Here is a 57,671-nt window from a genome sequence, read left to right as displayed (position 1 = left end):
GGGATATACGGTCATTTCGATTTATAACGCTCATCATTGAGCGTCATCAAACAGCTTTATACATTCGAATTTTCATACCTTTATTGCTAAAAATTGTGACGGTGTTTTGAATTGTGGGTGGAACAAAAATTCTTAGAATTGTTCTTAGCTCAGTCTTTTTGAATCTGCATACTTAATTTATCGTTTTATCTTAGTGAATAATCATGGATCGGTTTACGTGCAATGGTGTTGCGAATTACTGCAAGTTATACGTATTCATTAACTGCTTAATGGTAAACGGATAGGGTTTATGTTGAACAAATCTCAAGGTAATGTCGTAGAGCTTAGGCCCTCCACTAATATGTCCAACAAACCACAAAATAAAATGGTTCGTTTGCCGGCTGCCGTTCACCTGTTAAAAGAGAAAACGACCTACTTTCTTCAGTCATCTATGTTGAGTTTGTTCGACAACGTTGACGACACTCTTTTTGAACTTGCCGACAAGTCTGATAACAACCAAGATCAGAACTTATACTTCGAATCCATGCGTCAAATGCGTTTGCGTCGCCGCGACATGGAAGGCGAGTTTATTCAACGTATTCATGCGTCTTTCGACCAACTTGCCGATCCTGAAGCAGAAAATCGAGAAAACAACTGGGAAAAATCTCTTGATATCGACAATTTGTCGCTGGTTAATAACGACCAGTTGGAGCAAAACGTCGCTATCGAAGCAATGATCAATAAAGCTGTAGAAAAGTCAGCTACTGCGTTACAGCATCTAACCTTGCGTTTAAACAGTCTTGTGCCAATACAAGTGACTCAACGCACTAACCCAATGGGCCCTAACGAGGTTTGTAATGCGTTCGTTGCCGTCGCGGAAGGTTTAGAAGCCAATATCAAAATTAAGCTAGTACTGCTTAAGTTGTTTGATCGCCATCTTGTGGCTGAGTTGCCTGGTTTTTATGCGCTAATTAATGATGTATTGGTGCAACGTAACGTTCTACCCGAGTTAGGCGAAGGTTCTTCTCGTCCTAAGCAACCAAATTCTCCTCGCGGTTATCAAAAACAAGTTGTTAGTGATCAGTCGCAAGACGCTGTGGCGTCTGAAGACGTGCTACAAACGTTCCGCAATCTTATGTCGAGTGTTCAAGGTGAGTCTTCTTTACCTAGCACCGATGACGGCGTAGTCGTTCCTCAAAATACTTTGATTCATTTGCTGTCTCAGCTGCAAATTCGCCAGCCAACCAATGCAAGCCGAGCTGTTGAGGTTAATAATCTACAGCGAATTATCTCGGCAAATAACCAAGGTGCAATCGGCCAGATTGATCGTGATGTGATCAATCTCATCAATATGCTGTTCGAGTTTATTGTTGATGACCGCAACCTTGCTGCCGAAATGAAAGCGTTGTTGAGTCGATTACAGATTCCAATGCTTAAGATTGCCATTGCTGATAAGTCATTCTTTGATCGTGGTGGTCATCCTGCTAAACGTCTTCTTAACGAGATGGCAACAGCAGCACTTGGCTGGGTACCTAACGCAAAAGGTCGCGATAATCTATTATCCAAAGTTCAAGAAACTGTTAATAAAATCTGCGATGACCCAAATGTTGGCGCCGATGTTTTTGAGCAAATGCTCACGGATTTCTTATCGTTTGTAGAAAAAGAGAAAAAACAAGCCGCAATTCTTGAAAAACGTACCCTTGATGCAGAAGCTGGCAAAGCTAAGGCAGAGGCTGCGCGTAAATTGGTTGAAAAAACCATCGGCAGATTGAGCAACATTGATCAGCTCTCAGAAGCAATGGGAACCTTGGTTCATGAAGCGTGGGCCAACGTGATGTTTTTAATTGCGTTAAAAGATGGCACCGACAGTCCGCAGTGGGTTTCTGCGCAAAGTACCGTTCGTAATTTGGTTTGGAGCCTAACGGCTACTATTACCTCAGAAAATAAAGTTAAGCTGGTTAAATTATTGCCCGAGCTGCTAAAACGTCTTCGTGTTGGTCTTGAGAGCATCAGTTACAACGCTTATGACATGGGTAAACTATTCAAGCAACTTGAAGTTGAGCATTTGGCGCAATTGAAAGGTTTGCCTAAACCCGTTGAACCTAAGGTTATTAAGTCTGAAGAAGCTGCCAAACCGGTACACAGTTCTGAGTCCACATTGGCTAAATTAGCAAAAGCTCGACAAGAAGTTCGTCGTCCTGTTGCTGAAAATGCTTTGCATCACAGTCCAGTTGGCCCAGGTAGTGTGAATACTCCGGTAGTTTCTAAACCCGAACCACAGCCTGTTGTTGAAGTCGCCAAAGTTGAAGAGCAACCAGTGGCGGCGCCTGCACCAGCGCCCCGTGGCCCAGAACCTCAATTTTTGGATCAGGTAGATGGCTTATCGCAAGGTAGTTGGTTTGAACTTAAAGAAGGTTCAGCACCTATTCGTTGTCGATTGGCTGCCATTCTTCGTCCAATGGGTAAGTATATTTTCGTTAACCGCAGTGGTATGAAGGTCGCTGAAAAAGATCGTCCAGAACTTGCACTATGTTTGCAAAGTGGGTCGATTCGTATGCTCGACAACAGCATGTTGTTCGATCGTGCACTTGAGTCTGTGATCAGCAATCTACGTCAAAGCAAAGGTTTGAGCTAATTTAGCTCAAACCTTATTCAATTTATCTCCGCTCTATCCAGCACATCGTGTTAAATTTCTAACCTTTCACTAAAACCCCAACTGCATCTTCCTCATCTAGTGTTTCCGTCGATGATTTGGTTTGTCATAAGCTGAGCTAATTGCAAACTCCACAAATTTTCTATGACCGGGTTAGAATAGAGCCGCTCAAGAATCTTGGTGGTGTAGACATGATTGATAAAAACGGTTGGTTATTACCTTGCGAAGAATTTCAGCTGCGCGCAGTGCCATCGCCCAACTTTAACCAGCGTCCTTCAAACGAAGATATAAGCTTGCTGGTTATTCACAACATCAGTTTACCTGCGGGTAACTTTGGAACTCCGTTTGTGGAGGATCTATTTTTAAATCGGCTAGAAAAGTCCGCAGATCCAAGTTTTGAAGAAATACACACCTTAAAAGTATCCAGTCATTTGTTTATTCGTCGCGATGGTGAGGTGATTCAATTCGTCTCTTTCTGTAATCGTGCTTGGCATGCTGGAGTTTCGAGCCATTTGGGGCGTGAAAACTGTAACGATTTTTCCATTGGGATTGAGCTTGAGGGTACCGACACTGAGGCGTATACCAGTATTCAGTATCAGGTGTTATCTATAATTACAAAAAAAATTATTTCGGCTTATCCGCAAATTAACGCCGACAATATAGTTGGTCATGAGCATATCGCTGCGGGAAGAAAAACCGATCCGGGCGCATCGTTTGATTGGCCACGTTTTAAAAATAGTGTGTTTTGAAAATAGTATGTTTTGAGAGTTTTTACCCGTTAATGCAGTTGATGCGTAATATCGCCATACAGAGGCTGGAATGACTTTAATTGTTTTATTGATCGCGTTGGGTATTTTACAGTTTGTCGATATTGGAAAATATATCCACAAAGACGACTGGTTTCATCGTTGGATAGACGCCGTGAAGAGAAAAAATATGGTAAAACCCAATGATCTGACCGCTCTTGCGTTATCGATTTTTATTCCGTCTCTTTTATTGTTAATTGTGGTGATTGTTTTCAAAAAATTATCCATATTACTGTTGATAGCGCTGTCAGTATTAGTTTTAGTATACAGTTTTGGTCGTGGTGAATTTAACAGCGTCGCCAAAAAATACTTAGTAGCTTGGCGCTCGAATGATTGGTCGTTAGCATGCACCTATGCCAAGCGTTTAGATATTAACTGTGGCGAAGTTGAAGCTAATGATTGGTCGGAGATGAATCACCGGGTGACCAGCGTTTTGGCGTATCGAGGTTTCGAGCGATTGTTTTGCGTCATTTTTTGGTTTCTCTGGACCGGTATTGTCGGCGCATTTATTTATCGTTTAATGACATTGTATCGTGATTACTGCGACGATACCGAAGAGTACGAAACACTGAAAAAAGCAATTTGGTTTGTTGAGTGGATTCCGGTTCGCGTATTCGGAATTACGCTAGCCCTAACCGGCAACTTCTCCAGTTGCTTTGCTCGGTGGAAGCATCATTTTTGGTGCGGCGACCGAAGCTCGATCTGGATGATTACTTATTACATAGAAAGTGCGCTTAATATCACACGTGTTGATATCGACAATCCCCGCTGCGGCGAGGTTGAGTTGCAAGAGCTTTCTCAGTTATACACTCGCACGCTGATTTTTTGGGTGTGTTTTATTGCTGTAGTGACTATTTTTATCTAAGTTATTTTATCTAAATTGTTCGAATATAAAATTCTGATTAAATTATGGATGTGTTAATCAGAGTTTCCAATATTAATTAAGAAAAGTTGGACATTGTCATGCCTTCATTTGATGTGGTTTCAGAGGTCGATAAACAAGATTTAACCAATACGGTTGACCAATGTAATCGTTTAATTAAAAACCGATTTGATTTCAAAGGCGTTGATGCAGATTTCGAACGCAGTGAATACGTGGTTACCTTGCGTGCCGACGCTGAATTTCAAATTACACAAATGCTCGATATTTTAAAATCAACCTTACACAAAAACGGAATTGATATTCGTTGTTTGGAAGAGGGCGATTTAAATATGTTGGGCAAACAAGTTAAGCAGCCTATTACCATTCGCACGGGCTTAGATTCGGATTTGGCCCGTAAAATCGTCAAAATGGTAAAAGACGAAAAAATGAAAGTTCAGGTACAAATTCAAGGTGATCAGGTACGTGTAACGGGCAAAAAACGTGATGATCTGCAACAAGTAATTACGTTGTTAAAAGCTTCAAGCATTGATATGCCGCTACAGTTTAATAATTTTCGCGATTGAACATATCAATATAAAGGGTTTTTGGGGATTTTCGTGAGCTTAGCGTTTCCCCTGAAAATTATACGTATCTCCTGAAGACAAGAGTACTCCACCGGTTCCTGTGCCTGATTGCATCGGAGGACAGAAATTGAAAATAGGATTTCCAATTTCATCACAATTTCAATCATTTACGGCTTTTGAAATTGGCGACACATCCTTGTGTCGTTGGAAACTCTGAATTAATCAGAATTTCGTTAATAATAAATTTGCTGTAAGCAAGGATACCGTCAATTGGATTGGTTCACTGCGGGTAATTCAGTAACGGAGTTGATCGCTCTTGCACTTATTTTGTTGGCTGGTTTTACTTCGTTTGTAACCGCATCTATGGGTGTCGGTGGCGGAGTGTTGCTTCTTGCGATAATGACCACGTTAGTACCGGTTGCCGCACTGATTCCTGTTCACGGGTTAGTGCAGTTGGGCTCTAATGCCAATCGTGCGTTTCTAACGCGTAAGCACATCGATCGCTCGTTGTTGTTGTGGTTTGCTACAGGAGCTATTGTCGGCTCTGTGGTTGGCTCCTTTATGGTTATTCAACTTCCGGTTGTGGTCATCGAATTCACCGTTGGCGGTTTTATTTTGTTTTTGGTATGGGGCGGTAAACCCAAAGCTCGCGAGTCAACACCGATTGCGCGTTTTTTGGTGGGTGTTTTTACGACATTTTTAAGCTTGTTTGTGGGTGCGACAGGGCCTTTGGTGGCGGGTTTTATTCAGCGAGCAGGCAGCCCAAAATTGGTGATGACAGCAACATTTGCCTCCTGCATGACCTTGCAAAATATACTTAAGGCGACGGTATTTTCAGTAGCTGGATTTGCGTTTTTTCAGTGGTTACCGTTGATTCTATTGATGATTGCATCTGGATTTGTCGGAACTTGGTTGGGTTTGAAAATGCTGGATAAAATCCCAGAAGCACGTTTTCAGATCATTTTTCGAATTCTTATAACGGCCTTAGCGTTACGTTTAATTGTTCAGGCCGTTATATCGCTGGATATTTTTTAACCTTTTATGACAGGCTGAGGTTTCTCTAGCAACCTGTCGTAGTCACTGTAATTTTAGCTTTCGCGCCATTTGAATAAGCTGGTTGAAATGGTCATGAAAACAATAGTCATAATGCCAAGTATGAGCAAATGATCACTCACATCCACTAAGCTTGCACCGTCTAACATAATTGCTCGCGCTGCTTGCACCATGTGAGTTAATGGCAGTAATTCGCTAAATCCAGACATCCATTCCGGTGCGCCATCCAGAGAAAACCAAATTTCTGAAAGCAGCATCATGGGAAACGCAAACATATTTAATATACCGTTTGCTAATTCCTCGCTCGCCAAACGGCTGGCAACAATTAGGCCCAGTGACAACAGCGATAACATGCCAGTAACACCGACAATAAATAAATCGAAATAACTGCCGAGCATGACAAAATTAAGTACAAAATCCGCAACCACAAACACTAGTGTGCTGACTAAAATCATAATGATTAAGCGCGATAAAACTTGTGCGGTTAAAAATTCGATAGGGCGAATTGGTGATGCTTGCAGTCTTTTTAAGACACCATTTTTGCGATAGCGAACAATTACATAACCAATACCAAACAAGCTACTGAACATTAGGTTCATGCTAATAATGCCGGGAATAGCCCAATCTACGTAACGAATTTTATCACCGATAATTTCGTCTTTTTGCCAAGTGGTTATGCCTTGATTGGCAAGTAGCTCTTCAACCACCGTCGATTTTTGAGAATTTGGATTTGCCCAAAATTCCTGCTTAGCGTTATCTAACAACAGATCAATTTGATGGTAGCGTACTTTTTGTAATGCCTTGTCTTGATCGTTGTAATAAACCAGCTGAATGCTGGGTTGTTGCAACAATTCCCAAGCGGGTGCTTGGTCTCCCAATATACCAACTTTAAATAAAGGCTGATCGCCGCGAGAGAACGCTAAGGCTACCACAGCAATGATCAGCGGTGGCATAACGAACGACCATATTAGTGAAGCTCGATCGCGGTAATATTCTTTATTGCGAGCCAAAAACAGACTCAGGATTCTTTTCATTTTTCTACTCGATGTTAGCGCTGCTCAAAGGGTTCACGAATTTAAGGGAATTATTCGCGTAAACTGTGGCCGGTAATTTTCAAAAATAAATCGTCGAGTGTGGGGTTGCGAATTTGCAGAGACGATAGGTTAGCGCCGCAATTAATTAATTCTTGCAGTGATTGTTCAAGGTGTTTACTGACAAGAATAATTTCGTCAGATTTAGTTTCTACCTGCTCAAACTTTTCGAGATGTTCCGGGCTAAGATCGCCGTCGCGAAGACAAATGTAAGAAATACCAAAATGTTCTTTAAGCAAATTTTTAGGTGATCCTTGCGCGATAATTTTGCCTTTATCGACGATGACTAATTCGTCACATAACGACTGAGCTTCATCCATATAGTGAGTTGTGAGCACAATGGTTTTGCCAGATTTTTTTATATCATTAATAAGATGCCAAAAGTTTCTGCGTGACTGTGGATCAAGACCCGTAGTTGGCTCATCCAAAAAAATAATTTCTGGGTTATTGATCAGAGCAATTGCCAGTAATACCCGTTGGCGCTGACCGCCCGAAAGCTTGGCCGCCGGTTGATGTAAAAACTCCGATAAATAACAGCGCTCTACCAGCGTGTTAATGTCTTGAGGATTTTTATAAAAGCCCGCAAACAGCTCAAGTACTTCAATGACAGTCAGAAAATCCATTAAGGCGGTTGATTGAAACTGAATTCCAGCTTCGTCTTTAAACGCGGGATTATGGCTAATACCTTTGTATAAAATCTCGCCGCTGGTAGGTTCGGTAATGCCTTCAATCATTTCTATGGTTGTGGTTTTACCTGCGCCGTTAGGGCCGAGTAAACCAAAACAGGTGCCTTGTTTAATGGCAAAAGATACACCATTCACCGCAGAGACCTTTTTAAAGCGTTTGTGCAGGTCTTTAATTTCCAGAATAGTCGTCATAAGCGTTCAAAATTATCTTACGAATTAGTTATGTTTGGATGCAGGTTAGTCGCGATTTGTTGCAATAACGCGTGTTAAGTCTTTTCTTATCAGCATCAATAAAATCAAAGAAGGAATTACCATGAGAGTAGTCACAATAAAAAATACCGACCAACTGCCCAGCAGATCGACCATGTAACCGCTGGCACCCGCTAGGCTGATTCTGCCGAAGTTGCCAATAGACGCAAATAAAGCATATTGCGTTGCGCTAAAACTCTTGTTGGTAATAGCCGATAAAAATGCCACTAAAGCAACTGACGAAAACGCCGCAGTGAAGTTATCGACAACTAATGTAATCATGAGCAACCAAGGTTTAGGTCCGGTCTCGGCAATAATAGAATAGAGTAGATTGCTCGATGCCATGGCAATGCCGCCAATCAATAATCCACGTATCACGCCGAAACGGCTGTTAAAGACACTGCCGACTAGGGTAAAAGTAACGGTCAACAACCAGCCGAAGGCTTTGGTGATGTTGGCGATTTGTTCGTTAGAAAAGCCAATTTCCTTGTAGAACACAATCGACATTCTTCCTAAAAAGGCTTCGCCGAGCTTAAATAAGAAGACAAACAATAACAGTGCAAGGGCGACTCTTACGCCGTTATGCTGAAAAAAATTCTTAAACGGTGTTGTGAAGGTATCGTGAAGCCAAGACTCAATATTGGTTTCTGGCGATACTGTAAAAGCTCGTTGCCTTGATGACTCGCGAGATTTCTCTTGTACAAAAAAAGTCGCAATTATTAACACACAAAGCACGGCGGCCATTACTAAATAGACCTGATTCCAACCAAGCGCATCAGCATTTTTAAATGCTAAGTATCCGGGGCCTGAATAACCCGTCCACCAGCCTATGATCGACATGGCTGCGGCTGCCGGAAATTTATCGGCTTCATCGCTGTTAAATTGATCAATCCGAAACGCGTCTATGGCGATATCTTGCGTTGCAGAGCAACAAGCTATGGCAAAAGCTAGTACTGCGAATAAAAATAAATTTTGCGTTGGTTGCAATTGAGCAAGGCCCAATAAAATAAATAATGTGATTAGCTGTGTAGTGATCACCCAGCTTTTACGGGAACCAAATCGAGATAGGCCAGGTATTTTTAAGCGATCGATTAACGGTGCCCACAAAAAATTTAACGCATAAACGAAGGTAACTGTTCCTAAAAGGCCAATTTCTCCCCGACTGATGCCACTGTCTTTTAACCAGCCGCTGAGGTTGCTACCAATAAGTGCTGAGGGAAAACCGCTGCAAATACCCATGATAAATATCCACAACATGCGTTTGTCGAGATACAGTTGCAGAGATTCTTTAAAAGAGTGGGGCATGGGGGAGAACCGAATGAGGTGAGCACTTGGATGTGTGTGCCTGATTAATATTCGATTCGATTATACCTACTTGGGCTGGGACTTGTGGCTTTTAGGGTCGCCACAGATAGGTTTTTAAGTTAATTTTGTTATTTTCGAACAAAATTTGTTCTTTTTCGAGCAGTGAGCGTTGTATTTCACCATGTTCGCCGGGTTGTGAAATGCGACCTTGGCTATTTATTACTCGATGCCAAGGTAACTTTGTATCGCTGGGAAGATTCTTTAGCACCATTCCGGCCCAGCGGGCAGCGCCGGGGCGACCGGCTAAACCAGCAAGATGGCCGTAGGTGACCACCTTGCCTTTGGGCACTCGATTCAATACAGCATAAAGCGCGAGCGTTTCGGGCGACATTATTTGAATTTGTAAACCAAGTTGACCGACGTGATGGTGTCTTGGCTTTCGTCACCAGCGGCAGGCTCGCTGTTGTAACGGACTTCATAGCCAAGCTTTAGAGCTAAAGAAGAATTAATAGCTACATTCAATCCTAATTTATTTTGAACGAATGTATTGTCATCACCGGATTCTACTCGAGTAACGTTACTGAGTGATGTGGTCTCGGTCAATTGTTGGTTATAGGACGAGGTTACAAGGAAGGTTGCTCCGCTTTGGTCCTCTCCGGATTCTTCCAATTCAGTTTGTCGATAACCCAAACCCGCGGAAACGTCCCACTGCAATTCTTCTGATAAAAAGATTTTGTAACCCGCACCTGCACCGACCGAATTGATTTCTTCAAAGGAATCGAACTTATCATTGAAATAACGTAGATCGCCGAATAAGAAGGTTCTTTCATTCAGTAAGTACTTGCTGTCCCACGCAGCGGTGTAGGATTCCGCACTTTTTTCGTTTTCACTTTCTGCAGAGGTAGCGTCTAAATTTCCGCTATGTTCCCAGCGTTTACCTTTATTAGTAATTTCTAGTGCACTGTTTAACGTTTTCGACTGCGAATTTCCATCTACTAAAATGAGACCCGCTTCGCCGACGCCACCCCATTCGCCCGCAAAAGATGCATTGGCAAAGGTCAGAATGGCGGCAGTGAGTAAATGTTTTCGCATAGAAAATAGCTCCTTGGTTGTGTTAATTCTGTAACTATAAAAATCTCTTATTAACTTCTCCGTGAGCTAATAAAAGGGCAAAATTGACGATGCGATTGCCAATTTCTTCACAATTTCAACCGCATACCGTTCTTTAACTTGGTGGTACATCTTTTCTATTGTCACTGAGCTTTTATCACTGGAAACGCTAGGTTGATCTGAGTTTCCTATACAATAATAAATGCCTCAATTGCCTGTTTGATTTCAACCGCCTGTTTGAATAGTCAAAATGCAATGAGTTTAAAAATAGGTCGAGCATTCTATAGTGAAATGCGAAAAATACCGAATCTAATCTTGTCGCAATTTTTGCATTATCAAATAACACGCTTTCAAGTGATAAAGGCTGTGTTTTTATTTCACTTAAATTTCTTGTGTTTATTGGAGGCGGTGCTGTTTATTTTAATATCGATAGAAGCCTCTGATTAACTTTTTCATGATTTAATCAGAGGGCAGGAATCGACAATGAGACTCCCAATTTCTTCATAATTTCAATCACTTACTGCTCTTGAAGTTGGTGACATATCTTTGTGTCGCTGGACTTTTATCAATGGAAACTCTAGGTTAATCAGAGTTTGCTATAAATAACGGATATTTTAAATTCGAAAATTGTCTGTCAATGTTATCTCGGGAATAATTCAAAGGTAGACTAATTTGAGTATTCTATAAGTACATTAGTCATTAACTCTCAATAGTCATTAATTCTCAATTAGTCATTAGCTCTCAAAAGACGCTAGAAATATCGGTAAATTCATCAGAAAAATGTGTGCTAACCATTTGCTATGGGAATTTTAGCAAATCGCGAATATTAGCAACTTAAGCTGAATCTATGATTAATCAAATATATGATTGCCATAAAAGCACATTGATAGCCGAAGAAATAATAATCACACAAATAAAATGTTAGAACGTAAAATTCCTGTCAATTATTTATTTTCATCATAGAAGTCACACTAGATTCGATAGAGTTTTCTCTATTTAATCCATTCGCTCTGAAATTTATTACCACCGTATTCGATGTTTGATTCATTCAATCACTTTCAAAATAAACGTTGGTAAATAGGCATTTAGCGATCAGCTGGTGCGTTCAAATTGGTGTGAAATAACTCCACTATTCTATATCGCTCGAATAGTCACCGGTGTCGATAAATTCCTTAAATCATGCCGAAATTCAAAGGCTCATTTTAATCTGAATCTGAATGTATCGTTAATCCGTTATAGTAGTGAGGGTCGAACGGTATTTACGGAGTTGTCACTTGTCATTATTCCATATTCACCGAGCAGCTTTTCGTAAGATCCGTGCAATACAAGAACTGTTTCGCGTTGCCATTGAATACCCAGCCGATGCCCTCATATATTGAGACTGCCACAAGCGATGCTAAATATATTTCGACGGAATTGAATTTGCGATCAATAGCAGGGTTCGCAGCCTCTGATCAGTTTTTTGTTTTAGATCGGTGGGTAAACGTTGAACGTGTAAATTCCGGTTTTTAAGTGATATCAACAACTTATGATGGTCGAAAAAGGCAATATATTTCTGCGCTGCTCGGTAGGTTGGAGTAATCAGAATGTGCTCCAGTAATGGTTTTAATCGATTTCACACACAATAATCTTGGGAGTAGCCAATGCCTTTATTATTAATTTTCATAGTTGGGGCATTCTTTACCGAATTATGGGTGTTAGTGCAGGTTGGAGGACAGATTGGGGCATTTACCACTGTCGTTGCCACTCTGGTGACCGCTGCATTGGGTATTGCCCTGGTTAAGCGTCAAGGTCTTCAAACCTTAGCGCGAGCCCAAGAGAAAATGACTCACGGTGATTCACCAGCCCAAGAAATGCTAGAGGGTGTTGCCTTGTTTGTGGCCGGTATATTCCTGTTGTTGCCGGGATTTGTCTCTGACTTTATTGGGCTTTTGTTGTTAATACCGCCATTTCGAGCGGCTTTTGCCAAACGATTTTTGAAAAACACCCAGGGTTACACCTTTATGAGTTCTCGTTTTAGATCGCAATACCGCGCCGGAAGCACCTACGACGGTGAGTTCACTTCTTCTACTTCTGAAAACGATACGGCCGAGAAAAAAAATCAAAAATTTTTGCCATGAAGGTGTTGAAATCGATTTTCAAAGCCCCATCTCCACAACCACTAAGATTGCAGGCCTTGAGACTTAAGTATTTAAGGCTCATGTAATTGCGAATTACATAACCGAAACACCAAGACTTTGGCAATCCGCAAGAGCGGGTTGCTATGAACACTTTCAGGAGACATCAAACATGAATATCCGTCCTTTACACGACCGTGTTGTGGTTCGCCGCAAGGAAGAAGAAAAAACTACTGCTTCTGGTATCGTTTTGCCAGGTTCGGCGACTGATAAGCCAAATCAAGGCGAAGTTTTGGCAGTGGGTAACGGTCGCATCTTGGACAACGGCGAAGTTCGTCCAGTTGACGTTAAAGTTGGCGACATCGTGGTATTTGGCAAGTACGCCGGTAGCGACACCATCGAAGTAGATGGCGAAGAGCTACTTATTTTGACTGAATCTGACATCAAAGCGGTTTTGGTTTAATCGCTTACAAACGACACGTTTGAATTTGAATAAGAATCTAGAAGGAAAGTAATAATGGCCGCTAAAGAAGTTAAATTTGGTGATGACGCTCGCGTAAAAATGCTTGCGGGTGTAAATATTCTTGCTGACGCAGTTAAAACCACCCTTGGCCCTAAAGGCCGTAACGTTGTACTGGAAAAATCTTTCGGTGCACCAACTGTAACCAAAGACGGTGTGTCTGTTGCTAAAGAAATCGAGCTTGCAGACAAGTTCGAAAACATGGGCGCACAAATGGTGAAAGAAGTTGCTTCTAAAGCTTCTGATGACGCCGGTGACGGTACCACTACTGCAACAGTATTGGCTCAAGCAATCGTTAACGAAGGCTTAAAATCTGTTGCTGCTGGTATGAATCCAATGGATCTTAAGCGTGGTATCGACAAAGCGGTTGCCGCTGCTGTTGAACACATCCGTTCAATCGCTCAACCTTGTGCAGATTCCAAGTCTATCGCTCAAGTAGGTACTATCTCTGCTAACAGCGATTCAAACATTGGTAACGTTATCGCAGAAGCGATGGAAAAAGTGGGTAAAGAAGGTGTTATCACCGTAGAAGAAGGTTCTGGTTTAGAAAACGAACTCGACGTAGTAGAAGGTATGCAGTTCGACCGCGGTTACCTTTCTCCTTACTTCATTACCAACCAAGAAAACATGACCGTTGAAACTGAAAGCCCATTATTGCTTTTAGTTGACAAAAAAGTATCAAACATTCGCGAACTTCTTCCAGTTCTAGAAGCCGTTGCAAAAGCGAACAAGCCACTTGTTATCATCGCTGAAGACGTAGAAGGCGAAGCCTTGGCAACGTTGGTTGTTAACAACATGCGCGGTATTGTTAAAGTCGCAGCGTGTAAAGCGCCTGGCTTTGGTGATCGTCGTAAAGCCATGTTGCAAGACATCGCAACCCTAACTGGCGCTACCGTGATTTCTGAAGAAGTGGGTCTAGACCTAGACAGTGCTACTCTTGAGCACCTAGGTACCGCTAAGCGCGTAACCATGAACAAAGAAACCACCGTAATCGTCGACGGTGCTGGTGATGCTGCAGAAATTCAAGCACGCGTTGCCCAAATTCGTGCTCAAATCGAAGAAACTTCTTCTGATTACGATCGTGAAAAACTTCAAGAACGTGTTGCTAAGTTAGCAGGCGGTGTAGCAGTAATTAAAGTTGGTGCTGCTACCGAAGTTGAAATGAAAGAGAAGAAAGCTCGCGTAGAAGACGCACTTCACGCTACTCGTGCAGCGGTTGAAGAAGGTGTTGTTCCTGGCGGCGGTACCGCGTTAATTCGTGCCGTTGCGGCAATTGCTGACCTTGAAGGCGACAACGAAGAACAAACCGCTGGTATTGCGATTGCTCGTCGTGCCATGGAAGCTCCACTTCGTCAAATCGTTGCTAACGCTGGTGAAGAAGCGTCTGTTGTTGCTAACAACGTACGTAATGGCGAAGGTAACTTCGGCTTCAACGCAGGCACTGGTCAATACGGCGATATGTTAGAAATGGGTATTCTTGACCCAGCAAAAGTAACTCGTACTGCACTTCAAGCAGCGGGTTCTATCGCTGGCTTGATGATCACCACCGAAGCCATGATTGCTGATGCTCCTAAAGCTGAAGGTGCTGACGCTGGTATGGGCGGCATGGGTGGTATGGGCGGAATGGGTGGCATGGGCGGCATGATGTAAGCCCCGGCTCCTAAAAAGCTTATTCTAGATAAAGGCTCGCTTAATGCGGGCCTTTATTGTTTCTACAGCATTGTTTTTGCGACGTTGTTTTTACAACATTGCTTATACGACATTGTTTCTACAGAGACCTTTGACTAACTCATCCCTGATTTAATCTGAGGGCAGAGGTTGGCAATACGATCCTCAATTTTTCACAATTTCAATCACTTACCGTTCTTGAGATTGGCAAAACATCGTAGTAGCACTGGAAATTCTGGATTAATCAGAGTTTCCTACAGTGTATATTTCTAAAAACTCGAAAGAGTTTGGTCTTAATCGACACGCTCACCTCGTTGTGATGACGACCATCACAAACCTATTCTTACCTATCTAAATTCTGTTAATTGCAGCGACAACCATAACTATGGCGATTGTTTTGGCGCAGTAAAAATCGGTATTGCAGTGCTTATTTACCGATTCAGATGTGAACACAACGAAGATTTTTAAGTCAGACATCGTTACTATAGTCACCTCAGATTCACTCATCCATGAGTTAATCAGAGAGCAGAAATTGAAAATACGATATCCAATTTCTTCACAATTTCAATCACTTACCGTTCTTGAAATTGGCGATACATTCTTGTGTCGCGAGAAACTCTAGGATAATCAGAGTTTCCTATATTGGCAAAATGTCGTTCGTTGATTGTCTGAGGGCTCGTGACGCAAATCTTTTGTAATAATCAACACAGGTTTGTTAAATCACAGTAAGATTGTATCCAAATAACCGGCGACAACAGTCTTTTTCATAACCACACAATGTTAGAAGAATTATGGTGCACTCAAGAAAGGAACCCACATTATCATCCTCCGACTTAACAACTACCTTGGACGATGAACCCCGAGCTTCTGCGACGCGCAAAGCTGTGCCGCCTGCGCCAGGTAGCGCCCCAAGACAACCGAGTTCTAATCAAACCGCAAGTCATGCCGCTACTCACCGAGCGCCACCAACGATCGTAAAATCTAATTCACCGCTAGCGGGGTTTTCGTTATTTGTCGGCTTTTTAGGGCTAGGTTTAGCGGGCTTCGCATTTTGGATGCTAACCCAAGCGCAAGCGCAATTTGATGAACAAATGAAGGCAGCAGAATCCCGCATCACAGGCCTAGAGCAACGTCTAGAGCTTTCTGATGATGAATCCACCCAATCGGTTACTGCTTTGCAAGCGAACTTAAAGAAAGCGGTTGAAGATATTCGTGCTTCAGAATCTGAAATTCGTAAACTTTGGGATACCCGAAACGTCAACAAAGATGCCATTGCAGAGAATACTAAAGCAATTGCCAGTGCCAAATCTGCAAGTGCTCAAGCGTCTAAAAAATTAGAAGATCAACTCGCTCGCCAGCAAATTTCGCAAACCGAAAAGGTTGCTCTCATCGAGAAAGAATTGGCATCGTTAACGACTCAGCAAAATACTTTGGCTGCGAAACTACAAAATACAGCTGGCTTAGATGCACTTCGTAATCAAGTGAAAACGCTAGAAACTAAACTTGCTGCATTAGATCAGCTAAGTACGCGAGTGATTAGTAACGAAGAAGCCATCGATGCCATTGATGCCTACAGACTTAATATCAATAGACAGTTGTTGGAGCTTCAACAAAAAGTCTCTACGCCATAAGACAAATATTTTTGTGTATTAAAAATATAACTGACAATTGAGTCTGCTTCACCTTACTGAAATTGCAGCGTGTTGGCCTACCCATTCACACGCTGCTTTTAGACCTACCGAAAACACCATTCAAAAAATCTAATCACAATCACACTTAAGGAACCTCTGATTAACTCATTCATGATTTAATCAGAGGACAGAAATTGAAAATGCGATTTCCAATTTCTTCACAATTTCAATCACTTACAGTTCTTGAAATTGGCGACACTTCCTTGTGTCGCGAGAAACTCTAGGTTAATCAGAGTTTCCTTAAATAAGATTACATCTGTAATTGATTTTAAAGTCGTCCAATTTTGCTAGCATTCACTAACATAAAAATAAATGATCGCAGTGACGAAGCTTATGTGATCAATAAAATTATAAGGTGATTGATGAACACTGCCGAAAAAATAACAATAATCTTTGCCGGAATCTTCTTTTTAATCGGGTTGCTTACCGGAGTGTGGAAGTATCAGCAAATTATGCGAACCAAAAATGCTAGAGCTCATCCTTATGTTGATATCAGTCATAGAGCTTCGCTGCTTTACTCATTCGCTGCACTATTAATTTTACAATTTCTTAAAATCAGTCAACTACCCAACTGGTTAGAACTGATTTCGTCGCTTTCGATATTACTGTTCTTCGCTTCAGCAATTCTTTTTTATTTGCTACATGGTTTTTTAAAAGATACCACAAATCAATTTAAACCACCTTTTAATATAGGAATGTTTACCGTTCCAATGACCTTATTCAAGGCTTACATGATTTCGCTGGTAATTGTTGAAATATTGGGTTTTATTATTATCTTTTACGGCGCAGTCGTAGAAATTCTAAAATGATGAGCAGGTTATTTCTGGATAGTTCTGTAATGGAGGTGAAAATATGGCTAAATTCTTAATAACAGTTTTTCGAGACATTGGCTTTGATGCAAATGTCGTTGTGGACCAAGCCATGATGAAGGCCATAGATGCTTTAAATTCAGAAATGATAGCGTCGGGGGTTCAGACTTTTGTAGGTGGTTTGATGCCAATTGAATACGCAAAATCTTTTAAATATGATACAAACAATGTAATTACCGAATCTGAAGAGTCCTATATCAAAGCTTCTGAGTTTATAGATGGCTTGTGGGTGCTAGAGTGCCCTGATCTTAAATCTGCTCAGGAATGGGCTCGAAAAGCTGCCATGGCGTGTCGTGCCTCTGTAGAAATTCGTCCCTTTTATGGTTAATTAAGTATGCTAATCAAGTATAAGTTTTTAAAATGGATTGCTAAGTTATTCTGAGGTTTTATCTAATTTTTAATCTAAACTTTTAGATCAATTACAATCTTAGAAATTAGTCCACTCGCTGTAATATGGAAGCAAGATCACCTTTAGGAACCTCTGATTAACCTCCGAGATCTGCCATAATATCTTGTCTGTAAATAAAATGGTTTGATCATGAAACAACAAGCACTGAACAGTGGGTTAACAATGGTTTGAAAGCGTATTTCCATGATTGCACAAGGGTCATTATTCGTACGGTTTTCTCGGAATTTGTCTATGACTTTCTACAATAATTTGTGAGAATACGCCGTTTATTTGGCTAGTGTGTTATCGACTATGAAATCTGCCCCTAAAACTGCGCCCCATTTGTTCTCTTACCCCAAGTATTGGGCGGAATGCTTTGGAGCCGCGCCGTTTTTACCAACCTCGCGACAAGAAATGGAACAACTCGGCTGGGACAGCTGCGATATTATTATCGTCACTGGTGATGCCTATGTTGATCATCCGTCATTTGGTATGGCGGTTATGGGGCGCTTGTTAGAGGCGCAGGGCTTTCGCGTGGGTATTATCAGCCAGCCCGATTGGCGTTCTAACGATGATTTTATGGCTTTAGGTAAGCCGAATTTGTATTTTGGTGTTACCGCCGGAAATATGGATTCGCTGATTAACGCCTACACCGCTGACTTGCGTTTGCGCAGCGACGATGCCTACACGCCCTTAGGTGAGGCCGGTAAGCGCCCAGATCGCGCGGTAATTGTGTACAGCCAGCGCTGTAAGGCCTGCTGGAAAGACGTGCCCATCGTGATTGGTGGTATTGAGGCAAGCCTGCGTCGTATTGCCCAGTACGATTACTGGAGCAACAGTGTGCGCCGCTCGGTTTTGGTGGATTCTACCGCCGATATTCTTCTGTACGGTAATGCCGAGCGCGCCATTGTTGAATTGAGCCACCGCTTAGCCGATGGCGAGCCTATTTCCTCTATCAGAGATTTACGTGGTACCACGGTGTTGATTGATCACACGCCGGGTGGTTACTCTGAGCTGGATTCTTCGCGTATCGATTGGCCGGGAAAAATAGACCAGATTCCAAGCCCCTATGAAACCGTGCATCAGCAACAAAAAGTTGATGCCGACGGTAATGTTATTGACAGCAAAAATGTTGGTGAAAACACCGAAGAAACACCTGCCGAGCGCAGTGATGTGGTGCGTATTGTGCCAATGCCGTTGCGCCGCTACGAGCAAGAGTTGAATCCCGATCAAACCTGTATTCGTTTACCCAGTTTTGAAAAGGTCTCTAAAGATTCGGTGTTGTACGCCCACGCTTCGCGAGTGTTGCATCAAGAATCAAACCCTCATAACGCCCGTGCGTTGATTCAAAAACACGGCAATAAAGAAATTTGGGTAAACCCGCCGCCAATCCCGTTAGAAACCGACGAAATGGATGCAGTGTTTGGTTTGCCTTATGCGCGCATTCCGCATCCTAAATACGCGGGCAAGCGAATTCCTGCGTACGATATGATCAAAACTTCGGTCAACATTATGCGTGGTTGTTTTGGTGGTTGTACTTTTTGTTCCATCACCGAACACGAAGGCCGAATTATTCAAAGCCGTTCGCACGAATCGATTTTGCGAGAAATTGAAGAAATTCGCGATAAGGTTCCCGGATTTACCGGTGCGATTTCGGATTTGGGTGGGCCTACATCAAATATGTACAAGCTCAACTGCAAAGATCCAAATATTCAAGCCAACTGCCGTAAGCTGAGCTGTGTTTACCCAGAAATTTGTCCGAATTTAAAAACCGATCACTCCGAAACCACGCAGCTTTATCGTAAGGCGCGTGCGGTTGAGGGCGTGCATACCGTAGCCATTGCCTCGGGATTGCGTTACGACCTTGCTGTAGAAGACCCAGAATACGTTAAAGAATTGGTGACGCATCATGTGGGTGGTTATTTAAAAATTGCGCCCGAGCACAGCGAACAAAATACGCTGAGCAAAATGATGAAGCCCGGCATGGGAACCTATGCTCGGTTTGAGAAAATGTTTTATAAATACTCAAAAGAAGCGGGTAAAAAACAATATTTAATTCCGTACTTTATTGCCGCGCATCCCGGTTGCGAAGACGAAGACATGATGAATCTTGCGGTTTGGTTAAAAACCCACGGTTTTGAAGTCGATCAGGTACAAACGTTTTATCCGTCGCCTATGTCGCTGGCCACAGCGATGTACTATTCCGGTCGTAATCCGTTAAAACGCATAACCTATAAATCAGAAAAAATATACAGTCCCAAAAACACCGAAGAGCGTCGCGTGCAAAAGGCGTTTTTACGTTATCACGATCCGGCCAATTGGGCGAAATTGCGCGAAGCCTTGCGTGAAATGGGTCGAGAAGATCTTATTGGTGTGGGCGATAAAAAACTGGTTCCCGGCGAAAACGAAGAATATCGCGTTCGTAAAGGCATAAAACCAAGACCTGCGCGCGGCGATAAACGCCAACAAGGTCTTGCCGGAAAAAATAAACCCAGTGTCAGTGCCGGTTCGCGCAGAAAACCAACCGGTGGTTCTGCGGGTCGTGGCCCTAATAGACCGCCGACCAAGCGTCGTTAACAAATAAAAGCAGCTCTAACTGATCTAGAGTTACCGCGGCACAAGGATGTGTCGCCAATTTAAGAGCGGTATGCAATTAAAATTGTGAAAAAATTGAAAGTCGCATTTTTAATTTCTACTGTCGATTAAATCACCGTCAATTAATCTAAAGCTACTAAAATTCGCGCACCTATAACGGGTTTTCCATTGCAAAACGAACTTACTCAATCAGAAAAAACCTCACAGACAACTCAAACCACCGCCGTGTTTATTAAAAAACTATTGTGGATTGTTGTACTAGCCATACCGCTATCTTGGTTGGTCAACGAAATCTTTCGAACCTTTGTACCTAAGGTGTTGGTGACCAGCACAATTAATGGCTGGTATTTGTACGGTGATTGGGTAATAACGGCGATCCGTTATTGTGGGTATTTTGTGGCAGTGTTGCCATTAACCTTGGTCGCGACTTGGGTGTCGCGACTGTCCGTGGATGTGACACTTGCTATAGTTTTAGCGACTTTTTTAATAGTTCAGTACATTACTTTAAGTTTGTCTGGTAATTATGCGAACTCAATGGCGGTATTGGTGACTGGCACTTATTTAAAATACTACATTTTTATTGTTGCGCAGTTGTTGTTATTTTTTGCGCTAAAAGGTGCGTTTTCTAAAGTAAAAACGGTTAATTGAATATTTAAATAATAAGAAAAATAGCGCTTAATCTATTCCTCGGCTAATTAGATGTTCTTTAACTAATCGTTCTTGAGCCGATCGTTCTTAAGCTAGCCGTTCTTAAACCAGCAGTGCGCCACCGTCGGGAATTAAGTTGGTTCCTGTTACGTAGTCGTCATTCATTAAATAAAAATAAGAGTTAGCCATTTGTTGGTTGGTGCCTAGTCCTAATGGAATCTTGTCTTTTAATTCTTCAAGGGTTTTAAAACCTGGGCTTACTGAGTTTACGCGCAGCGGTGCCAGCTCAAGCGCTAACGATCGACATAAAGAATCTACGGCACCAGCAACCGCGCTCATGGTCGAGAATCCCTTGTGGGGTTTTATGCCTAACGAACCCGAGGTCATGGTGATGCTGCCGCCACGATTAATATTCTTGTGGATTTTTTTGACTAAATTGTATTGGCCCCAAAATTTAGTTTCAAAAGCATCGCGCACATCATCGTTGTTGATTTCTAAAAAATTCTCGACCACTAATGGCGATTTAATGGTAATGGCTAAGTGATCAATATTACCGGCGATGCCTACTAAATCGGCAACGTCGCTGTCAACAGTTAAATCGACGGGAATATAATCGAAGTTATAAGACTCTTTATGTTTTGATCTTGATGAGACAATAACTCTAGCGCCGGCGTCGGATACTTTTTTGGCAAGAGCAAAACCAATGCCTGAGGTGCCACCAACAATAAGAACTGTCTTCCCTTTCATACGTTTCATCCTGAATGTTAAGCGCGAATAATAAAAAAATTATTATTCGCGGTGATGAGTTCGGATGGGGATTTTATCTACCAGAGAATAAATTAATACTGTAAATTCTTTGTTAATTGGATTTTTTACAATATTTTAACTTGTTGTTTATTGAGTAAGCGGGCTTATTCGGTTTGATGCAGGCAGGTATATAAATTAATCGATTATTTATTAAAATGTATTTATATGAATATTTAAATGAACATCTAAAAGATATTGAAAAAAAGTGTTAGAAATAAAATTTATAGGACTCTCTAATTAAATTGCCGTGAATTCAACAGAGGTTCCTACAGTATTTGAGTTAATTTATTAAAGACGAAAAAGTAAACATCTATTTCAAACGCGCTAATTTGTCTTCGATAAGACTGGCAATTTGTTTTGGGCCAGAATCGCGAAGAATTCCCAAGTGGTCACCGTCGATTAAATAGGATTCAATATTCTTGCTATCGGTATTCAGTTGGTTCCAGCCTCCGCAAATTTGAGCGCTTTTACCTTTATGGTGAGGTTCGTCTTTGGCTCTGAAAACAACAAGTTTGTCGGGATATTGCCAAGGTTTTAGGTAACTTTTATGGTGTTCAAAAGCTCGGCGATAATGAACTTCTACGGTGTCGGGTTTTAGTTGAAAGCTTTTGTTAACATGTTGCACAAGGCGTAATGCATTTCTGAAAATACGTTTAGATTTATCTTTTAAGTGAAATTTAAGGTCGTTGAAGAAATTGGGGGCGGCTAGGTTTTCGGGCAGAATAAAATCCAGTACACCAACCAGTTCTACATCGTCTCCCTGCGAGATCAACAGGTTGGCAACTTCATACGCTAAAACACCGCCAAAAGACAAACCTAAAAGGCGATAAGGCCCGGTACTTTGCACTTTTTTTATAGACTCAACGTAGGCTTTTGCCATAATGTTTACATCTAACAACTCGTCTTTTTCGAGTGCTCGATCTTCCATATACAGATAAATCGCGTATACCGGTGCTACGTTTTGCAGTGCCTGGGCGAGTTCGGCATAAATACCAATGCCGCATAAACAAAAGAAAGGTGTATTGTTGGTGTTATTTTGTAAGCAAATAACCTCGTCTTTGCGTTCGTGTAATTGTTGAGATTTCGAGACTGGCGCTGTATCTAAATATATCGAAGGACTCGTTTTTTCTGTGATTAGGGCTTCTTGTTGCAGAATGGTCGTAGCATTAATGGCATCGTGTTTATTGATTTCGATTTTCCAGTGCTGCTTTATGGCGGTAACAACTGCTGCTGACAGCATAGAGGAGCCACCAACCAAATAAAAATTATCGGATACGCCAAAATCCGAGTGATTTAAAATACGTTGCCAAATTTCGTGCAGTTTATGTTGTATCTCGTTTGTTGGTTTTACAGCATCGCTTTGTTCAACAACAAATAAATCGCGTAACTGCTTGTAGTTTACGCCGCTGTACTGGGCGGTAACCATGTGTGGTAGGCTCTCGATATTGAGAGTATCAACAGATAGGCCGCCATTTATTTGGGTTTTAATGGGCGTTTTTGCCTTGTCAAAATCGCCTAGTGCGTTAGAAGCCTCGCGAGGGTGAACACACAATAAACGATGAATACTGTGGTTTTGTTCGCTATTTTGCGCTCTAAAATTGGCCGCATTAGAATCAACGCCTACCAGAATGTTTTGAGGTTGTTGTCGCAAATAAGCTTCTAAAACAGCGATACCCGAATCACTGGTAAGCGCTTCTACACCGAGCTTTTGTAGCAGCGCCGATGATGTATTGTGCGATAATCCTAGGTTTTTCCAGGCAGACCAGGCGATTGCATAGGTTTTATACGCATTGATTTGTTGTTGTAATGCCAGTTCTTGAAGATAACGATTGGCTGCACAATAGGCGGGTGAGCCAAATAATCTGCTGTCGGCCATTATTGATGAAAATAACACGGCCACTAAATTTGGATCGTGCTGTTGCAATTCACAAATGGCTTTTGTTCCCTCGACTTTGGCTAGCCATATTTTTTTAAAATCTGCGTTCGATATATGTAAATCGTCATCCGCAGTGGCGGTACCAGCAAGGTGAAAAACACCCGATATGCTTGCACCTAATTCTTGTTGCCAACGGTCAATGGCAGACAAAAATGTTTTAGCCTTTGAGATCTTATGAGGTTGATAAATAAAATTACCATTATTTTCCAGATATTGATAACGGTCTCTAATGTCTATATTTTCTCTAGAATGAATTTCGGATTTGGTTTTAGAGCCGATAACCAATAAATTAATGTTGTGGTTTTGTAACCATTTGCAAACCTCAAATCCTATGGCGCCTAAACCGCCGGTTACCAAAACCCAAGTATTTTGTTGTAGCGGTAATGATGTATTTTTTTGATTCCATAAATTAACAGCGGAGAGCTTTTTAGTTTGTCGTGCCAGTTTGTTGCTAGTATCTGTTGTTTTAAAGGATGATAATTGATCATAACGTACTTCATCGGCACTGCCACAATGGCTTAACTCAAAGAGTAGGGCATCTAACCAGTAGTTCTCACAATTATTATCGATGTCTTTAAAATAAATCGATTTATAAAATTTCTCTGGAGTTTCTGCATCGGTTGCTGACTCAAGATCAATTTGGTTGAGTAGGCTACGAATGCCAGTTAAGTAGTAACTGGATAACGACCAAAAGGTAATTTCATCAATATGGTCTGATCTATCGATGAGCAAATATTGACAAACGTATTTGGCAAAAACTTGGCTCTGATTTACTTGATTAAGAACCGTGTTGTGATCAGCAATAATCGCTTCTATGTCTTCATCAAGATTACACGCTTTAGCGGTTAGTGAAAGATCTAAAAATACGTTTTGCGCTAAGCTTTTATTATCAAGCCATTCACTGAGTTGATCACAAAAATTTTCTTGATGAAGACTCACGAGTACTAGATTGCTATCTGCTTCTACTAAATTTAAGGATGATAATAAAGAAGCTTCGCTGATAACAAGTAGCGATCGAGATGTTTGTAATATAGCCTTTATTAGCGCTTCAATTTCACGGGTTATTTCTCTGATCAGTAAAATTGTGTTGTGGCGTTCAATTATTTGGTCGGCTTCGCCAATATCGTTCACCCAACTGAGTTCGGTAAAGCATTCTCTTACGGTTCGGTTATTTTCGGTAAGTACATCAATTTTTTCGCAGAGTTCTTCAAAGTTACCATCCTCAACCTGATGAACTAATTTCGAGCGCTGAATTTTTTGGATGCTGGTTTTGGGAATATCGTCTTTAACGACCGGCAGAATATAATCAGGCTTTAACTGATGGTGTTTAGAGAACGCTTTTTCAATATCGTCAATAATGGTTTTTAAATCATTGTTTGCTAGAGTTGAGTTGTTTGGACAAAAAAATACAATCAGGCTTTCGCTAGTTTGACCGGGTTTTTTGGCTTGTATTGCGGCTGTGTAACCTGCTGCGACACTCGCTAAATTATCGACAATAACTTCAAAATCAATGGGATTATAATTTTTGCCGTTTATAATTAAGGTGTCTTTACTTCTGCCGGTTAAAAATAATTCCTTGTTGTAAATAAAACCTTTGTCACCGGTATTTAACCAGCCATCTTTAGAAAATAAGCCTTGGTTTGCAACTTGGTTATTAAAATAACCGTTGGATAGCGAAGAACCTTTAAATTGAATTTCACCAATAGATAGCTCAGGTAAAACATTACCATCTTTATCAATTGCGCGAACCCCCATACCGGGTATGGTTGGACCAAGACTTGTATAAGCCACGCTTCCCGGTGTGCCGATTTGTACAATCTTAAGTAGTGATTTATTAGTGCTTGCTCGTTCTACGGTAATTTGTTTTTTAAAGGTGTTTTCTTTTGGTCTAGAATAGGTCACGCCCGATCCGAGCTCGGCCATGCCGAAGGCGGGCATTAGGCAATTTTTAGGTAGTTGGTAGTCGCTCAATTGCGAAATAAGTTCTTTGGCGGTGGATTCTGCAATGGGTTCTGCGGCGTTTAATAACGTATTAACGCAGGATAAATCCCAAAATCGTGAATCGCGATTGGATTTAAGTGCATTAATAATCATTTTATAGGCGGAATCTGTCGCCCATGTGTGCGTAATGCGTAGGCGATCAATGGTGTCTAACCAATTTAACGGATTATTAAGTACCAATTCTGTGGGTGCATAAACTGTGGTACAACCACATACTAAACTTCTGATATGCCAGTCAGAAATGCTGCCAATGTGGTCGAAGGGTAGCCAGTTCAGGGTTTTATCGCTGGGTTGATTTTCCCATAAATGCGCAGCGCCTTTACTTCTTGCCAAAATATTCTTGTGTGTTAACTCTACAAATTTCGGCATACCTGTGCTGCCTGAGGTTAAACACAAAAATGCAACGTCGTCTGGTTTGGGTTGAGTGATTTTTCTAAGCGCGATTAGGTTATTTGTTGAATTCTCTAGAGTGCTAACAATATCTAAGGTACGAGTTGCTAAGGTATTATCAATGATATTCAGTTGTTTAGATTTTTCGTTATAGAGTTTGGTTAACGTCTTTATGGATAATTGATCAGAAATAATAATGGGGTCGCCAAGTTGTCGGCGAACATAATCAAATCTTTCCAAATCATTTTCGTTGGGTTCTGAGTTTTTCCAGGCATTGGTAATAACGGGAATTAATCCAGAATAAATAGCAGACCAAAATGCTATAAGTGAATGACTTAGATCGCGTGTGTGAATTATAAGATAAGGATTATCATTGTGTGTTAGTTGTAGATGTTTAGCCAGTATTTTTACTTGTAATAATAACGCTTTGCACGAGTAGGTGTTGTCTATTTGACCTAATTCGTCGAGAAATATTAATTCAGGAGATTGAATTTGCTCGGCTCTTAATGCCAATAATTCTATTAAAGTAAAAGGCCCTTGGTCTTGTGTTGCACAGGGTTGGGTGTGTGTCTCCGATGAAGGTAAATTGTTTTCTAAAAAATCTAACGGTGGTTCTTGTTGACTTTCAGTTGTATCTCTTAAATCTTGATCAGTCAACGAGTCTGAGTTGTTTTGCCTTGAATTTGTTGGCCGTTGTAACTGATTCAGATGAATATAGTTGGCTGTTGCTTGCGCTTCACCTAAAAAATAAAAAGAATATTTATCTTGATTGTTGGTGGTGAGCGTTTTGGTTGAAATCAGTTGATTTGAGCTGTACAAAAATTTTAATTTAGCAATATCAACTTTACCCAAAGGTGTTAACGGTATTGATGAAATCTGCACATATTCTATGGTTTGGTCAGCGTTTGAATTTACTAAGAGTTCCAATTCAGGTTCATAAAATGTTTTTTTTGAAACAAAAAAACAGACGTTTTTTTCTGATATGCCTTGATTTTCGCGGAGTATAAAAGACTGTGTAATATTGGATAGCAGTGATTCTATGGCTTTGGGTGATTGTTGTCTTTTTACTACCTTGCCAATCAATTGAGTGTGCTTTGTTCCATTAAAGGTCATTTTTATAGCCTAAGTCCGGTTGGCGATATTGTTATAAAACCTAACGTAATGCGGTACTGGCTTGCATTGCTCTAGTGGCAGTGACGGTGTTGCTGATAAATATGTAATGTGTAAATTGCTATGTAAGCAGAGAGATATATTAGACGATTTTAATTATTAGTGCGGCGAAGTCTATTTTTTTGACGTGGTTCAAATTTAAGTTACAGAATTGTTATTTTTGCACGGTTTTAATTACTTTAAAAACTAAATACAGGAATTTTATTAATGTATATGGGCATAATATATTTCCAGAATACGTTTTAACCTCAAGAGGTATTTTGATAAAAGGTTATATGTCCTTTGCTGGGAATTAGGTGTTTGGTTAAACGCGGCAAAATATTTTAAGCGAATTAAACATTTAAGAAGCGCTGGATCTATCGGTGTTTCCTATAAAAGCTTTTGGGATATTTTGTAAAGGAAAATCTGATTAAATCATGAATCAGTTATTTGAAGGTTCTTAAAAATTAATTCTAAGTATTTTTGATATAAAAAAAGGCCATCTTTAAAAGATGGCCTTAGATATTGATAATCGTTTTATTATTAAACGTTTTTAAACGGTTAGTTGCCCCAAATTTGGGTTACATATTCTGGATGATCAACGAATGGGTTGCGGTTGCCCTGGTGGATAAACGCAGCATTGTTACGATCAATTTCTTTTTGGCTCACTGGATCAGCTAAATGCCAGCTGCGCAGCATGTTAACAACCCAAGGCTCGAATGCTTGAGTGCTAGTGCCGTTTAGCACGTCGTCAGCGGAGGTGCTGTTACTTTGCCATCCTGCGATTCTGTCTTCGTAACGTGTTGCCATGTAGAAATAAGCACGTGCTAAATCGCCTTTAAACTCATCGATAGGTTCGAACACCGTGCCGCTATAGCCAAGACCGGTACGTGCACTGCCAAGACGTGAGCCGTTGGTTGAAGTAAAGGTTGCAGAACCAACTTCACCATAAGGGAAGCTGCTGCGACGACCGTTAACCGAGCCATCGGTAGCAAAAATGTGGTGAATATCGGAGTTCATTGGCTCAACCGCGCCGCCAAACCAGCTGCGTGGGAAGGAGTGTTCACGGTTATAACAGTTGCCTTCGCCACTGAAGGTACCGCATTGATCAGTGCCAGGTGAGTAGTTGTAAGCATCGCTGCTGGTCGGACGCTCAGAGTAAATATCTAGGATACTGCCATCGTTTTCGTAGAAACGGTCGATTTCGTTATTTAGATAGAAAGTCCAAACCGCACTATAACCTTGCGCTGCGTGATTATTAATGATGCGGTGTAGCTCTGATTTAAGCGTGAAGCCACTTAAGCCTGTGGCACTTGCGTAATAACCCGATGGCGCGCCGTTATCGGATGGAGGAGGGGTGGTGCCGCCACCTGAGCCGCCGGAAACTGGAAGGCTAAAGGTTGTGCTTTCGGTACTGGCAAATTGACCGCCACTCGCTACTACGGTGCCGCTTGAGCTAACAGAGTAATTGCCATTGCCGAAACCACAACAGATGCCGTCGCCGAAGGAATCATTGATTTGGAAGGTGTAGCTGCCGTCGGTTACGCAGTAGTCTTCAGAAATTTGCGCGTTGTTACCGTAGTTGCCGCCGCTGGCAACGGTGGTAGTACCACGACGTAAAGTCCAGGTTGTTTCACTGCCGAAGTTGTCGGTAAGAATACTTACGGTTACAGGATTGTCAGCACAGCTGCTTGAACCGCCGCCGCCACCACCACTGGTTGATGCTGGTGCAAAGTTATCTACGTATACGATTTCAGAGCCATCAAAACCCGCTACGTCGTAAAAACGCAAGCCTACTTCAATGCTACCGGTAGATGCGGCGGTGTAGGTATAACTAATTTGTTGCCATTGGTTTAAAAGCGTTGGTGATGAGTAGTTTCTGAAGCCGTCAACCACCATACGGGCTCGCATACCGCCTTCGGTGTGACGAACGTAAGCACTGAAATTATAGGTTTGGCCGGCAACAACCGGAACCAATTGTGTAAGGTCGGTGCTTGCTTGGCTGGTGGTATTCACTTGGACAGCGACAGAGCTGCTGCCTGCTTGAGCAATAGTTGATCGGCTAGTGGCAATGCCCGTATCGGTAGTCCAACCGGTTGGCGTGTTGCCAGAAAAATTTTCAAAATTTGCATTTTCAATTTGTGCACTAGCCAGCGGCGCAAGGCCAGCAACGAGTAGCCCAAACAAGACTCTGTGTTTCATGTTAACTCCCGAGGAGGTTGAGATAAAAATTGCGAGGTAATCTAACGAAAAGATTCGAATACTTTTATGAACCTAACCATTGATTCAAGAAAAACTTGTCTATGTCGTTAAAAAGGTCGTGTTTGAATATCTGCAGGAGTCGAATACGTCGTTAATAACTAACTTGTGTATCGGTCATTCGTTATGAATTATTAGACGTTATCGCGAAAATTCATTTGCCAGTCGCAGCTACGGCATTAAAATGCCGCCTCCGCAAGAAATCAGATTTTTTTGCGTTCTGTTGAGAAATTCATAAATATGAAATTTTCAACTGGAATAAATTACATAATTTGCTGTGTATTCATTTTAGGAGAGAAGTCGTGGCTAGAGTTCATTTTATCAGTGGTGAGAAAGGTGGTGTTGGTAAATCCTTTACAGCGAGAACGTTAGCGCAGTACTTTATTGACGCCGAGCAGCCTTTTATTGGTTTCGATTCAGATCAATCACACAGTACATTTTCACGATTTTACGCAGAATTCACTTCTCCAGTTGTTATTGACGACTTTGAGAGCATGGACGAAATTCTAGTCGCTGCTGAAGAAAATGGCCGCGCCGAAATTATCGTTGATCTTGCTGCACAAACCGCAGACAGTTTAGAAGACTGGATTGACGAGAGCGATTTATTTGCCATTCTTGAAGCGATTGATGCAAAAGCGTATTTCTGGCATGTAATGGACGACGGTGCCGATTCCGCTCGTTTATTGGATCGCTTTATTAAGAAGTATCAAGATTTACCTATGCAAATGGTCATTGTTAAGAATATGGGGCGTGGTGCTAATTTCGATTTATTCGATAAGTCTGCAATTTTTGAAAGAGCGCAAAGCATTAACGCAATTTTTGTGACCCTTCCAAAATTACAATCACAGTTAGCGCAAAAAATTGATTTCTATAATTTCAGTTTTTGGGCGGCTGCTAATAACGCAAAAGCGATGTCTACAGCAGAGCGTCAACGCGTAAAAGTATGGTTGAATAATTGCTACAGCAAGTTCGATCGTTTTTTAAAAGTTGAGAAAAAAGCCTAGGAAATTCTGATTAAAAAAACTCTGATTAACCTAGAGTTTCTCACGACACAAGGATGTGTCGTTAATTTCAAGAATTGTAAGTAATTGAAATTATAAGTGATTGAAATTGTGGAGAAATTGCAAATCTTATTGTCAATTTCTGTTCTCTGATTAAATCATGGATGAGTTAATCACAGGTTCCCACAGTTTTTAATAGCCCGAAAGCTCAAGGTAACCACGGCCCTTATGGCTGCCAGTTACGATCATTGCTCCTTCCCAATATTTTAATCTTTTCTTCCATAACTGATCTTTAATTTCGGCATCAACAGTTATATCTACGTTTAGCGACGGTATTTTAATTTGCCATTTGATGGGAAATTTCTGTCCAGTATTGCTTTGCCAAAATTCCAGCGGTGCAACATTAACGTCCTGTGGAAAAAGCCTTTGGCTGGTTCCGTCGTTAAATACCCAAAGACCCTGGCTGGATTCGTGTTGACGATTGTGTATTTCGTTATCACTTCTGAGCCGGTAATACATTAATTCTTGATTGTTTTCGAGCTGCAATGCAAACCAGTCCCAACCAACTTGATTGGTATCCAAGCTGGAGCTGCCCCATTCGCGATCTAGCCAGCTGTCGCCACTGACTTGAAAACGGTTATCGCCAATTGTGATGCTGCCGTCTGTAGCGATTCGCGTGTATGAATAGTAATAAGAGGCGTTACCTTGAGTATTACTTTTTTTGCTAAAACCACGGTCACCTTGCAAAACAATGGGTTTGGAATTGATTAAATTAAAATCGATGGCTACGGTGCCGTAATCAGCATCGGTATCTTGGGCGTAGAGTTTTGCGGGAAATAAATCCTTTGAGTTCTCTGAGCTTAATACCCAATTATCTTGCCACACGGTTAAGGGTTGATTTGTAACGCCAGCCAAACCTAGAGCAGGACGACTAAAACGTTCAAACTGAAAATGTTTGTTGTTATTGATATCTGTCAGCGCAAAATGTGCCGCGTAAACTTGATTAGATTGCCAATCTTTGTGCTGATCTTCTGGTGTTACATCGGGTGATAATGCGAATCGAAAGAAGGTAATTTGATAACCCCATTTTTGTGAGGCGTCATTAATGTTGTGTAAATGCCCGGTGAGATACCACCATTCAATTTTATAATCGGGATGTTCGCCATGATCGCGCGGAAACACAAAGTCTCTGGGTGCTGTTACTTTGGCAAAGTCTTGATTTTCTGAATTGCGAATTAAATTGCGGTAATCGATGGCATTACTTTCTTGAGCGAGACACAGTCCTGCGGTGAAATAATGTAAAAGCAATAACAGCGTAAGGTATTTCATACATTACTCTTGATTAAATTGGTTGTTATTAACCGTGTTCATCACACGAAGCGCCGGATACAAGGCTGCAACCAACGCGGTTAATACAGCAAAGAAAGTATTTTCAACCAAAACCGAAATTTGCGGAACCAACGGCATACTCCAACCAAACGAGCGCCAGTGAATAATCTCAATTAGCATCCAAGAAAGTAGCTCACCTACCGGTGCGGCGATAATACCAACGCACAACCCCAGCACACCGGCTTGAATTAAGAGCAGGCACAGTACTTGAGAGCTGGTAAATCCAAGCGTTCTTAGGGTAATTAGTTCGCTTTTGCGCTCTAACATTAATGACGATAAAGCACTAAAGATAGAAATTAATGCCACAATTAAGACAAATATTTTTAATGCGTGGGTAATTAAAAAAGTACGATCGAAAACATTGAATGCAGTATCAATAATTTCACTGCCTATCACAATTTGTAAAGGTTCGTTTTTATAGCGTTCTTGTAATTGGCTTTTTAAATTTTCTAGCGCTTGGTCTTTGGATAAATGTTTGTCGGTATTCACAAACAGCCCCAGCGACTGAGGTTGTTGTTCTGGCCAATATTTTTGTAATAAATTCCAGTTAATTAACATTCGACCAGTTTGATTGCCGTAATCGGTATAAATACTGGCAACGGTAAGACTCTTAAGGCCAATGCTGGTTTTTACGGTAATAGTATCGTTTACGCGCAACGAAAACTTGTTAGAAAGCGTTTCGCTGATAAATACCTCGTCGTTTTTAAATCTTTCCCAAGCTGTTTGGCGACTTAGGTCATTATTATCATCGATAAATTGGTAACCTTGAAGTGCAGGCTCGGGTAAAATTGCACCAGTTATATTAACGACCGTGAAAAGGTTGTCGTGGGTTGCTGCTTCGGCATTAAAATCGCTGAATATAGAGAGATTATGAACGGTGGGGTTGTTTTTAATTGCAGTAATTATTTCGTTGTTAATAAAGGTTTCTTCATTGTGTGCCTCGTCAAAACCACGTACATAAATATCTGCACTTACTCGTTCACTTAACCAATCGCCAACGGCTTCTCTGAAACTGCCAATCATAATGCTCATGCCGTTCGCGCTGGCAATGGCAATCATTAACGCCATTGCAGCTACCGAGGTTTTCGCTAAATTTCTCTGAGTATCGCCAACGGCCATAGAAAACAAAAGTTTATAGGAGTTGCGAAATACCGGTTTTAGCTGTTGAATAAAAAATAACAAAAAGCCAACACAGGTGGGTGTTAAAAAGGCTAAGCCGAGCAGTACACTGAATACAGAGAAAAACCCACCGTAGATACCGGTTGATTCCAGTTGTGCGAATACGACTCCCGCAACGATAAGTATCGCCGATGAAATTATTCCAAAGGCCTGTGATGTGAATATTGGGTTTATAATCGATACTTTGGTTACTGGCGATTGTTTGGTGTTTATTCCGTTAATGCTGTTGTAAATTTTAACGGCCGGCATAACCACTGCCGCAAGTGAAGCGCCAATTCCTAATATAAAACCCTTGAAAATAGGCGTTTTAAATAAAAATAATTGTGCGGCAGTAGTGGAATAATATAAATCGTTGATGGTTTGGTTGGACAGTGAGACTAAAAAACCGGCCAGTTTGATGGCTAAAAATACCCCGGCGCTGGATGCAACTATCGAGATTAGCGCGACTTCAAATAAAATTAACTGCAATATTTCGCGCGGAAGTACGCCAATAGCGTGCAAACGTTTAAACAATGGCAGTTGCTTTTCGACGAAATAATTGACGGTGCTATACACCAGAAAAATTCCAACCAGTAAACTTAGTAAGCTCATCGCTTGTAAATTAAGTTGGAATGATTGTGTTAATTTCAGTGATTGCTGTTCCAGCGACGTGGTGCGCTGTAGATAATAACCCGGTGGTAGTTGTTGCTGAATAATAGGTTCATATTTATGCCAAAGGTGTTGAGCAATATTGATGTCTATCCTTGAGAAAGTAGTTCGATTGGTGAGCTTTTGGGCGGTATCAATATCACAAATAATAAAGTTATCTAAATAACCATCTGTATCTGGAAATATTCCCACAACGGTTAGGGGATCTGATGAGCTTTGCAGAAATAGGCGATCGTTTAATTTAAGGTGGTATTTTTGCGCAAAACTCAAACTGATAAAAACCGAGTTCTCTTGTAGCATCAGTTGATTGATGTTTATAGACACGTCAATATCTTGATTCGCGTCGGTTTCATTCGCTCTCGAACCTTCAGAGCTTTGCTCGTTTGAAGTAAAATTCAAGCGATCAATAAATGTTTCTGCTATTGGATCAACGCCAAAAATACGCACTTTATAAGAGATTACATTCTCATTGGTGTGTGTTATTGGGAGTTTTTTGTGGTCGAGCTCTATTCCTACAAATTTACCATCGCCTTCAATTATCGGCGCGGTTTTGATTTCGGGAATGTGTGGAAAAATGTTTTTTCGTAAATAAACATAGTCCTTGGGTGCAACACCGGTAGATGGTCCAACAATTCGATGGCTGACGTTAGCGTTTGTTGCACGAAAGGCGTTAATAAAACTTTGATTAGCGCTGGAGTTGGTAAGCTCTACTGCGATAACAACGCAGACGCCCAGCAAAATTCCAAGTATCGCCAAAAAAGTTTGTAAGCGGTTTTGCCATAAAAACCTGAACTGCGCGCGTATTAAAAGAGCCATATAATTTAGAGTGAGTTAACGATACGTTTATGAAGTTTTCCGCGTGACAATTCGTAAATACTGTTGGCGCGAGCTGCAATTTCTTCGCTGTGGGTAACAACAATCAAGGTAGAGGTTTCGTTGACTGAGTTGAATAGTAAATCGGCTACTTGATTACCGGTATCGACATCAAGGCTGCCAGTTGGCTCGTCGGCTAGGATGATTTGCGGTTGATGGGATATCGCTCGAAGAATGGCGACACGTTGTTGTTCACCTCCGGATAATTGATTGGGAAAACGTTTTCGTAACGAGCTCAGTCCCAGTTCGGAAATGTATTGTTCAACTTGTAGTCGGTTTGTTTCTTTTTTGCCTAACAATTCCAGCGGCAGAAAAATATTTTCTTCCACGGTAAGTGTTGGTACCAAATTGAAGAACTGAAATACATAACCTAAATGATTTCGTCGAACGAGCGTTTTTTGTTTGTTATTCAGTTCATGGAGTTTATGGCCGTAAAAATGAACCTCTCCTTCGTCGGCATCAACAATACCGGCCAAAATATTCAACAGAGTGCTTTTGCCACTACCGCTGCGGCCTAGTATGGCAATGGTTTCGTTTGGATGGGCTTCAAAATCAATGGCATTTAGAATCTGAGCACGTTGATTTTTTTGAGTGTTGTCATCAATGGTTTTTGAAACCTTAGAGGCAATTAAAAGAGGCGAGGAGTTAGTGATCATAACAATGGACGGTCATAAAAATGTACGTTATACGAATAAAATACTCGAAAATTATGTCGATAAATGGGGTTTAATCCTTCAAAAATAGTACGTGTTGTTCATAAGAAACTCTGATTAAATCACAGCGGAGTTAAACACAGGCTTGCACAGTTAATTAGCCGTAAAACCCTAAATAAAATGTTGATACTTCTCTTTTTTACACGCTATTTCACATCTTTAAAGGGCGGGATGTAAAGATTAGGTTAATTTCGTTTTCGGTAAATTCTAATATTGATAATCTTTGTGTTCGCCTGTGTATTTAATTGATTCATCAACATTTAGTGTTACGTTTTTTTTAATTTGATCAAAGCATGAATTAAGAACAGGTATAAAGTGCCTGAAGTTTTAGCGCTTTGTTAGCGCTAACGGAATAATCACGAAAAAATGACCAGTTTGTGATTTGATTTCGAGCTTACCTTTGTTCAGTATCTGATGTTTCTATCAACTTTGATTTTTGCATAAAAAAGCGCTTAATGTGTCGCGAATAGGATAAGGATTCGCAGGTACGTTCGTTTTGATGCTCTGGATTAAAGGAATTACAGGTCTAGTTTGTTCAGCAAAGCGCCGATAAGTCGTCAATGGTAAAGCTTGTCGAAATCGTCCAGAAATAATGACCATAAATTGGAAAGGAAGATCATTATGGGAACAGTTCATAACTCTGTTAAGTCAGCGGGTATTGCCGTCACTCTGGCAATATTTCTGACGGCTTTGTTTTCGAGCTTTTTTAACATTGCTTACGCCAAGGAGACACATTTGACGATTGCTGATAATGCTGAATCGATTAAACCACTGCAAGTGGGTGATAAGGCACCAAAATTCACGGTGAAAGATACCGACGGTGAACAGGTTATATTTGATCCAAACCAACTCGACTCACCCACACTCATCGTTGTCTATCGTGGTGGTTGGTGCCCGTACTGTAATGTGCAGTTACAAGATTTACGCAAAGTTTTACCGGAGATCCGCGAAAAGGGCGTGAATGTTATGTTCCTAAGTGGTGATCGCCCTGAAATTCTGTATTCCGGTTTGAAAGAGCAAACTCAAGAAGAGATTGATGGCCTAGATTACAAAATTTATTCCGATGCCGATATGGAAGCGTCTAGTGCTTTGGGAATTGCGTTTAATTCGTCGGGCTTTGGTATGACTTTATTGAAGCTAAAACCATCGACGAGCGGCTCGTCGCTTAGAAAGCACAATGCACTACCAGTGCCTGCTGTGTTTGTTATCAATAAAGACGGTGAAGTGACCTATTCGTTTGTCGATCCAAACTTTAAAGTGCGTTTACCTGCTGAAGATGTGCTGGCGGCTGTAGATACGGCGCTCTAAGCCTCAGTGAATATCCACTTCTCTATGAATATCCATTTTTCTAAAAAAGCCAAGGAGTGTACCTTGGCTTTTTTGCTTGAAAACCGCAATTAATTTCAACGGGTCTTGCAGTAACAACTCCAGTTATACCAGCCCAAATATCAGTCCAGTAATAGCTGTCCGGTAATAAGAGTATGACAACAGAAGGGTCGCTCTAACTGTGTTAACCAGAAGTTCCGGCCCTTTGCCTTAGGCTCGTAATAATGCCTTCGCAAGGCGCTCTGAGAGCTGCTCTTCGGTAAATTGTGGCTCGTTTGGCGGATACAAAGAGTCTTCGTCGAATTGATAGCCGTATTCATTCGCTAGTGCGAACATTTCTTTCATTTTTTGACAATTTTTTAGCTTCTCTGCAAGCCCTTCATCAGAACGAGCGTTTTCTGAGAAAGCGGCAATTTGTGCTACAGACATGATCATTCTCTCCTAATAATGTTTCATCACTTCTACGACGGTATCTACCCCATAAATGCGGTATTTTCGTTGTTAGGTTTTTGCCTTTAGGCAAAACTGTGGCCGAGTTTGATGGTATTCAATTTAATAAGAGGGCATAGATAATGTTGATAAAAATCAACTAATTAGCTGTGAGTTTCAATGCTCTGCGCTGTAGCGCCATCAAATTGTATGTCTGTAATCCAACAATGTTTTTTGTCTTTGCAATAATCGTAACAAAATTGTGGTTATGGTCTGGCGGTTATCTAATAAAGAAATTTGGAATAAGTTGAGTTTTATTGAGGTTATCTCAGTAATTCAGACTTTTTGTATCAAAAAAACTGTGTAAGTAGAAAGTAAATCACGTTGTAAATATTTGGCTCGAAAGTTGTTGTTGATAATAGTTATTATTTCGTGTTCTTTGAAAGTAAAAAATAACCTTTTCGCTTTCTCGTAAACTTAATAACAACATAAGAGCAAAATAATCATGAGAGAATATTACCAGCAACTAAAATCTGTGAATGAACTGCTTTTGGCAGAATCTTGGGAAGATGCCGAAGTGTTATTGATTAATCTTTGCCAAGAATTGGAGAAGTACTTTCATCACTGGCACGGCGATGATTTGTGGATCACAACGACAATAGATGTGTACTTTAAGCTGGGCGATGTTTTTTGGGCTGAAGGTCGCCCCTTAGACGCTTTGGCTATTGGTGAGAAGATTCACAATATGGTGCTTTCTGATTTGAATAAACCCATTTATTCCAGATCAAAGCTGATTGCGTTGGTTGCTGCCAGCGAGAAAACGCAATCTTATCTATTAGATTGTAAGCGTCGAATAGTAAATGACCACAGAGGTTACCTTCGACGTGCGTAAATTTAATCGACAGCGTTTATTTTTAGTTTGCGGCGAATAATTTGTCTAAGCTTTCCTGACGTGCATCAAGTTTTTAAGTAGATCTGTCGGTTACTCTTTGGTCGTGCGGTAGCGAAATACCGACACTTAAAAATTACAATAATCAAATATATCCAGGAGTAGTACCGTGTCTGTTGAACATCATGACTTAGTCCATGAATTACCCGAATACAAGGATCAAATTCATCAACTTAAAATGCACGACAATCACTTTAAAAGGTTGTTTGATGAGTATCACGATCTGACTAAAACCATCGAAAATATTGAAAATGAGGTTGAACCTTCTACCACAGCGCATGAAGAATCCTTGAAGGTAAAAAGGTTAGCTCTAAAAGACGAATTAGTGGCAATTATTAATACCTCAAAATAATAAAAACACAGCGCAAAATACAGGTGATTTATGAGGTTCAAAGAAACCCGACTGATCCTAGAAAAAAAACTGTTACAACTGGATAAACGAGTTTCAAAAATTGAAGCTGATTTATCTACGTTGAAATCGGCTGACTCTGAAGAGCAAGCTCAAGAGCGAGAAAACGACGAGGTACTTGAGCGTATTTATTCTGAGTCTGTGGATGAAATTCGTAAAATCAATTTAGCACTTGAGCGAATTGATGAAGGTACTTACGGTTTTTGCCAGAGATGCGGTAAATCAATTGATCCAAGGCGATTAGCCGCGCTACCTTATGCGACGCTCTGTATTGCTTGCGCACCGCCATAAAATGCGTGGTGTATAATGCCTGTGATGCATAAGACGTGTAATGCGAATTCGATTTTTTAGTTGTGCATTTCCCTTCCTAAACTCATTTTACATTAAATGTTTTTACGGAAGGGGCATGACTTGTGCGCGAATTTATCGAGCTATGAGCAGGGTTGTGATTATTATTTTTACAGATGCAGCTGAGTATACAAATGCTGTTGCTATTTAGGGAAAGAATAGCTGCTGTTTAAGTAAAGAGTAACAGTACAAAAAAGTCTTTGTAGATATTACGAGATACCCGATGGTGTCAGGTAATATCTAACAGCAAAATACTCAATCTTCTAAAGTCAGTTCCAGTCCGAGCTCATCGGTAATGATGCTGAGTTTATTGACAAGTTCTTCCATATCGGTTGATTTCGGGACCGATATTTCTGCATTCGCTTCAAATAGGGCCTCACCTGTCCACGGTGCGCTGGTGCATCGGCTTTCCAAATTCAGTAAATTAATGGAACGTTGTGCAAGCGCTTGCGCGATTTCTTTGATAATTCCGGTTCGATCGGGACCTAATACGCTGAGCTTTGCGGTTTTTCCGGTACTTGGTAGAGTAGGTGATGACCAACTCAATTGATAGTGAATACCTTTGGCGGTAAGTGCTTGCAGATCCGATTCTAACTGCGCGCGCAGGTTAGACTCCAAGGTGATGCTCAATATTCCGGCAAATTTACCGTGCAGATGTTGCAATTGGCTTTCTGTCCAGTTGCCATTATTTCTCTCAATGATATTGGCAATAAATTCTACGATTCCCGGTTTATCGTCGGTTAGAACCGTCATTACGGCATGATCATGCATGGCCTAGTATCCCGTTGTTAGTGTCTTTTATAGGAGACTCTAATTAACCTAGAGGTTCCTGTAGTGATATCACCGATCACGAAAATTGTTTTTGTGCCCAAAGTGTAGCATTCTTCCGGCTACCAATGCATACACCAGAGCTTATTTATGATCATCCCTTTTGACAAGTTACCTAAAGATATATTGATTAATTTGGTGGAAGAGTTTGTAACCCGTGAGGGCACCGATTATGGTGATTACACCACTGAATTGAACGATAAGGTAGAGCAAGTTATTGCGCAATTAAAAAACAAAAAAGCCTTTGTTGTTTACGATACGTATTCGGAATCCACCAGTATTGTTTCTGCCGATGATCTTTCTGAAGATCTAGAATAAAACTTGTTAGAATCTCTGATTAACGCATCGATGATTTAATCAGAGTTCAGAAATTGATAACGTGATTTTCAATTTTTACACAATTTCAATCGCTCACCGTTCTTCAATTTAGCGACGTATTCTGTGTCGCTAGAAACTCTAAGCTAATCAGAGTTTCCTACTCTTAAGTTGAGGTGAAGTTGGATTGTTAAATTAAATCTTTTGCCCACAGATAATTTACCGGTAATTATGAATTCTTTTTTAATCAATGTTGATAAACCCCATAACGCTTTATTGGGAGTAGTTTTTGCGCACGGCTCAGGTATTGGTATGGACCATTGGTTTATGAATTCTATTTCAGCAAGTTTGGTTGACTTGGGAATTGCAGTTGCTCGATTTGAATTTCCCTACCGTCAATTGATTCGAGAAACAGGTATTAAAAGGCCGCCAAATACTATGCCCGTATTAATTGAAAGTTTTCAATCTGCACTTAAACTCGCCAGAGAATTACATTCAGAAATTAACTGGCACCTTGCTGGCAAGTCTTTAGGTGCACGAGTCGCTGTGAATTCATCCGCTAATCATGAAGATTTAAAGGTAATTTGTTTAGGGTATCCTTTTCATCCGGTTGGCAAGCCTGAAAAATTAAGAATTGATCTGCTTAATTCTGTACATAACCCGATTCTCATTTTGCAAGGTACTCGTGATCCGTTTGGCCGATATGACGAGGTTCAAAATTACGCTTTAAATTCAAATGTGATTATCAGTTGGTTGGAAGATGGTGATCACGATTTCACGACTAAAAAATCAAGTCGAGTTCAGTTCGACGAACACTGTTTAGAGGCTGCAAAAACAATCAAAGAATTTTTGTTGATGTAAATGTTTTGTCAAAAGTACTTTTTGAGTTATTTGTGTGACGTCATTAAATAATGCAAGGTGTATGCAAGCGTTATTTGTCTTAGGTTTTCAGTGTATTTGTGGCAGTTTGATTTCAATTCTTTCTAAAATCAACTCCAGCGTATCAACCCAGTATTCGATGATTTCTTTGATTTTCTGGCGCTGAGTGTTGGCGTCAGGTGTTGATAACAGTCGTTCACCAACCAGAGTAAGCTCGGCGATAACCTCTATAATTGTCTCTATGTCTATTTCTAGGGTTAGGTCTCTTTGTTCGACAAAAAGGGAATCGTGGGTATTTTTTTCTAAATATTGTTGCAGCTTGAAGGCCGTTTTAATTGCGTTGGTATTTAAAAGGTCTTTTGTTGCATTTAAGCGATCAATATTAATTCGGGTTAATATTGGACCGTTTGTTAAATAGCTAGCTAATTTAAACATATACAACTACCTGTAATACAAAAACTCGCCATGCGCTACCGAGTTATATCGGGATAGAAATTATTATAGGAAGCTCCGTTTTCCAGAGTTGCGTGCGACCTATACATCGTTAATTTCAATAAAAAAATCATTGAAATTATGAATCGCTGAAAAACGCTTTGTTAATTTCTCGCTTCTGATTACATCAAGGATTAACCAGTCAGAAGTTTCTATAGAGTTTTGAAATATATAATGAGTCTAGCACTGAGAATGTTTTCCGTTTCTTTATAATGAAAAAAAGCAATGAAACGACAAAGTTTCTATGGTTTTCGCGGCTTGATAATGAAAGTTTTTTTAAGATAGGATAAACGTTACGATTTTTAAAATGTTTGAGTGTCAGCTAATGAGTGACAAAGTGGATGAATCAGGTCATTACGACCACCAATTAGATACCGTTGGATTGTTGTGTCCCGAGCCTGTAATGATGTTGCACCAACGGATTCGTGATGCAGCTGTTAACGAAGTGATTAAGGTTGTTGCTACCGATCCATCAACGCAGAGAGATATTCCCAATTTTTGTCATTTTTTAGGTCATGAGTTGTTGAAATCTGAGCAAGAAGAGAATTTGTTTTGTTACTGGATACGGAAAAATTAATAGCCGTTAAAGGAACAGTGCAGGAACACAGTAATAGTGCAGGGACGGTGCATTGACGTAGATTTTAGATCTGCATCTTTTGAAAATGTAATCGCTGTAGTTTTTGAAAAGGTACTTTGAGATCAGAATCGAGAGATTCGGCAGTCTTATCACTCAAGAAGTTTTCGCCAACATTACGCCGACGCTAACATCTGCGCGATTAGCGGATAATGGCCAACAAAGAAACGAGAACGAATTTAGCAGAATCTACTAAATTCGTTCTTTTTAGTGTTTCATTGTTGTTCAACTAGAAGCGATATTGCCGCCATTGCTTCAGGATCTTGTGACTTAATCTTGTTAGCAATTTGATGTTGGAAGAAATATCGGAAGTTATCGCTTGCTTGAGCAGGATAAAGGCAGTCGTCACCCGGCAAAATTGGGGTATTAATGACCTTATCTTCGTCTGCAAGCATCGCCAGAATAGTTCCGTCGTGCAATAACTGCCAGCTAATAACTTGGGTCAGTGTCAGACTCTGAAAACCATTGTCAGAGAGCACAGCGTGGGTGCCAATCGTATCTGGTATCTCTTGAACGACGGTATCAGGTTCGTCACATTCCAGTTCGTAGTACTCGGCAGCGGTTTCCAGTTCAACGATTTTATGGATGGGAGCGTCGTAAAACACCTCATCTATACCTGGGTCGTAATAACCTTCCCAGGTGCCGTTGAGCGGATCGCAGATTTCGTTACAGGGCACGATATCATTAAGCCAAGGCACTAATGCGACAACTTCTCCATTAGCACGCAATCCCCAAGCAAGGATTTGCAAGCTGTAGAGCATGTCACCGCTGGTTTCATTGGAGTATAAGATTTCTAAGCCGTCTAATTCTGGAGCAAGCCGAATGAAACGGTCGTCGTGAAGTTGGGAAAAACTTTTCCCGCTAAAGAGATCGACCACATTATCCATGTTGCGGCCCTTATTCGAGGTCTTCATAATACACCTCCATGCAATGGCCTATTGGTCTGAAGAGACGTTAGGCAGGATGGAAATTTTGGCACCACCACTACATAAGGTATATGGTGTTTTTAAAAAGCACAACACTTTGCACGAAAAAAACTGAATTTTGTGTTTGTGCTCTAGTTCAGAGACACCGTGTTTGCGCTAATTATCCCCAGTAAAATGTTCGTACCAGTTGCTGCTACCTAAATAAACAGCGACTCAGTATTTACGCCAGAAAGGCATATTTGTATCAAAGATATTATGTTATCCATGCATTCAAACTCCTTTACCATTGAAAATTCGACAGTTGCAAACACCTATGTAGAGGGTCACCATGCCACCGACCTCGTACAGATATTCAACGAGTGTTTTCAAGATTCCTTCAATACTGTTTTAGTCGCCGGTGGTGAAGAGCCAATTTACTTACCTCGCAGCGAGCAATTTACCCACAACCGAATTATTTTTACTCAGGATTATTTTGCCAGTGCTTTGCACGAAATTGCACATTGGTGTGTGGCTGGTAGCGAACGTAGAAAATTGGTCGATTTTGGTTATTGGTACAATCCAGACGGTAGAACTCAGCTGCAACAAGCTGAGTTTGAACGGGTGGAAATAAAACCGCAATCTTTGGAATGGATTTTTAGTCAGGCGTGTGGTTTTAAGTTTCGAATCAGCGCAGACAATCTGAGTGCTGGCATTGGCGCTAGCGAAGTTTTTCGCCGAAATATCGTCGATCAAACACAATGGTATTTATCTGAAGGCTTGCCCAAGAGGGCCGATATTTTTTCCAAGGCGTTGTCTGGCTATTATCATCAAGCCGATTTTGCATTGGTAGACCGTTATTCTTTCGAGACGCTTCTCGTGTAAGTTTGTTTTGTATAAGACCATTTTGTGCGGACTTGACCAAACCGTCGTATTAACAATTTGATTATTGACCTAGTGGTTTGGATTATTTTTTTACAGAAGTTTCTTTTTTTAAAAGGCGGTTTTTAAGCCTATTTTATAACGGTTTTTAGACATTACTTTGTTTATTTACAAACCGCTCTGCATAACCCAAAGGTTCGTGCCGTACATGGATGTTTCGCTAATGTCAGCAACGGTAAGTGATTGAAATTGTGAAGAAATTGGAAATCGCCTTTTCAATTTTTGTGTCCTGATTAAATCATGGTGGCGTTAATCAGAGATTCTTATCGGTATTTTTTCCCATTCTATTCAGTAATTTCAGTGATAGAATCCGTGACATGTTGATCACTGTTGTCGGCGCATAATTTAGCGTCGATAGTGCATTATTTGGGGAATCAGTGGCGCGCTGTGAAAATATTAGCTGACGAAAATATTCCAATGGCAAGAGAGGTGTTTGGTTCTCTTGGCGAACTCGTATTAAAACCGGGTAGAACCATTAGCGCACAAGATTTATTAGATGTTGATGCATTAATTGTGCGTTCGGTTACACGTGTGAATGAATCATTGTTGCGCAATTCCTCGGTCAGTTTTGTCGGCACCTGCACCATAGGTATTGATCATTTAGATCTCGATTATTTTCAAAATACTCACATCCAATGGGCGAGCGCGCCGGGTTGTAACGCAACCTCTGTCGTCGAATATGTTCTCTCGGCGTTGTCTGCGCTATCACTTCACGGCAAATATTTACGAGAAAAAACTGTGGCAATTGTTGGCTGTGGTAATGTTGGCTCCGAATTGCTGTCGGCGTTAACTCGATTAAACGTTAAGTGTTGTGTGTATGACCCTTTTTTAAGCGAGCATCAGTGTTTAGATTTGGTTGAACTTAACGAAGCTCTGGCCTGCGACATTATTTGTTTACATACACCATTAACTTTTAATGGTGACCATCCCACATTTCATATGATTGGTGAGCGCGAAATTTCTGCGCTGGCACCTGGCACTGTGTTAATTAACGCCGGGCGAGGAGGGGTAATTAATAATTCCGCCTTGCGACAACGCCTTGAAGATCAAAACGATTTAACCGTGGTGTTGGATGTTTGGGAATCGGAGCCGGATATTGATTTACCGTTAATGGATTTAGTCACAATTGCGACACCGCACATTGCGGGTTACAGCTATGATGGCAAGGTGAAAGGTACTTACCAAGTTTATCAGGCGCTGTGCGAGCATTTGGCGCGCTTAAATGCTGAAGCACAACACAAAACGATTGATCTGTATTCTCTGTTGCCGGCACTCAATGTGCCTGTTTTGCATTGGTCGGGCAATCGCATAAAAGAAGATGCGTTTGCGTACATTCGTCAAAGTTATGATGTTTTAGCGGATGATAAGCACTTTCGTTTATTGATGCATAACTCGGCACAACCGGGTATTGAATTTGATGTGATGCGCAAAAAATACGCAGTGAGACGTGAGTTTGGAAATTATTTCATTCCGGCTCAAGTTAATGGTGAGATGAAGGAGTTACTGCTTAATCTTGGTTTTATGGATTTGCACTGATCCATAATAAGAGCAAAAGCAAAGTAAGGCTTGCCATTTATGCATGAGCAATCCAATTTTTGTTTGCTTTATCTAACCGTCGAGACGTTTATTTATATTCTTTAAGAAAACGTTAAGAGTTTTAAGAACGGCTTTTTAGGCAGTTTATTTTTTATCATTGCCCAGCGATTAGGGTAGTGGCCTTCCGCTTCAAATTGATTAATACAATTTAAAACAACTTGATCGGTAATTCCTACGGATTCGCCCTGAGAGTTGATTAAATACCCAAAAGGTTTTTGAACATCCCGTTTTTGTTTCGAATGGAGCATTTTGAGCGCGGTGTTTTTTAACGCGTTATTGTTGATAAATACAATCATTTTGCTCGATCCCTCTATTTGGTATCCGGTGATATTGCCAGAGAAAGCTTGCACTTTTATTGTACAGTGACGATTTATTCGTGCGTGGCCATCGTTTAGTTTTATTAACTTTCTTCTAGCTATGTGTTCCGACGGTCTATAAATATCCCTCTGGTAAATCTTCGCAGTCGCTTGTGTTTGAATTATTTACCCAAATTTGCAACGTTGTTTTCAGAGCACTGCCTATTCTTCTTATATTTTTGCATAAAAAACAACCTTTCCAATTGATGTCGGGTTGTATTAACTAACCATCGCACATCTTACGCGATTAAAAAATGCCCCTTTCGTTGTACAATTGTCAATTTTTAGGGAAAAGCGCTTGTCTCCGATACTTGACCTCATCGTACAGAGATTTAATCAACTGAATACTTGGGAGAAACGGCAATCTGTGCGGATCTTCCACGGCCGCGGTGGTACCTACGCTGGATTTGAACACCTGACCATCGATTGGCATCCAAGGTTGTTGATTATCTCAGCATACAAGCCTTTAGATTTTGACTTGCCTTCTATAGATGAAATCAATGTTCTGGCCGATGAGCTTTCGATAGACACGGTTTTTTATCATCGACGCTATTTAACTGAGCAAGCTTGGCAATGCGTTCGTGGCGATGCCGATGCCGATTTTTATGCAGTTCGCGATCAGCAGCGTTTCGAGTTAAGTGTTGGTCGCCAGCAGAATGTAGGCTTTTTTCTGGATATAGAGCCTGGTCGTCATTGGCTTGAAGAACACGGAAAATCGAAACGCATACTCAATTTATTCGCTTTTACGTGTGCTTTTTCGGTGGTAGGAGTCGGAGTAGGTGCGGCAAAAGTTGTTAACGTGGATATGAGTCGGCAATCTCTGAATCGAGGTCGAGCCAATCATCATTTAAATAACCAAGACACCTACAATGTTGAGTTTATGCAGGAAGATATTCTTAAGTCGTGGGGGCGTATTCGAAAACGCGGCCCGTTCGACGTTATTATCTTCGATCCACCGTCTTTCCAAAAAGGCAGCTTTGTTGCACAAAGAGATTACCGCAAATTGATTCGTCGAATTCCCGAATTAGCCGCCGAACAATGTGAGGTGCTTGCGTGTTTAAACTCACCGGAGCTTGATGCGTCTTTTTTGACCGATTTATTTTCAGAAATCTTGCCACAGGCTGAACTCGTTGAGCGCCTTCCTGCGAATCCGTATTTTCCAGAAAAAGACCCAAATCAGGCACTAAAGCTGTATCACTATCGATTCGTTAATGATCAATCTATCGATAGTGATCCTACTTAGCCATTAGCCTCTGTAGCGATAGGATTGAGCGAAAACTTCGGTAACGGCTCGTTCGATCGCATTAGAAGAACCGGTACGCAACTGTTGTCGCAGATTATGAATGTGGTTAGCGGATGACTGAGGGCCGTCTAGGTCAAGGTCGGTTGGGCTGCTGAGTGCTGCCGATATAGGTATGGTTCTTGGGCTCGACAGCAACATAAAGCCCAAGTGCGTGAGTTGCGCCAGATCGAGCGCCTCTTGGCGAATATTGGTTTGATATTGAATGTATCCAGACTCCGCAAGCCATACCATCGTTGCGAAGCATGACGAATGCCTGGGGCTTGGTAACCCAAACTCGTCGGGTTCGTCCGCCCCGGCAATGTCGTCGACGTAGAGTTGGATTTTGCGCGGAAAGTTGCGATACAAGGTCACAAATATCGACGCGCAATCTTTGTAAAAATCTGCAATATGTATATCGGCCATAGCGCTAGATTAGCCTTAGATGGTCAACTTCTGGAGTTATTTTTGATAACGATCCAGAAAAACGGCTAAACGGTCAAGTGCATGATCAAGTTCGTCCAAGCGCGGTAAAAACACGATTCTAAAGTGATCTTTATTTGGCCAATTGAATGCGCTGCCTTCCACCAACAAAATCTTTTCTTCCAGCAAAAAGTCCAAAACAAACTGTCGGTCGGACGCGATCTTGTGAACATCAAGGTTTAATTTAGGGAACAGATAGATTGCGCCTTTGGGTTCTACACAACTAACGCCCGGAATGTCGTTAACCTTGCGGTGAGCCAGTGTTTTTTGCTCGTACAGACGCCCGCCGTTAATAACCAACTCATTAATGCTTTGGTAGCCACCGAGTGCGGTCTGTACCGCGAGCATAGCCGGAACGTTCGCGCACAGACGCATGGACGAGAGCATCTCAAGGCCTTCTATGTAGCTTTTTGCGGCCTTTTTGGCGCCGGATATCACCATCCAGCCCGATCTAAAACCAGCCAAGCGATAAGATTTAGAGAGACCATTAAAGCTGATGCACAGCACGTCGGTTGCAATGCTGCCCATGGGAACAAACTCGGCTCCGTCGTACAAAATTTTGCTGTAAATTTCATCGGCAAAGATGATCAAATTATTGGTCCGAGCAATCTCAACAATCTCATTGAGCAGCTCTTTAGAATAAACCGCTCCGGTTGGGTTGTTGGGGTTGATAACCACAATTGCTTTGGTGGTTGGAGTGATTTTTGAGCGAATATCGTCGAGGTCGGGATACCAATCGGATTGCTCATCACAGAGGTAGTGCCGTGCTTTACCACCGGCGAGGCTCACGGCTGCGGTCCAGATAGGATAATCAGGAGCAGGCACCAGTACTTCGTCGCCGTTGTTCACAAGCGCTTGCATGGCAATCATGATCAATTCACTGACGCCATTGCCCAGAATGATATCGCCGACTTCAACACCGGGTATTTTCAGTGTTTGGCATTCGTGCATGATGGCTTTACGCGCTGCAAATAACCCTTTTGAGTGGGTATAACCTTGGGCATCTCTTAAATTACTGATGACGTCATGGATGATTTCGTCCGGTGCGTCAAAGCCAAATGGCGCAGGGTTACCAATGTTGAGCTTTAAAATTTTGTGGCCTTCTTCTTCCATGCGATTGGCGTGGTCGAGTACTGGGCCTCGAATGTCGTAACATACACCGTGTAATTTATGGGACTTCTCGATCGGTTTCATAGGCGCGGCTGTGCAAACAAGGTTAAATTTAAGGCGACGTATTTCGCTAAGAACATAATACAAATCACGTTGAACAAATGTTTTGCTCAAGCTTTTTCACAGATAACTAAATAAGATACTGTGAATTAATTGGCTAAACCGTTCTGATAGTTACTGCTTGCTGAACAAATGCTTCGATGCTTAATCGAAGGCAAGAATATTTAGTATCAATTCCAATAAGAACAGAAAAGGCGCGAGATTATGGCAGAGAAAACCCCAAAAAATGAAGAAGCAGAAGCTGCCTGGAAAGATAAATTATCGGCAGAAGAATATCGTATTTGCCGCCAGTGCGGCACAGAGCCAGCTTTTAGCGGTAAATATTGGGATACCAAAACCGATGGTATCTACCACTGCAAGTGCTGTAACGAACCGCTTTTCGACTCGCAAACCAAATACGATTCCGGCAGTGGTTGGCCGAGTTTTTATGCGCCAATTTCCAAAGATGTAATCGTTGAAGAGTTTGATACCAGCTTTGGTATGCGTAGAGTTGAAATACTCTGTGGCAAATGCCAAAGCCATTTGGGCCACGTATTTCCCGATGGGCCAGAACCTACAGGTTTGCGCTATTGTGTTAATTCGGCTTCGCTTGAGTTGGTGGAAGGTCGTGAAGAGTAGCGTGCAAATTCAAAGCTCTTGGGTTTCAAACAGATGTGACTGGGGGTGTTGGTGAGAGCCTTTTCCGACATTTTAGAGACAGCGGTGCTGCACAAGGGTAGTTTGGCGAAGATTGAGGCTTCGCTGCCGAAACCTGCCAGCGCTAAGACTCTTTCCTCTCAGAGTAACGCGTTTTATCTATCGAACATGTCTCGTCGTGTCTTTCAAGCGGGATTAAAGCACAGTATGGTCAACGATCGCTGGCCCGCCTTTGAAAAAGCACTGCGTCAGTTTGATCCTATGGAATGCGCCATGCTCAGCGATTCGGACATCGACGATCTTATGTCGAATCAAGAGTTGATTCGACATTTGGGTAAGATGAAGTCGATTCGTTTAAATGCGGCAATGATCATCGATATTTCACGCCAATATGGCAGTTTCGGTCAGTTTCTCGCTCAACGGCCCGAAGACAATATTGTTGGTTTGTGGCTTGAGCTGAAAAAAATTGGTGCTCAGCTAGGCGGCATGTCTGGCAGTCGATTCTTAAGAATGGTCGGCAAAGATACGTTTTTACTTACCAACGATGTCGTTGCTGTTTTAAAAGCCGAAAATATTGTCGATAAGGTTCCGTCTTCTAAGCGTGACCTAAATGCAGTGCAACTGGCGTTTAACCAATGGCGTGAAGAAACCGGCCGGCCCTTGTGCGAGCTCAGTCGGATCATTTCCTATACGGTGCTAGCCGAGACTTTCTAACTCAGTCATAGATGGCTTTTTTCTTCCAGCCGTCATCTTCTGACTTAAATTGATCCCAATCGCCGCCCTGCGCTGTCGAATCCTCCTCCGGGATATCTGGCACGGCGGTGAGTTCTTCTAAGCGCTCGATTTGGTTGTTAATTTGATCAAGCTGAAACTTCTGATTCTTATCGGTGGATTCTTTCAGCATCAAATTTTTAGCAAGTGTGAAGTAATGCAGCGCCATTCTGGGTTTATTGGCTGTTTCAGCCGCGCGAGCGTGGCTGACATAGTTATCCACAGCAATATGTAACACGAGTTGCTTAATCTGGGCGGTGTAGGTATTGAACTCATTGTTCGATAACTTGTTTCGCTGGTTTAAACGATGAATAAACTTATTCAACTCGTTCAAATACACCTTAACTTCTTTGGCTTGTTTGGGTGACGAAAGCTTCACCCTTTTATGTTGTGGTGGTTTACGTTGCAGCTCCGATTGCTCACGGGTGTAGACTTCTAGTTCTTCACTGTATTTTTTTTCTTTGGGTGCTAGTTCGATTAGTTGATTAGTCGCGTCAATCAGTTGCTGATAAATGAGCAATTCGAGTTCTTTTGATAAAAACCCAGGTGGGAATGCTTTTGTCAAAATACAAAAGTTTTTAATTCTTTGTTCAAGAACTTGAATCATCCGCAGTTGTTGCTCGCGTTTCTTCGCTACGGTTTGAACCATAAATGCGTAACACAGCACCATAATTAGCACGATGATTATTCCAGCTGCGATATAAACGGATGTCATTCTGGTTAAAATCCCGTTGGGCTGTAAAAAATAGGTTTGACGGTTGCGCTGGTATTGGCGAACATAGATTCACCTGTAGTCGGCATTTTCGTTCATTTATTGAGTATAGTCGGTTACTTTTAATACGTTTCTTATATTCGCAAAGAGTTTTGCAACAAAAATGTTTTAAAGGTGTTGACAGTCGCCTTAGCTGTCCATAGAATTCGCCCCACTTCTGAACGAGGACATGTTTACAACCTTACATAGTTCGCTAAGGTACGGTTTTTAAACAAGTTTTTGTTCAAGGTCCTAAGTCCCCTTCGTCTAGAGGCCTAGGACACCGCCCTTTCACGGCGGTAACAGGGGTTCGACTCCCCTAGGGGACGCCATGCGGGAATAGCTCAGTTGGTAGAGCACAACCTTGCCAAGGTTGGGGTCGCGAGTTCGAGTCTCGTTTCCCGCTCCAAATAAACTCTCAATAGAGTTTATTTTGTAAATCAGATAATCCTGATTTATGTATTCTCAGAGGTAAATCCCGTCTATACGGATTTAAGCTGCTGAAATTTAAGTGGCTTGGTATTTATTTTTGTGAGTATAGACGCTTAAAGCTTCCGCTTTGATGTCGTCAAAAGTGACATTTCGTTTTTGCGAATTATGTCCCCTTCGTCTAGAGGCCTAGGACACCGCCCTTTCACGGCGGTAACAGGGGTTCGACTCCCCTAGGGGACGCCATTGCGGGAATAGCTCAGTTGGTAGAGCACAACCTTGCCAAGGTTGGGGTCGCGAGTTCGAGTCTCGTTTCCCGCTCCAGTTCTCCTTTCTACATCTGTTTTTGTTTGATCATTCGATGAATGATCGAGTGATTCGATAGATATCATCATAAAAAGATAATTTTACGAAACTCGTATATTTGTTATTGTCTAAGCACATCAACCACAGTGTTGTTGTAATTGAAGTTTGTTTCCATACCTTTAAAAATTCTGGCAATCAAAACCATGCGTTATCTAAGCTAGTGTTCATACCCTACAATCATATATCTTGAGGTTATGGGTTTTTTCACTGCAATAACTAAATGGTTTCTTTAAACTTCAAACATTCGGTAAATTCGAGCTTAACGCTGGTTTTTACTAATCATCGTATAAAACCCCGACACATTTAATTTCTGCGCTCTCATTTTCAGCAAATTTCAGAGAAGAGTTTTTATGACTGCTGCAATTTCAATCAGAAATTTGCAAAAGACTTACGCTAATGGTTTCACTGCGCTGAAAGGTATTGACCTAGAAGTGGAGCAGGGCGATTTCTTTGCATTGTTAGGTCCTAATGGGGCCGGTAAATCGACAACCATCGGTGTTATTAGCTCCTTGGTTAAAAAGACTCAGGGTGATGTCTCTATTTTGGGTTATGACATTGATAAAGATATGGCGCTTGCCAAAAAGTCTTTAGGTGTTGTACCGCAAGAGTTTAACTTTAATCACTTTGAGAAGGTTTTCGATATTGTCGTTAACCAGGCTGGTTATTACGGAATTAATCGTAAGGAGGCCGGTGAGGTCGCCGAGACTCATCTTAAACAGCTCGGTCTTTGGGATAAGCGTTCTACCCAAGCACGTTTCTTATCCGGCGGTATGAAACGTCGTTTAATGATTGCCCGAGCACTCGTGCATCAACCCAAGCTGTTGATTCTTGATGAACCAACCGCGGGCGTTGATATTGAATTACGTCGTTCAATGTGGACGTTCCTTCGCCAAATTAATAAACAAGGCACCACCATTATTTTGACGACCCATTATCTTGAAGAAGCCGAAAGCTTATGTCGCAACATTGCGATTATTGATCAAGGCTCGATCGTCGAAAATACCAGCATTAAAGCATTGCTTTCAAAATTGAATCGAGAAACCTTTATTTTTGATTCCAGTAAGCCTGTCGGCGATTTAACGCTGGCGAATTACGACGTGAAGGTTACCGATACTCAATCTTTTGAGATTGAATTAGAAAAAGGCCAGTCAATGAACGATGTTTTTACGGCCCTTAGTCAACAATCTGTAGAAGTCATCAGTATGCGTAACAAGGCTAATCGTCTTGAAGAGCTTTTTGTAAAACTGGTAGAAGCCAATAAAAAGAAAAAAGCTGCTGAACAAACAGGAGTAAGTGCGTGAATTTTTCTGAGCAGTGGATTGCCTTAACGACCATCTTTACTAAAGAAGTGCGTCGCTTTACACGAATTTGGATTCAAACGCTTTTGCCGCCGGTAATCACTATGTCTTTGTACTTTGTGATTTTTGGGGCGCTGATCGGTTCGCGGATTGGAGAGATGGACGGCTTTGATTATATGTCGTTCGTTGTTCCCGGCTTGATTATGATGTCGGTGATCACCAACAGTTATTCAAACGTGGTTAGTTCTTTTTACAGCGCTAAATTCCAGAACAGTATCGAAGAGCTGTTGGTTTCTCCTACGCCCAATTACATTATTTTGTTGGGGTTTGTTCTCGGTGGCGTAGCGAGAGGTCTATTAATTGGCCTGATCGTGTCTCTGGTATCGTTTTTCTTTATTGATCTGCATGTCCATAATTTAGCCGTTACCATCGCCATTGTGTTTTTAACCTCGGTATTGTTCTCTCTGGCGGGTCTAATTAACGCTGTTTTTGCCAATTCATTTGACGATATCAGTATTGTTCCTACCTTTGTTCTAACGCCTTTAACGTATCTGGGTGGTGTATTCTATTCCATCAGTTTGTTGTCGGAGTTTTGGCAGTCGGTATCTCAACTAAACCCAATTTTGTACATGGTGAATGCGTTCCGCTATGGCTTTTTGGGCATTTCTGATATTGATATTAGCTTCGCCTTTACCGGCGTTGTTCTGTTTATTGTTATCTTATTTATCTACGCCATGTATTTACTCAATAACGGTAAACGCTTACGCTCTTAGGTGTTGATATAGGTCACATTATTTATGTGACCTGGTTATTAAATTGATTTTTGACTCGAAGGTTTGGATTCAAGTTGAGCGATAAAAAAACAGTAAATAACGCACATGGCAGTTTATTGGGTAAAGAGACCAAGTACGTTTCTAAGTACGATAAATCGCTGTTGTTTCCCATTGCTCGTAAAACCGCACGCAGTACGCACTCACTAAACATGAATGTTGCTAAGTTGCAGGGGTTTGATCTTTGGACGGCTTGGGAGATTTCTTGGTTAAACCCCAAGGGATTGCCTCAAGTGGCGGTTGCAGAATTTCGTTTTCCTCTCAGTTGTGAATCAATTGTTGAATCCAAGTCCTTTAAGTTGTATTTGAATTCGTTTAACCAAACTCGCTTTGAAAGTATTCGAACCGTCAGAGAATGTATGCAGACGGATCTGAGTCTAGTTACGGGCGGTAGCGTTGATGTGCGTTTAATGACCCTTAAAGAAGCCGAAACCTACTTTCAAGCTTCTTCTGGGAGTTTGGCGCCATTTGATATTCCCTCGTTCTTAACCGCTGCACACCATCAAAACAAAGCCATTTGCCTTGATCAGCAAGATATTCAAATCTCTGGTAACCCCAGCGATAAATCTATTTTGACCTTAGATTTAAATCGCAAGGGAAGAATCAGCGAAGTTGTGTATTCAGATTTGCTCAAAACGAACTGTCCTGTAACTGGACAGCCAGATTGGGCGAGTTTGTGGATCTACTATAAAGGCGTTGCCATTTCCCATGAGAATCTGCTGCGTTACGTGGTAGGAATGCGTGAGCATCAGGATTTTCATGAGCAGTGTGTTGAGCGTATTTTCTACGATATCTCCGCACAATGTGGTCCCGAGCAATTATTGGTTTATGCGCGTTACACTCGCCGTGGCGGTTTGGATATTAATCCGTTGCGAACCAATATTCCCCTAGAGCAGCTTACGCTTAACACCGTGAAGTTGATTCGTCAGTAGCTTTTTAGCGTATGAAGGTCTTGGGTAAAGCTCTAAAATGATTGAGTCTTTCCCGTGAGTTTTACTGAAATAAAGCCGTAATTGCTACGGCTTTATTGGATTACTCGATCTTTAATGGTTTGCAACGCTTTTTCTAGATCGTAAATAACCTTTTCTTTCTCAAAGTTACGCACTTTTTCTAGATCTAAATGCATGGAAAAACCTTCGGCGTTAGATTCCATATAGGTTTGATGTGCGCCGAGGTTCTTACGGAAGTCCACGACCTCGTAAACCTCAATGGGATAGCTAAAGCCTTTGGCCTCGATCATGCCTTTGTTGGTACACATGATGGTGTCTTTAACCAAAGCCCAAGACTCATGCGACAACAAAATCTCGCCGGGATCGGCGGCAGACTCCAAGCGACTCGCCAAGTTAACGTGTGTACCGAGAGCGGTGTAATCGAGGTGATGGGCGCGAGTACCAAAGGTACCTACCGTACAGTAGCCGGTGTTAATGCCCATACGGATTTGCAATTTCTTCTTAATGCCTTGGCTAAACCAATGATTCTGTAAAACACGCATACGTTTTTTCATGGCAATCGCCATGGATACACAGCGAATGCAGTCGGTTTTTACGCCTTTGGATTCATGATCACCGAAAATCACCATAATTCCATCACCCATAAACTTATCAACCGTGCCGCCAAAATGGGCAATGATTTTGGTCATTTCGGTCAAATATAAGTTGAGCAGTGTTGAAAGCGTTTCTGCTTCCAGTTCTTCAGAAAGCGACGTAAACCCTTGGATATCCGAAAAGAACACCGTTAAGCGTTTGCGTTCGGTCTGCAGGCGGTTTTCGTTATCGGTACTGATGGCGCTGTAAACCGCTGGTGAAATGTATCGAGATAGTAAAAAGCCTTTGGCCTTTTCTTTTTCGGTAACTTCGGTTAGCTCTGCGATTCGTTTACTGGCAGAGCGAAGCTTAGAATTTAAGTACAAACCATAAAGTACAATGTAAACACTAACGCCAATAAGAGTGGTTGCGCTGATTTGAACACTGGAACTAAGCACCCAAACGGGTGTGTACAAAAATCCGCCGGTGCCAGCGCCAATAAAAAAGGCTGCGTTATCTTCAAGCCATTTTCGGCTGCCACCTTGTAACGCTGCATTAAATTGAATAATGGTGGCAAATAAGACTGTTGGTAAAATTTGAAAATCAACAAGGCACAAACAGGCGCCAATTAGAGCTGCATCTACCCAACCAAAATAGCGTTCGAGTTTTTCTTTTCGTTCATCGGAATGCTTTTTTTCAGAAAGAAAACGCGTAAGCGCCAAGTAACACAGGGTAAGAATAGAAAGGGCGATTGAAGTTATATCAAATTCTGGCCAGCTTCTGTAAGAAACAAGAGAACCAACCACTGAAAACGCAATTAACGAGCGGAAGTAAAAATATCGTTGCGGACTTGCCCAAAAGTCACTGTACTGGATTTTTTCTCTCGTCATGAACGTTGCACTGCGAATACTTGTTGAATTATAAATTAACGAGCGAAAGATCAAACATAATCACATTTAATAAAGTAAGGATCAAACAAAAAGTTTTGTTCTGTTCTTTTTATTAGGTTTCGAGACATAGCGTTTGAAATAACGTGGTGGAATATACAACTTCAAGAATTCATCTGTCTATTGTTAGTCATTACGGCTTTGGTAGTTGATCATAAACTGTCATCGAGTTGCATTTGAGCTAGTAATTGATCAATTTCCGCCTGCTGCTGTTTTAGGCGTTTTTTTAGTGCAACATTTTCGTTCATAAGTTGCTGTGTAGTTTTGTTATCTGGCTGCGTTTTCCGCTGGCTTTTACTGGTATTAAGCTCTTTTTCTAGGCGAATCACTTCATTTTCGAGGGCATTAATATGCACATGTGATTCATTCATAAAAGCATCGAACGACGCTAAATGTTGTTGATACTGCTGTTTTTGATCACTCGAAGACACTTCTGCTGATTGCTTCTGAAGCGATTTTTTAAACAAATTGGCAGATTGCTTCCAATTCTTTAGCGTGTCTTGAAAATGCTCAGATTGAGCAGAGTCAGAATTGCGCTCCAGCTGCTTCAACAGATCTTTGTACTGCATAAGTTCTGAACAGATTTCACCGTGGGTTTTGTCTTCAGAGCCTTTCAAAATAGAATCAATTTCTTGCGTTAAACTCTTTATGCCGCTTGCACGAGAGGCTGCTTGCTCTGTTGACTTGGGCTCTTGTTCAAACATTCGAACAATAGTATTCAGGCTTGAATAAAGTTTTCTCCAGTTGGTACGATTATCTTCGATGGCATCCATTTCTGTTTGCAGAATTTGTGCTCGAAACGCAACTGCTTGCGCCTCTGGCTGATCGGATGATTTCAACGCATCTTCAACTGAAGGCGCGCTAGAAATCTTAGCGAGATGCCCAAGACTAATTTGTAACTGCTGGCCTACCTGTTTTTGGTACAACTGCTTGTCATTTGAGCTATGAGTAGGGTTTTCCTTGATCTCATTCAGTTCGTCGGTAAGTCCTTGAATCGTTAGCATCAACTTTTGAACAAGCTTTCTCAGACCTTTGATATTAAAGAGCAAAAACACCGACAGCAGAATCAGTACAGCGTAAATTTCCAAGGTGCCAATCACGATCCATTTGGATATCTGCATGTCTTTTTCAACTTTTGGTTAGGGGGTCGATATTTAAATATAAGAAGCCACGTTACTAAGTATTGTCAAAGAACAGAAATGTATCCATGTTGCCTGTTATCTTTACAGTGCGTAAATCAATACAGAAAGAATAAGCATTGATTCTAACTTAGTGTTTGCGTATAGTTCGCCCTCCCAAAATTAGCGCTTCTGCTTATTCCAAGATGCCAATTTTGAAGGTGAGGTGTCCGAGTGGCCGAAGGAGCACGCCTGGAAAGTGTGTATGTCGTAAGGCATCGAGGGTTCGAATCCCTCCCTCACCGCCATCGAATGTTGAAAAACCCTACAATGTTAGGGGTTTTTTTTATGCCTGAACATATCCGCCAAAGCTAGCGCGGTGAGAG

50 protein-coding genes and 5 tRNA genes are annotated in these 57,671 nt (G+C 41.4%); 34 read left to right on the top strand and 21 right to left on the bottom strand.

Translation table 11 applies throughout. From position 1 onward, the window contains the following. The first annotated feature begins 289 nt into the window (after nucleotides 1-289). The 5 genes from ACYQ2C_RS02660 to ACYQ2C_RS02640 all read left to right on the top strand — a co-directional run bounded on the left by ACYQ2C_RS02660 (nucleotide 290) and on the right by ACYQ2C_RS02640 (nucleotide 5,919). Nucleotides 290-2,614 (top strand): DUF1631 domain-containing protein, encoded by a 2,325-nt coding sequence (locus ACYQ2C_RS02660; protein ID WP_460099455.1) that lies wholly within the window; start codon nucleotides 290-292, stop codon nucleotides 2,612-2,614. A 209-nt stretch (nucleotides 2,615-2,823) separates the two neighbouring features. Next, nucleotides 2,824-3,381: a 1,6-anhydro-N-acetylmuramyl-L-alanine amidase AmpD gene (gene ampD / locus ACYQ2C_RS02655; protein WP_460099457.1), complete on the top strand. Its 558-nt coding sequence runs from the start codon at nucleotides 2,824-2,826 to the stop codon at nucleotides 3,379-3,381. Between the two features lie 70 nt (nucleotides 3,382-3,451). After that, complete coding sequence (gene ampE / locus ACYQ2C_RS02650; protein ID WP_460099460.1) at nucleotides 3,452-4,303, top strand: regulatory signaling modulator protein AmpE; 852 nt, start codon at nucleotides 3,452-3,454, stop codon at nucleotides 4,301-4,303. Nucleotides 4,304-4,401: 98 nt separating this feature from the next. Beyond that, nucleotides 4,402-4,884 carry a YajQ family cyclic di-GMP-binding protein gene (locus ACYQ2C_RS02645; protein ID WP_460048352.1) on the top strand — a complete coding sequence of 161 codons (483 nt, stop codon included), beginning with the start codon at nucleotides 4,402-4,404 and terminating at the stop codon, nucleotides 4,882-4,884. Between the two features lie 270 nt (nucleotides 4,885-5,154). After that, a complete protein-coding gene (locus tag ACYQ2C_RS02640) occupies nucleotides 5,155-5,919 on the top strand; it encodes a sulfite exporter TauE/SafE family protein (protein WP_460099463.1) in 765 nt (254 codons plus the stop codon). A 53-nt stretch (nucleotides 5,920-5,972) separates the two neighbouring features. Here the strand turns inward: ACYQ2C_RS02640 and ACYQ2C_RS02635 are convergent, their stop codons facing one another. From ACYQ2C_RS02635 to ACYQ2C_RS02615, 5 genes are all read right to left on the bottom strand, one after another. Further along, on the bottom strand, nucleotides 5,973-6,971 hold the full coding sequence (locus ACYQ2C_RS02635) for an ABC transporter permease (protein WP_460048349.1): 999 nt from the start codon (nucleotides 6,969-6,971) through the stop codon (nucleotides 5,973-5,975). Nucleotides 6,972-7,021: 50 nt separating this feature from the next. Next, entirely contained in the window at nucleotides 7,022-7,906 is an 885-nt protein-coding gene (locus tag ACYQ2C_RS02630; protein WP_460099467.1) for an ABC transporter ATP-binding protein, read from the bottom strand. Nucleotides 7,907-7,951: 45 nt separating this feature from the next. Then, nucleotides 7,952-9,268 carry an AmpG family muropeptide MFS transporter gene (locus ACYQ2C_RS02625; RefSeq protein WP_460099470.1) on the bottom strand — a complete coding sequence of 439 codons (1,317 nt, stop codon included), beginning with the start codon at nucleotides 9,266-9,268 and terminating at the stop codon, nucleotides 7,952-7,954. A gap of 91 nt (nucleotides 9,269-9,359) precedes the next feature. Next, nucleotides 9,360-9,659 carry an MGMT family protein gene (locus tag ACYQ2C_RS02620; RefSeq protein ID WP_460048344.1) on the bottom strand — a complete coding sequence of 100 codons (300 nt, stop codon included), beginning with the start codon at nucleotides 9,657-9,659 and terminating at the stop codon, nucleotides 9,360-9,362. Further along, complete coding sequence (locus tag ACYQ2C_RS02615; RefSeq protein WP_460048342.1) at nucleotides 9,659-10,360, bottom strand: DUF481 domain-containing protein; 702 nt, start codon at nucleotides 10,358-10,360, stop codon at nucleotides 9,659-9,661. Before ACYQ2C_RS02615 ends, ACYQ2C_RS02620 begins: the two co-directional genes overlap by 1 nt. 1,661 nt (nucleotides 10,361-12,021) lie before the next feature. On the opposite strand from ACYQ2C_RS02615, the gene ACYQ2C_RS02610 reads away from it, so the two are divergent. The 8 genes from ACYQ2C_RS02610 to ACYQ2C_RS02575 all read left to right on the top strand — a co-directional run bounded on the left by ACYQ2C_RS02610 (nucleotide 12,022) and on the right by ACYQ2C_RS02575 (nucleotide 20,874). Then, nucleotides 12,022-12,498: an FxsA family protein gene (locus ACYQ2C_RS02610; RefSeq protein WP_460048341.1), complete on the top strand. Its 477-nt coding sequence runs from the start codon at nucleotides 12,022-12,024 to the stop codon at nucleotides 12,496-12,498. 169 nt (nucleotides 12,499-12,667) lie between these two features. Then, nucleotides 12,668-12,958 carry a co-chaperone GroES gene (locus ACYQ2C_RS02605; protein ID WP_460048339.1) on the top strand — a complete coding sequence of 97 codons (291 nt, stop codon included), beginning with the start codon at nucleotides 12,668-12,670 and terminating at the stop codon, nucleotides 12,956-12,958. A 54-nt stretch (nucleotides 12,959-13,012) separates the two neighbouring features. Then, entirely contained in the window at nucleotides 13,013-14,665 is a 1,653-nt protein-coding gene (groL, locus tag ACYQ2C_RS02600) for a chaperonin GroEL (protein ID WP_460048338.1), read from the top strand. An 809-nt stretch (nucleotides 14,666-15,474) separates the two neighbouring features. After that, complete coding sequence (locus tag ACYQ2C_RS02595; protein WP_460099475.1) at nucleotides 15,475-16,314, top strand: hypothetical protein; 840 nt, start codon at nucleotides 15,475-15,477, stop codon at nucleotides 16,312-16,314. A gap of 422 nt (nucleotides 16,315-16,736) precedes the next feature. Continuing rightward, on the top strand, nucleotides 16,737-17,183 hold the full coding sequence (locus tag ACYQ2C_RS02590) for a hypothetical protein (protein WP_460099478.1): 447 nt from the start codon (nucleotides 16,737-16,739) through the stop codon (nucleotides 17,181-17,183). 43 nt (nucleotides 17,184-17,226) lie between these two features. Next, complete coding sequence (locus ACYQ2C_RS02585) at nucleotides 17,227-17,571, top strand: YciI family protein (protein ID WP_460099481.1); 345 nt, start codon at nucleotides 17,227-17,229, stop codon at nucleotides 17,569-17,571. A gap of 372 nt (nucleotides 17,572-17,943) precedes the next feature. Next, nucleotides 17,944-20,208: a YgiQ family radical SAM protein gene (locus ACYQ2C_RS02580; RefSeq protein WP_460099483.1), complete on the top strand. Its 2,265-nt coding sequence runs from the start codon at nucleotides 17,944-17,946 to the stop codon at nucleotides 20,206-20,208. A 186-nt stretch (nucleotides 20,209-20,394) separates the two neighbouring features. Then, entirely contained in the window at nucleotides 20,395-20,874 is a 480-nt protein-coding gene (locus ACYQ2C_RS02575; RefSeq protein ID WP_460099486.1) for a hypothetical protein, read from the top strand. Between the two features lie 102 nt (nucleotides 20,875-20,976). On the opposite strand, the gene ACYQ2C_RS02570 is transcribed toward ACYQ2C_RS02575, so the two are convergent. From ACYQ2C_RS02570 to ACYQ2C_RS02560, 3 genes are all read right to left on the bottom strand, one after another. Then, complete coding sequence (locus tag ACYQ2C_RS02570; RefSeq protein WP_460099489.1) at nucleotides 20,977-21,621, bottom strand: SDR family oxidoreductase; 645 nt, start codon at nucleotides 21,619-21,621, stop codon at nucleotides 20,977-20,979. A 370-nt stretch (nucleotides 21,622-21,991) separates the two neighbouring features. Then, nucleotides 21,992-27,121 carry an AMP-binding protein gene (locus tag ACYQ2C_RS02565; protein ID WP_460099492.1) on the bottom strand — a complete coding sequence of 1,710 codons (5,130 nt, stop codon included), beginning with the start codon at nucleotides 27,119-27,121 and terminating at the stop codon, nucleotides 21,992-21,994. A 597-nt stretch (nucleotides 27,122-27,718) separates the two neighbouring features. Next, the gene (locus ACYQ2C_RS02560) at nucleotides 27,719-29,359 is read right to left on the bottom strand and encodes an endonuclease (RefSeq protein ID WP_460099495.1); all 1,641 of its coding nucleotides are present in this window, start codon (nucleotides 29,357-29,359) and stop codon (nucleotides 27,719-27,721) included. A 359-nt stretch (nucleotides 29,360-29,718) separates the two neighbouring features. On the opposite strand from ACYQ2C_RS02560, the gene ACYQ2C_RS02555 reads away from it, so the two are divergent. Then, nucleotides 29,719-30,420 (top strand): P-loop NTPase family protein, encoded by a 702-nt coding sequence (locus tag ACYQ2C_RS02555; protein ID WP_460048835.1) that lies wholly within the window; start codon nucleotides 29,719-29,721, stop codon nucleotides 30,418-30,420. 189 nt (nucleotides 30,421-30,609) lie between these two features. Here the strand turns inward: ACYQ2C_RS02555 and ACYQ2C_RS02550 are convergent, their stop codons facing one another. The 3 genes from ACYQ2C_RS02550 to ACYQ2C_RS02540 form a co-directional block, all read right to left on the bottom strand. After that, entirely contained in the window at nucleotides 30,610-31,746 is a 1,137-nt protein-coding gene (locus tag ACYQ2C_RS02550; RefSeq protein WP_460099498.1) for a lipocalin-like domain-containing protein, read from the bottom strand. A gap of 3 nt (nucleotides 31,747-31,749) precedes the next feature. Next, the gene (locus ACYQ2C_RS02545; protein ID WP_460099501.1) at nucleotides 31,750-34,389 is read right to left on the bottom strand and encodes an ABC transporter permease; all 2,640 of its coding nucleotides are present in this window, start codon (nucleotides 34,387-34,389) and stop codon (nucleotides 31,750-31,752) included. 65 nt (nucleotides 34,390-34,454) lie between these two features. Further along, nucleotides 34,455-35,162: an ABC transporter ATP-binding protein gene (locus ACYQ2C_RS02540; RefSeq protein ID WP_460099503.1), complete on the bottom strand. Its 708-nt coding sequence runs from the start codon at nucleotides 35,160-35,162 to the stop codon at nucleotides 34,455-34,457. Nucleotides 35,163-35,840: 678 nt separating this feature from the next. Between ACYQ2C_RS02540 and ACYQ2C_RS02535 the strand changes: the two genes are divergently transcribed. Continuing rightward, nucleotides 35,841-36,527: a peroxiredoxin-like family protein gene (locus tag ACYQ2C_RS02535; RefSeq protein WP_460099506.1), complete on the top strand. Its 687-nt coding sequence runs from the start codon at nucleotides 35,841-35,843 to the stop codon at nucleotides 36,525-36,527. Between the two features lie 228 nt (nucleotides 36,528-36,755). On the opposite strand, the gene ACYQ2C_RS02530 is transcribed toward ACYQ2C_RS02535, so the two are convergent. After that, nucleotides 36,756-36,974 (bottom strand): Nif11-like leader peptide family natural product precursor, encoded by a 219-nt coding sequence (locus tag ACYQ2C_RS02530; RefSeq protein ID WP_460048826.1) that lies wholly within the window; start codon nucleotides 36,972-36,974, stop codon nucleotides 36,756-36,758. A 505-nt stretch (nucleotides 36,975-37,479) separates the two neighbouring features. On the opposite strand from ACYQ2C_RS02530, the gene ACYQ2C_RS02525 reads away from it, so the two are divergent. The 3 genes from ACYQ2C_RS02525 to ACYQ2C_RS02515 all read left to right on the top strand — a co-directional run bounded on the left by ACYQ2C_RS02525 (nucleotide 37,480) and on the right by ACYQ2C_RS02515 (nucleotide 38,623). Then, nucleotides 37,480-37,866: a hypothetical protein gene (locus ACYQ2C_RS02525; protein ID WP_460048824.1), complete on the top strand. Its 387-nt coding sequence runs from the start codon at nucleotides 37,480-37,482 to the stop codon at nucleotides 37,864-37,866. A 166-nt stretch (nucleotides 37,867-38,032) separates the two neighbouring features. Next, the gene (locus tag ACYQ2C_RS02520; protein WP_460048823.1) at nucleotides 38,033-38,275 is read left to right on the top strand and encodes a YdcH family protein; all 243 of its coding nucleotides are present in this window, start codon (nucleotides 38,033-38,035) and stop codon (nucleotides 38,273-38,275) included. Between the two features lie 30 nt (nucleotides 38,276-38,305). Further along, nucleotides 38,306-38,623: a TraR/DksA family transcriptional regulator gene (locus ACYQ2C_RS02515; protein WP_460048822.1), complete on the top strand. Its 318-nt coding sequence runs from the start codon at nucleotides 38,306-38,308 to the stop codon at nucleotides 38,621-38,623. Nucleotides 38,624-38,935: 312 nt separating this feature from the next. On the opposite strand, the gene ACYQ2C_RS02510 is transcribed toward ACYQ2C_RS02515, so the two are convergent. After that, nucleotides 38,936-39,451: a glycine cleavage system transcriptional repressor gene (locus tag ACYQ2C_RS02510; RefSeq protein ID WP_460099511.1), complete on the bottom strand. Its 516-nt coding sequence runs from the start codon at nucleotides 39,449-39,451 to the stop codon at nucleotides 38,936-38,938. A 147-nt stretch (nucleotides 39,452-39,598) separates the two neighbouring features. On the opposite strand from ACYQ2C_RS02510, the gene ACYQ2C_RS02505 reads away from it, so the two are divergent. Further along, on the top strand, nucleotides 39,599-39,826 hold the full coding sequence (locus ACYQ2C_RS02505; RefSeq protein WP_460048818.1) for a YheU family protein: 228 nt from the start codon (nucleotides 39,599-39,601) through the stop codon (nucleotides 39,824-39,826). Nucleotides 39,827-40,054: 228 nt separating this feature from the next. Continuing rightward, nucleotides 40,055-40,684: an alpha/beta family hydrolase gene (locus ACYQ2C_RS02500; protein ID WP_460099514.1), complete on the top strand. Its 630-nt coding sequence runs from the start codon at nucleotides 40,055-40,057 to the stop codon at nucleotides 40,682-40,684. An 87-nt stretch (nucleotides 40,685-40,771) separates the two neighbouring features. On the opposite strand, the gene ACYQ2C_RS02495 is transcribed toward ACYQ2C_RS02500, so the two are convergent. After that, nucleotides 40,772-41,137 (bottom strand): hypothetical protein, encoded by a 366-nt coding sequence (locus tag ACYQ2C_RS02495; protein ID WP_460048815.1) that lies wholly within the window; start codon nucleotides 41,135-41,137, stop codon nucleotides 40,772-40,774. Between the two features lie 382 nt (nucleotides 41,138-41,519). Between ACYQ2C_RS02495 and tusA the strand changes: the two genes are divergently transcribed. Next, the gene (gene tusA, locus ACYQ2C_RS02490; protein WP_460048813.1) at nucleotides 41,520-41,771 is read left to right on the top strand and encodes a sulfurtransferase TusA; all 252 of its coding nucleotides are present in this window, start codon (nucleotides 41,520-41,522) and stop codon (nucleotides 41,769-41,771) included. 272 nt (nucleotides 41,772-42,043) lie between these two features. Here tusA and ACYQ2C_RS02485 read toward each other — a convergent pair whose 3' ends face one another. After that, entirely contained in the window at nucleotides 42,044-42,742 is a 699-nt protein-coding gene (locus ACYQ2C_RS02485) for a hypothetical protein (RefSeq protein ID WP_460048812.1), read from the bottom strand. Nucleotides 42,743-43,018: 276 nt separating this feature from the next. Here ACYQ2C_RS02485 and ACYQ2C_RS02480 point away from each other — a divergent pair, with 276 nt between their 5' ends. Together ACYQ2C_RS02480 and ACYQ2C_RS02475 are read left to right on the top strand one after the other, a co-directional pair. Continuing rightward, nucleotides 43,019-43,615, top strand: a complete 597-nt coding sequence (locus ACYQ2C_RS02480) for an elongation factor P hydroxylase (protein WP_460099518.1) — start codon at nucleotides 43,019-43,021, stop codon at nucleotides 43,613-43,615. Between the two features lie 444 nt (nucleotides 43,616-44,059). Next, nucleotides 44,060-45,208: a 4-phosphoerythronate dehydrogenase gene (locus tag ACYQ2C_RS02475; RefSeq protein WP_460099520.1), complete on the top strand. Its 1,149-nt coding sequence runs from the start codon at nucleotides 44,060-44,062 to the stop codon at nucleotides 45,206-45,208. A 101-nt stretch (nucleotides 45,209-45,309) separates the two neighbouring features. Here the strand turns inward: ACYQ2C_RS02475 and ACYQ2C_RS02470 are convergent, their stop codons facing one another. Beyond that, on the bottom strand, nucleotides 45,310-45,564 hold the full coding sequence (locus tag ACYQ2C_RS02470) for a hypothetical protein (RefSeq protein WP_460048807.1): 255 nt from the start codon (nucleotides 45,562-45,564) through the stop codon (nucleotides 45,310-45,312). A 358-nt stretch (nucleotides 45,565-45,922) separates the two neighbouring features. Between ACYQ2C_RS02470 and ACYQ2C_RS02465 the strand changes: the two genes are divergently transcribed. After that, nucleotides 45,923-46,867: a class I SAM-dependent methyltransferase gene (locus ACYQ2C_RS02465; RefSeq protein ID WP_460099523.1), complete on the top strand. Its 945-nt coding sequence runs from the start codon at nucleotides 45,923-45,925 to the stop codon at nucleotides 46,865-46,867. Between the two features lie 3 nt (nucleotides 46,868-46,870). Here ACYQ2C_RS02465 and ACYQ2C_RS02460 read toward each other — a convergent pair whose 3' ends face one another. Together ACYQ2C_RS02460 and ACYQ2C_RS02455 are read right to left on the bottom strand one after the other, a co-directional pair. Further along, nucleotides 46,871-47,329 carry a hypothetical protein gene (locus tag ACYQ2C_RS02460; protein ID WP_460048805.1) on the bottom strand — a complete coding sequence of 153 codons (459 nt, stop codon included), beginning with the start codon at nucleotides 47,327-47,329 and terminating at the stop codon, nucleotides 46,871-46,873. A 36-nt stretch (nucleotides 47,330-47,365) separates the two neighbouring features. Further along, nucleotides 47,366-48,580: a pyridoxal phosphate-dependent aminotransferase gene (locus ACYQ2C_RS02455; RefSeq protein ID WP_460048803.1), complete on the bottom strand. Its 1,215-nt coding sequence runs from the start codon at nucleotides 48,578-48,580 to the stop codon at nucleotides 47,366-47,368. Nucleotides 48,581-48,820: 240 nt separating this feature from the next. Here ACYQ2C_RS02455 and msrB point away from each other — a divergent pair, with 240 nt between their 5' ends. Continuing rightward, the gene (msrB, locus tag ACYQ2C_RS02450) at nucleotides 48,821-49,234 is read left to right on the top strand and encodes a peptide-methionine (R)-S-oxide reductase MsrB (protein ID WP_460099527.1); all 414 of its coding nucleotides are present in this window, start codon (nucleotides 48,821-48,823) and stop codon (nucleotides 49,232-49,234) included. Nucleotides 49,235-49,285: 51 nt separating this feature from the next. Continuing rightward, nucleotides 49,286-49,966, top strand: a complete 681-nt coding sequence (locus ACYQ2C_RS02445) for a DNA-3-methyladenine glycosylase I (protein ID WP_460099530.1) — start codon at nucleotides 49,286-49,288, stop codon at nucleotides 49,964-49,966. A gap of 1 nt (nucleotide 49,967) precedes the next feature. On the opposite strand, the gene ACYQ2C_RS02440 is transcribed toward ACYQ2C_RS02445, so the two are convergent. Next, complete coding sequence (locus tag ACYQ2C_RS02440) at nucleotides 49,968-50,738, bottom strand: hypothetical protein (protein ID WP_460048798.1); 771 nt, start codon at nucleotides 50,736-50,738, stop codon at nucleotides 49,968-49,970. Between the two features lie 292 nt (nucleotides 50,739-51,030). On the opposite strand from ACYQ2C_RS02440, the gene ACYQ2C_RS02435 reads away from it, so the two are divergent. The 7 genes from ACYQ2C_RS02435 (at nucleotide 51,031) to queF (ending at nucleotide 54,629) form a co-directional block, all read left to right on the top strand. After that, nucleotides 51,031-51,106 (top strand) — tRNA-Glu (locus tag ACYQ2C_RS02435). Between the two features lies 1 nt (nucleotide 51,107). After that, nucleotides 51,108-51,183 (top strand) — tRNA-Gly (locus ACYQ2C_RS02430). A 190-nt stretch (nucleotides 51,184-51,373) separates the two neighbouring features. Then, a tRNA-Glu gene (locus tag ACYQ2C_RS02425) sits at nucleotides 51,374-51,449 on the top strand. A gap of 2 nt (nucleotides 51,450-51,451) precedes the next feature. Further along, nucleotides 51,452-51,527: transfer RNA gene (locus ACYQ2C_RS02420), tRNA-Gly, on the top strand. Between the two features lie 392 nt (nucleotides 51,528-51,919). Next, nucleotides 51,920-52,870 (top strand): ABC transporter ATP-binding protein, encoded by a 951-nt coding sequence (locus tag ACYQ2C_RS02415; protein WP_460048797.1) that lies wholly within the window; start codon nucleotides 51,920-51,922, stop codon nucleotides 52,868-52,870. Continuing rightward, the gene (locus ACYQ2C_RS02410) at nucleotides 52,867-53,640 is read left to right on the top strand and encodes an ABC transporter permease (RefSeq protein ID WP_460048796.1); all 774 of its coding nucleotides are present in this window, start codon (nucleotides 52,867-52,869) and stop codon (nucleotides 53,638-53,640) included. Before ACYQ2C_RS02415 ends, ACYQ2C_RS02410 begins: the two co-directional genes overlap by 4 nt. Nucleotides 53,641-53,714: 74 nt before the next feature. Next, nucleotides 53,715-54,629 (top strand): NADPH-dependent 7-cyano-7-deazaguanine reductase QueF, encoded by a 915-nt coding sequence (gene queF / locus ACYQ2C_RS02405; protein ID WP_460099534.1) that lies wholly within the window; start codon nucleotides 53,715-53,717, stop codon nucleotides 54,627-54,629. A 92-nt stretch (nucleotides 54,630-54,721) separates the two neighbouring features. Here the strand turns inward: queF and ACYQ2C_RS02400 are convergent, their stop codons facing one another. Continuing rightward, the gene (locus ACYQ2C_RS02400; RefSeq protein WP_460048793.1) at nucleotides 54,722-56,110 is read right to left on the bottom strand and encodes an adenylate/guanylate cyclase domain-containing protein; all 1,389 of its coding nucleotides are present in this window, start codon (nucleotides 56,108-56,110) and stop codon (nucleotides 54,722-54,724) included. Nucleotides 56,111-56,319: 209 nt separating this feature from the next. Continuing rightward, nucleotides 56,320-57,288: a hypothetical protein gene (locus ACYQ2C_RS02395; RefSeq protein ID WP_460099537.1), complete on the bottom strand. Its 969-nt coding sequence runs from the start codon at nucleotides 57,286-57,288 to the stop codon at nucleotides 56,320-56,322. A 217-nt stretch (nucleotides 57,289-57,505) separates the two neighbouring features. Here ACYQ2C_RS02395 and ACYQ2C_RS02390 point away from each other — a divergent pair. After that, nucleotides 57,506-57,593, top strand: a tRNA-Ser gene (locus ACYQ2C_RS02390). Nucleotides 57,594-57,671: the final 78 nt, after the last annotated feature.

Source organism: Sessilibacter sp. MAH3, assembly GCF_054658275.1.
Note: the sequence above shows the minus strand (reverse complement) of the source record. Positions and strands in the feature narration are given on the sequence as shown.

What these genes read in the sequence shown, in the direction of transcription:
- ACYQ2C_RS02470 (WP_460048807.1), bottom strand. Translation starts at nt 45,564, where the DNA reads ATGATTGTATTTATCAACAATAACGCGTTAAAAAACACCGCGCTCAAA.
- ACYQ2C_RS02630 (WP_460099467.1), bottom strand. Translation starts at nt 7,906, where the DNA reads ATGACGACTATTCTGGAAATTAAAGACCTGCACAAACGCTTTAAAAAG.
- ACYQ2C_RS02615 (WP_460048342.1), bottom strand. Translation starts at nt 10,360, where the DNA reads ATGCGAAAACATTTACTCACTGCCGCCATTCTGACCTTTGCCAATGCA.
- ACYQ2C_RS02570 (WP_460099489.1), bottom strand. Translation starts at nt 21,621, where the DNA reads ATGAAAGGGAAGACAGTTCTTATTGTTGGTGGCACCTCAGGCATTGGT.
- ampD (WP_460099457.1), top strand. Translation starts at nt 2,824, where the DNA reads ATGATTGATAAAAACGGTTGGTTATTACCTTGCGAAGAATTTCAGCTG.
- msrB (WP_460099527.1), top strand. Translation starts at nt 48,821, where the DNA reads ATGGCAGAGAAAACCCCAAAAAATGAAGAAGCAGAAGCTGCCTGGAAA.
- ACYQ2C_RS02415 (WP_460048797.1), top strand. Translation starts at nt 51,920, where the DNA reads ATGACTGCTGCAATTTCAATCAGAAATTTGCAAAAGACTTACGCTAAT.
- ACYQ2C_RS02635 (WP_460048349.1), bottom strand. Translation starts at nt 6,971, where the DNA reads ATGAAAAGAATCCTGAGTCTGTTTTTGGCTCGCAATAAAGAATATTAC.
- ACYQ2C_RS02460 (WP_460048805.1), bottom strand. Translation starts at nt 47,329, where the DNA reads ATGGCCGATATACATATTGCAGATTTTTACAAAGATTGCGCGTCGATA.
- ACYQ2C_RS02500 (WP_460099514.1), top strand. Translation starts at nt 40,055, where the DNA reads ATGAATTCTTTTTTAATCAATGTTGATAAACCCCATAACGCTTTATTG.
- ACYQ2C_RS02610 (WP_460048341.1), top strand. Translation starts at nt 12,022, where the DNA reads ATGCCTTTATTATTAATTTTCATAGTTGGGGCATTCTTTACCGAATTA.
- ACYQ2C_RS02605 (WP_460048339.1), top strand. Translation starts at nt 12,668, where the DNA reads ATGAATATCCGTCCTTTACACGACCGTGTTGTGGTTCGCCGCAAGGAA.
- ACYQ2C_RS02495 (WP_460048815.1), bottom strand. Translation starts at nt 41,137, where the DNA reads ATGTTTAAATTAGCTAGCTATTTAACAAACGGTCCAATATTAACCCGA.
- ACYQ2C_RS02535 (WP_460099506.1), top strand. Translation starts at nt 35,841, where the DNA reads ATGGGAACAGTTCATAACTCTGTTAAGTCAGCGGGTATTGCCGTCACT.
- ACYQ2C_RS02660 (WP_460099455.1), top strand. Translation starts at nt 290, where the DNA reads ATGTTGAACAAATCTCAAGGTAATGTCGTAGAGCTTAGGCCCTCCACT.
- ACYQ2C_RS02525 (WP_460048824.1), top strand. Translation starts at nt 37,480, where the DNA reads ATGAGAGAATATTACCAGCAACTAAAATCTGTGAATGAACTGCTTTTG.
- tusA (WP_460048813.1), top strand. Translation starts at nt 41,520, where the DNA reads ATGAGTGACAAAGTGGATGAATCAGGTCATTACGACCACCAATTAGAT.
- ACYQ2C_RS02455 (WP_460048803.1), bottom strand. Translation starts at nt 48,580, where the DNA reads ATGAAACCGATCGAGAAGTCCCATAAATTACACGGTGTATGTTACGAC.
- ACYQ2C_RS02510 (WP_460099511.1), bottom strand. Translation starts at nt 39,451, where the DNA reads ATGCATGATCATGCCGTAATGACGGTTCTAACCGACGATAAACCGGGA.
- ampE (WP_460099460.1), top strand. Translation starts at nt 3,452, where the DNA reads ATGACTTTAATTGTTTTATTGATCGCGTTGGGTATTTTACAGTTTGTC.
- ACYQ2C_RS02530 (WP_460048826.1), bottom strand. Translation starts at nt 36,974, where the DNA reads ATGTCTGTAGCACAAATTGCCGCTTTCTCAGAAAACGCTCGTTCTGAT.
- ACYQ2C_RS02400 (WP_460048793.1), bottom strand. Translation starts at nt 56,110, where the DNA reads ATGACGAGAGAAAAAATCCAGTACAGTGACTTTTGGGCAAGTCCGCAA.
- ACYQ2C_RS02395 (WP_460099537.1), bottom strand. Translation starts at nt 57,288, where the DNA reads ATGCAGATATCCAAATGGATCGTGATTGGCACCTTGGAAATTTACGCT.
- groL (WP_460048338.1), top strand. Translation starts at nt 13,013, where the DNA reads ATGGCCGCTAAAGAAGTTAAATTTGGTGATGACGCTCGCGTAAAAATG.
- ACYQ2C_RS02515 (WP_460048822.1), top strand. Translation starts at nt 38,306, where the DNA reads ATGAGGTTCAAAGAAACCCGACTGATCCTAGAAAAAAAACTGTTACAA.
- ACYQ2C_RS02485 (WP_460048812.1), bottom strand. Translation starts at nt 42,742, where the DNA reads ATGAAGACCTCGAATAAGGGCCGCAACATGGATAATGTGGTCGATCTC.
- ACYQ2C_RS02585 (WP_460099481.1), top strand. Translation starts at nt 17,227, where the DNA reads ATGGCTAAATTCTTAATAACAGTTTTTCGAGACATTGGCTTTGATGCA.
- ACYQ2C_RS02550 (WP_460099498.1), bottom strand. Translation starts at nt 31,746, where the DNA reads ATGAAATACCTTACGCTGTTATTGCTTTTACATTATTTCACCGCAGGA.
- ACYQ2C_RS02625 (WP_460099470.1), bottom strand. Translation starts at nt 9,268, where the DNA reads ATGCCCCACTCTTTTAAAGAATCTCTGCAACTGTATCTCGACAAACGC.
- ACYQ2C_RS02580 (WP_460099483.1), top strand. Translation starts at nt 17,944, where the DNA reads ATGAAATCTGCCCCTAAAACTGCGCCCCATTTGTTCTCTTACCCCAAG.
- ACYQ2C_RS02480 (WP_460099518.1), top strand. Translation starts at nt 43,019, where the DNA reads ATGCATTCAAACTCCTTTACCATTGAAAATTCGACAGTTGCAAACACC.
- ACYQ2C_RS02540 (WP_460099503.1), bottom strand. Translation starts at nt 35,162, where the DNA reads ATGATCACTAACTCCTCGCCTCTTTTAATTGCCTCTAAGGTTTCAAAA.
- ACYQ2C_RS02620 (WP_460048344.1), bottom strand. Translation starts at nt 9,659, where the DNA reads ATGTCGCCCGAAACGCTCGCGCTTTATGCTGTATTGAATCGAGTGCCC.
- ACYQ2C_RS02440 (WP_460048798.1), bottom strand. Translation starts at nt 50,738, where the DNA reads ATGACATCCGTTTATATCGCAGCTGGAATAATCATCGTGCTAATTATG.
- ACYQ2C_RS02595 (WP_460099475.1), top strand. Translation starts at nt 15,475, where the DNA reads ATGGTGCACTCAAGAAAGGAACCCACATTATCATCCTCCGACTTAACA.
- ACYQ2C_RS02505 (WP_460048818.1), top strand. Translation starts at nt 39,599, where the DNA reads ATGATCATCCCTTTTGACAAGTTACCTAAAGATATATTGATTAATTTG.
- ACYQ2C_RS02560 (WP_460099495.1), bottom strand. Translation starts at nt 29,359, where the DNA reads ATGAAACACAGAGTCTTGTTTGGGCTACTCGTTGCTGGCCTTGCGCCG.
- ACYQ2C_RS02590 (WP_460099478.1), top strand. Translation starts at nt 16,737, where the DNA reads ATGAACACTGCCGAAAAAATAACAATAATCTTTGCCGGAATCTTCTTT.
- ACYQ2C_RS02645 (WP_460048352.1), top strand. Translation starts at nt 4,402, where the DNA reads ATGCCTTCATTTGATGTGGTTTCAGAGGTCGATAAACAAGATTTAACC.
- ACYQ2C_RS02565 (WP_460099492.1), bottom strand. Translation starts at nt 27,121, where the DNA reads ATGACCTTTAATGGAACAAAGCACACTCAATTGATTGGCAAGGTAGTA.